50 protein-coding genes, 1 tRNA gene and 1 pseudogene (2 of these 52 running past the window's edge) are annotated in these 57,278 nt (G+C 74.8%); 23 read left to right on the forward strand and 29 right to left on the reverse strand.

All coding sequences use genetic code 11. The annotated features are described in order from the left end of the window. Positions 1-910 carry the 5' portion of a glycosyltransferase gene (locus tag ACI8AF_RS03100; RefSeq protein WP_456538193.1) on the reverse strand. 389 nt of this gene lie to the left of the window's left edge, so the window shows 910 of its 1,299 coding nt (coding positions 1-910); its start codon is at positions 908-910; its stop codon lies beyond the left edge, outside the window. Between the two features lie 139 nt (positions 911-1,049). Here ACI8AF_RS03100 and ACI8AF_RS03105 point away from each other — a divergent pair, with 139 nt between their 5' ends. Together ACI8AF_RS03105 and ACI8AF_RS03110 are read left to right on the forward strand one after the other, a co-directional pair. Continuing rightward, positions 1,050-4,346: an ATP-binding protein gene (locus ACI8AF_RS03105; RefSeq protein ID WP_456538194.1), complete on the forward strand. Its 3,297-nt coding sequence runs from the start codon at positions 1,050-1,052 to the stop codon at positions 4,344-4,346. A gap of 10 nt (positions 4,347-4,356) precedes the next feature. After that, positions 4,357-4,995 (forward strand): class I SAM-dependent methyltransferase, encoded by a 639-nt coding sequence (locus ACI8AF_RS03110; protein ID WP_456538195.1) that lies wholly within the window; start codon positions 4,357-4,359, stop codon positions 4,993-4,995. Between the two features lie 34 nt (positions 4,996-5,029). On the opposite strand, the gene ACI8AF_RS03115 is transcribed toward ACI8AF_RS03110, so the two are convergent. From ACI8AF_RS03115 to ACI8AF_RS03130, 4 genes are read right to left on the reverse strand one after another with little or no spacing between them, the layout of a single operon-like run. Then, positions 5,030-5,428 (reverse strand): hypothetical protein, encoded by a 399-nt coding sequence (locus ACI8AF_RS03115; RefSeq protein WP_456538196.1) that lies wholly within the window; start codon positions 5,426-5,428, stop codon positions 5,030-5,032. Between the two features lie 2 nt (positions 5,429-5,430). Continuing rightward, positions 5,431-5,778, reverse strand: coding sequence for a hypothetical protein (locus tag ACI8AF_RS03120; protein ID WP_456538197.1), 348 nt, complete (start codon positions 5,776-5,778; stop codon positions 5,431-5,433). Then, a complete protein-coding gene (locus tag ACI8AF_RS03125; RefSeq protein WP_456538198.1) occupies positions 5,775-6,845 on the reverse strand; it encodes a flavin-containing monooxygenase in 1,071 nt (356 codons plus the stop codon). The genes ACI8AF_RS03120 and ACI8AF_RS03125 overlap by 4 nt, the downstream gene beginning before the upstream one ends. 55 nt (positions 6,846-6,900) lie before the next feature. Continuing rightward, complete coding sequence (locus tag ACI8AF_RS03130) at positions 6,901-9,612, reverse strand: AAA family ATPase (RefSeq protein WP_456538199.1); 2,712 nt, start codon at positions 9,610-9,612, stop codon at positions 6,901-6,903. 111 nt (positions 9,613-9,723) lie between these two features. On the opposite strand from ACI8AF_RS03130, the gene ACI8AF_RS03135 reads away from it, so the two are divergent. From ACI8AF_RS03135 to ACI8AF_RS03165, 7 genes are all read left to right on the forward strand, one after another. Further along, entirely contained in the window at positions 9,724-11,172 is a 1,449-nt protein-coding gene (locus ACI8AF_RS03135; RefSeq protein WP_456538200.1) for an MFS transporter, read from the forward strand. 33 nt (positions 11,173-11,205) lie between these two features. Further along, positions 11,206-11,439: a heavy-metal-associated domain-containing protein gene (locus tag ACI8AF_RS03140; protein WP_456538201.1), complete on the forward strand. Its 234-nt coding sequence runs from the start codon at positions 11,206-11,208 to the stop codon at positions 11,437-11,439. A gap of 26 nt (positions 11,440-11,465) precedes the next feature. Next, positions 11,466-11,849 (forward strand): hypothetical protein, encoded by a 384-nt coding sequence (locus tag ACI8AF_RS03145; protein WP_456538202.1) that lies wholly within the window; start codon positions 11,466-11,468, stop codon positions 11,847-11,849. A gap of 24 nt (positions 11,850-11,873) precedes the next feature. Beyond that, positions 11,874-12,332 carry an N-acetyltransferase family protein gene (locus tag ACI8AF_RS03150; RefSeq protein ID WP_456538203.1) on the forward strand — a complete coding sequence of 153 codons (459 nt, stop codon included), beginning with the start codon at positions 11,874-11,876 and terminating at the stop codon, positions 12,330-12,332. A 75-nt stretch (positions 12,333-12,407) separates the two neighbouring features. Next, positions 12,408-15,620 carry a heavy metal translocating P-type ATPase gene (locus ACI8AF_RS03155; RefSeq protein ID WP_456538204.1) on the forward strand — a complete coding sequence of 1,071 codons (3,213 nt, stop codon included), beginning with the start codon at positions 12,408-12,410 and terminating at the stop codon, positions 15,618-15,620. 80 nt (positions 15,621-15,700) lie between these two features. Then, positions 15,701-15,774, forward strand: a tRNA-Gly gene (locus ACI8AF_RS03160). A gap of 464 nt (positions 15,775-16,238) precedes the next feature. Then, complete coding sequence (locus tag ACI8AF_RS03165) at positions 16,239-17,039, forward strand: hypothetical protein (RefSeq protein ID WP_456538205.1); 801 nt, start codon at positions 16,239-16,241, stop codon at positions 17,037-17,039. 464 nt (positions 17,040-17,503) lie between these two features. Here ACI8AF_RS03165 and ACI8AF_RS03170 read toward each other — a convergent pair whose 3' ends face one another. Together ACI8AF_RS03170 and ACI8AF_RS03175 are read right to left on the reverse strand one after the other, a co-directional pair. Beyond that, positions 17,504-17,941 carry a hypothetical protein gene (locus tag ACI8AF_RS03170; protein WP_456538206.1) on the reverse strand — a complete coding sequence of 146 codons (438 nt, stop codon included), beginning with the start codon at positions 17,939-17,941 and terminating at the stop codon, positions 17,504-17,506. Positions 17,942-17,989: 48 nt separating this feature from the next. Continuing rightward, on the reverse strand, positions 17,990-19,162 hold the full coding sequence (locus ACI8AF_RS03175; RefSeq protein ID WP_456538207.1) for a sensor histidine kinase: 1,173 nt from the start codon (positions 19,160-19,162) through the stop codon (positions 17,990-17,992). Between the two features lie 42 nt (positions 19,163-19,204). Here ACI8AF_RS03175 and ACI8AF_RS03180 point away from each other — a divergent pair, with 42 nt between their 5' ends. From ACI8AF_RS03180 to ACI8AF_RS03195, 4 genes are all read left to right on the forward strand, one after another. Then, on the forward strand, positions 19,205-19,876 hold the full coding sequence (locus ACI8AF_RS03180) for a response regulator transcription factor (protein WP_456538208.1): 672 nt from the start codon (positions 19,205-19,207) through the stop codon (positions 19,874-19,876). A 94-nt stretch (positions 19,877-19,970) separates the two neighbouring features. After that, entirely contained in the window at positions 19,971-20,600 is a 630-nt protein-coding gene (locus ACI8AF_RS03185) for a VanZ family protein (protein ID WP_456538209.1), read from the forward strand. A 91-nt stretch (positions 20,601-20,691) separates the two neighbouring features. Continuing rightward, positions 20,692-21,048: a hypothetical protein gene (locus ACI8AF_RS03190; protein WP_456538210.1), complete on the forward strand. Its 357-nt coding sequence runs from the start codon at positions 20,692-20,694 to the stop codon at positions 21,046-21,048. After that, positions 21,045-22,316 (forward strand): ANTAR domain-containing protein, encoded by a 1,272-nt coding sequence (locus ACI8AF_RS03195; RefSeq protein ID WP_456538211.1) that lies wholly within the window; start codon positions 21,045-21,047, stop codon positions 22,314-22,316. Before ACI8AF_RS03190 ends, ACI8AF_RS03195 begins: the two co-directional genes overlap by 4 nt. Positions 22,317-22,322: 6 nt before the next feature. On the opposite strand, the gene ACI8AF_RS03200 is transcribed toward ACI8AF_RS03195, so the two are convergent. From ACI8AF_RS03200 to ACI8AF_RS03215, 4 genes are all read right to left on the reverse strand, one after another. Further along, positions 22,323-24,290: a CheR family methyltransferase gene (locus ACI8AF_RS03200; RefSeq protein ID WP_456538212.1), complete on the reverse strand. Its 1,968-nt coding sequence runs from the start codon at positions 24,288-24,290 to the stop codon at positions 22,323-22,325. 4 nt (positions 24,291-24,294) lie between these two features. Continuing rightward, entirely contained in the window at positions 24,295-25,320 is a 1,026-nt protein-coding gene (locus ACI8AF_RS03205; protein ID WP_456538213.1) for a chemotaxis protein CheB, read from the reverse strand. A 119-nt stretch (positions 25,321-25,439) separates the two neighbouring features. Further along, positions 25,440-25,715: a hypothetical protein gene (locus ACI8AF_RS03210; protein ID WP_456538214.1), complete on the reverse strand. Its 276-nt coding sequence runs from the start codon at positions 25,713-25,715 to the stop codon at positions 25,440-25,442. Between the two features lie 604 nt (positions 25,716-26,319). After that, entirely contained in the window at positions 26,320-27,732 is a 1,413-nt protein-coding gene (locus ACI8AF_RS03215; RefSeq protein WP_456538215.1) for a M1 family aminopeptidase, read from the reverse strand. Positions 27,733-27,984: 252 nt separating this feature from the next. Here ACI8AF_RS03215 and ACI8AF_RS03220 point away from each other — a divergent pair, with 252 nt between their 5' ends. Next, complete coding sequence (locus ACI8AF_RS03220) at positions 27,985-29,124, forward strand: hypothetical protein (protein WP_456538216.1); 1,140 nt, start codon at positions 27,985-27,987, stop codon at positions 29,122-29,124. A 68-nt stretch (positions 29,125-29,192) separates the two neighbouring features. Here ACI8AF_RS03220 and ACI8AF_RS03225 read toward each other — a convergent pair whose 3' ends face one another. The 3 genes from ACI8AF_RS03225 to ACI8AF_RS03235 are packed head-to-tail and all read right to left on the reverse strand — an operon-like array spanning position 29,193 to position 35,420. Next, on the reverse strand, positions 29,193-29,921 hold the full coding sequence (locus tag ACI8AF_RS03225) for a BPL-N domain-containing protein (protein WP_456538217.1): 729 nt from the start codon (positions 29,919-29,921) through the stop codon (positions 29,193-29,195). After that, positions 29,902-31,272, reverse strand: a complete 1,371-nt coding sequence (locus tag ACI8AF_RS03230) for a heparan-alpha-glucosaminide N-acetyltransferase domain-containing protein (RefSeq protein ID WP_456538218.1) — start codon at positions 31,270-31,272, stop codon at positions 29,902-29,904. The genes ACI8AF_RS03225 and ACI8AF_RS03230 overlap by 20 nt, the downstream gene beginning before the upstream one ends. Next, on the reverse strand, positions 31,269-35,420 hold the full coding sequence (locus tag ACI8AF_RS03235; RefSeq protein ID WP_456538219.1) for a Pls/PosA family non-ribosomal peptide synthetase: 4,152 nt from the start codon (positions 35,418-35,420) through the stop codon (positions 31,269-31,271). Before ACI8AF_RS03235 ends, ACI8AF_RS03230 begins: the two co-directional genes overlap by 4 nt. 468 nt (positions 35,421-35,888) lie before the next feature. On the opposite strand from ACI8AF_RS03235, the gene ACI8AF_RS03240 reads away from it, so the two are divergent. Both ACI8AF_RS03240 and ACI8AF_RS03245 read left to right on the forward strand, forming a co-directional pair. Beyond that, complete coding sequence (locus ACI8AF_RS03240) at positions 35,889-36,560, forward strand: 4'-phosphopantetheinyl transferase family protein (protein ID WP_456538220.1); 672 nt, start codon at positions 35,889-35,891, stop codon at positions 36,558-36,560. A 98-nt stretch (positions 36,561-36,658) separates the two neighbouring features. Next, positions 36,659-37,291, forward strand: coding sequence for a TPM domain-containing protein (locus ACI8AF_RS03245; protein WP_456538221.1), 633 nt, complete (start codon positions 36,659-36,661; stop codon positions 37,289-37,291). 78 nt (positions 37,292-37,369) lie between these two features. On the opposite strand, the gene ACI8AF_RS03250 is transcribed toward ACI8AF_RS03245, so the two are convergent. From ACI8AF_RS03250 to ACI8AF_RS03260, 3 genes are all read right to left on the reverse strand, one after another. After that, positions 37,370-37,732, reverse strand: a complete 363-nt coding sequence (locus ACI8AF_RS03250) for a hypothetical protein (protein ID WP_456538222.1) — start codon at positions 37,730-37,732, stop codon at positions 37,370-37,372. Between the two features lie 73 nt (positions 37,733-37,805). After that, positions 37,806-38,813 carry a sigma-70 family RNA polymerase sigma factor gene (locus ACI8AF_RS03255; protein WP_456538223.1) on the reverse strand — a complete coding sequence of 336 codons (1,008 nt, stop codon included), beginning with the start codon at positions 38,811-38,813 and terminating at the stop codon, positions 37,806-37,808. A gap of 70 nt (positions 38,814-38,883) precedes the next feature. Further along, complete coding sequence (locus ACI8AF_RS03260) at positions 38,884-40,563, reverse strand: hypothetical protein (protein WP_456538224.1); 1,680 nt, start codon at positions 40,561-40,563, stop codon at positions 38,884-38,886. A 178-nt stretch (positions 40,564-40,741) separates the two neighbouring features. On the opposite strand from ACI8AF_RS03260, the gene ACI8AF_RS03265 reads away from it, so the two are divergent. From ACI8AF_RS03265 to ACI8AF_RS03275, 3 genes are all read left to right on the forward strand, one after another. Beyond that, positions 40,742-42,046 (forward strand): sensor histidine kinase, encoded by a 1,305-nt coding sequence (locus ACI8AF_RS03265; protein WP_456538225.1) that lies wholly within the window; start codon positions 40,742-40,744, stop codon positions 42,044-42,046. Next, positions 42,037-42,681 (forward strand): response regulator, encoded by a 645-nt coding sequence (locus ACI8AF_RS03270; protein ID WP_456538226.1) that lies wholly within the window; start codon positions 42,037-42,039, stop codon positions 42,679-42,681. Before ACI8AF_RS03265 ends, ACI8AF_RS03270 begins: the two co-directional genes overlap by 10 nt. A gap of 85 nt (positions 42,682-42,766) precedes the next feature. Continuing rightward, positions 42,767-44,008 carry a GNAT family N-acetyltransferase gene (locus tag ACI8AF_RS03275; protein WP_456538227.1) on the forward strand — a complete coding sequence of 414 codons (1,242 nt, stop codon included), beginning with the start codon at positions 42,767-42,769 and terminating at the stop codon, positions 44,006-44,008. Here the strand turns inward: ACI8AF_RS03275 and ACI8AF_RS03280 are convergent. Together ACI8AF_RS03280 and ACI8AF_RS03285 are read right to left on the reverse strand one after the other, a co-directional pair. After that, positions 44,005-44,592: a maleylpyruvate isomerase N-terminal domain-containing protein gene (locus ACI8AF_RS03280; RefSeq protein ID WP_456538228.1), complete on the reverse strand. Its 588-nt coding sequence runs from the start codon at positions 44,590-44,592 to the stop codon at positions 44,005-44,007. The genes ACI8AF_RS03275 and ACI8AF_RS03280 overlap by 4 nt on opposite strands. Then, positions 44,589-45,080, reverse strand: coding sequence for a ribose-5-phosphate isomerase (locus ACI8AF_RS03285; protein ID WP_456538229.1), 492 nt, complete (start codon positions 45,078-45,080; stop codon positions 44,589-44,591). The genes ACI8AF_RS03280 and ACI8AF_RS03285 overlap by 4 nt, the downstream gene beginning before the upstream one ends. A 26-nt stretch (positions 45,081-45,106) precedes the next feature. Between ACI8AF_RS03285 and ACI8AF_RS03290 the strand changes: the two genes are divergently transcribed. Then, positions 45,107-45,772, forward strand: coding sequence for a DUF429 domain-containing protein (locus ACI8AF_RS03290; protein ID WP_456538230.1), 666 nt, complete (start codon positions 45,107-45,109; stop codon positions 45,770-45,772). Between the two features lie 23 nt (positions 45,773-45,795). Here ACI8AF_RS03290 and ACI8AF_RS03295 read toward each other — a convergent pair whose 3' ends face one another. Together ACI8AF_RS03295 and ACI8AF_RS03300 are read right to left on the reverse strand one after the other, a co-directional pair. After that, positions 45,796-46,557 carry an SDR family oxidoreductase gene (locus tag ACI8AF_RS03295; RefSeq protein WP_456538231.1) on the reverse strand — a complete coding sequence of 254 codons (762 nt, stop codon included), beginning with the start codon at positions 46,555-46,557 and terminating at the stop codon, positions 45,796-45,798. A gap of 28 nt (positions 46,558-46,585) precedes the next feature. Then, the gene (locus ACI8AF_RS03300) at positions 46,586-47,248 is read right to left on the reverse strand and encodes a mycothiol-dependent nitroreductase Rv2466c family protein (protein WP_456538232.1); all 663 of its coding nucleotides are present in this window, start codon (positions 47,246-47,248) and stop codon (positions 46,586-46,588) included. A gap of 125 nt (positions 47,249-47,373) precedes the next feature. On the opposite strand from ACI8AF_RS03300, the gene pepN reads away from it, so the two are divergent. Then, on the forward strand, positions 47,374-49,923 hold the full coding sequence (gene pepN, locus ACI8AF_RS03305; RefSeq protein WP_456538233.1) for an aminopeptidase N: 2,550 nt from the start codon (positions 47,374-47,376) through the stop codon (positions 49,921-49,923). Positions 49,924-49,976: 53 nt separating this feature from the next. Here pepN and ACI8AF_RS03310 read toward each other — a convergent pair whose 3' ends face one another. The 3 genes from ACI8AF_RS03310 to ACI8AF_RS03320 are packed head-to-tail and all read right to left on the reverse strand — an operon-like array spanning position 49,977 to position 52,306. Then, positions 49,977-50,435, reverse strand: coding sequence for a DUF5130 family protein (locus tag ACI8AF_RS03310; protein WP_456538234.1), 459 nt, complete (start codon positions 50,433-50,435; stop codon positions 49,977-49,979). 42 nt (positions 50,436-50,477) lie between these two features. Beyond that, complete coding sequence (ctaJ, locus tag ACI8AF_RS03315; RefSeq protein WP_456538235.1) at positions 50,478-50,849, reverse strand: aa3-type cytochrome oxidase subunit CtaJ; 372 nt, start codon at positions 50,847-50,849, stop codon at positions 50,478-50,480. A 35-nt stretch (positions 50,850-50,884) separates the two neighbouring features. After that, positions 50,885-52,306 (reverse strand): amidase, encoded by a 1,422-nt coding sequence (locus ACI8AF_RS03320; RefSeq protein ID WP_456538236.1) that lies wholly within the window; start codon positions 52,304-52,306, stop codon positions 50,885-50,887. 34 nt (positions 52,307-52,340) lie between these two features. Here ACI8AF_RS03320 and kynU point away from each other — a divergent pair, with 34 nt between their 5' ends. Then, positions 52,341-53,606 (forward strand): kynureninase, encoded by a 1,266-nt coding sequence (gene kynU / locus ACI8AF_RS03325; protein WP_456538237.1) that lies wholly within the window; start codon positions 52,341-52,343, stop codon positions 53,604-53,606. A gap of 13 nt (positions 53,607-53,619) precedes the next feature. Here kynU and ACI8AF_RS03330 read toward each other — a convergent pair whose 3' ends face one another. From ACI8AF_RS03330 to ACI8AF_RS03350, 5 genes and pseudogenes are all read right to left on the reverse strand, one after another. Next, entirely contained in the window at positions 53,620-54,303 is a 684-nt protein-coding gene (locus ACI8AF_RS03330; protein ID WP_456538238.1) for a class F sortase, read from the reverse strand. 1 nt (position 54,304) lies between these two features. Continuing rightward, positions 54,305-55,357 carry a hypothetical protein gene (locus ACI8AF_RS03335; protein WP_456538239.1) on the reverse strand — a complete coding sequence of 351 codons (1,053 nt, stop codon included), beginning with the start codon at positions 55,355-55,357 and terminating at the stop codon, positions 54,305-54,307. A gap of 251 nt (positions 55,358-55,608) precedes the next feature. Beyond that, positions 55,609-55,782 (reverse strand): helix-turn-helix domain-containing protein, encoded by a 174-nt coding sequence (locus ACI8AF_RS03340; protein ID WP_456538240.1) that lies wholly within the window; start codon positions 55,780-55,782, stop codon positions 55,609-55,611. Between the two features lie 97 nt (positions 55,783-55,879). Beyond that, positions 55,880-56,467, reverse strand: a pseudogene (locus tag ACI8AF_RS03345) (SCO6745 family protein); the annotation flags it as partial. Beyond that, the gene (locus ACI8AF_RS03350; protein WP_456538241.1) at positions 56,464-57,072 is read right to left on the reverse strand and encodes an HNH endonuclease; all 609 of its coding nucleotides are present in this window, start codon (positions 57,070-57,072) and stop codon (positions 56,464-56,466) included. The pseudogene ACI8AF_RS03345 and the gene ACI8AF_RS03350, both read right to left, overlap by 4 nt. Positions 57,073-57,227: 155 nt before the next feature. Here ACI8AF_RS03350 and ACI8AF_RS03355 point away from each other — a divergent pair, with 155 nt between their 5' ends. Continuing rightward, on the forward strand, positions 57,228-57,278 hold the start of the coding sequence (locus tag ACI8AF_RS03355) for a prolyl oligopeptidase family serine peptidase (RefSeq protein ID WP_456538242.1). Its footprint extends 2,046 nt past the window's final position; only the first 51 of its 2,097 coding nucleotides appear in the window; the start codon lies at positions 57,228-57,230; the stop codon falls past the right edge of the window.

Raw genomic sequence — 57,278 nt, forward strand, 5'->3', positions numbered from 1 at the left:
GGAGGACGGCGTCGGGGTCCTCGCGGACGGTGGTGACGACGACCAGCGGCTCGCGGCCGGCCAGCCCCTCGATCGTCGGCAGGATCAGGTTGGCCGGGTCGGTGGCGATGGTGCCCTGGGTGACCAGCACGACCGGGCGGCCGCTCGCCCTGGCGGCCAGGACGTCGTCCCACCACCCGGGCCGCTCCCACCCCGGCTGCGGGTCGGGCAGGAAGGCGCCGACGAACTCGACGTGCGCGGGCAGGTCCGACCGCGGGTACTCGAGCTGCGGCACGCTCGGCACCAGGTAGCGGGAGGCGACCTCCGAGCCCCAGTCCATGAAGTAGGAGGTGCGCGGCGGCAGGCCGAGCCGGGCCAGCGCCTGCTCGGCGGCGCGCTGCGGGCCGGCGAGGACGACGGTGCGCAGCGCCCAGTTCAGGGTGCGGTTGCGCAGCCGCGAGCCCGGCTGCAGGCCGGTGCCGAACGGCGGGGCGTCGACGCTGGTGAGGCCGAGCGGGGAGACGGAGAAGACGACGCTGGGGATGCCGCGGCGCTGCCCGGCGAAGGGGCCGGCCATGAAGCCCTGCTCGGCGACGACGACGTCGGGCCGGAAGTCGTCGAGGACGGCGTCGATGTCCGCGACCCAGTCGGGGACGGGGTTGATGAACAGGTCGATCATGGCGCGCTTGAGCGTGGCCAGGCCCGGCTTGCGGCCGGCGGTGCCGGCGCGCTCGTCGGCGAGGGCGTCGTCGAAGTCCAGCTCGGCGGCCATCCGGTAGATGCGGGCGCCGGTGCGGGCGATCTCGGCCTCGTAGTTGGCGCCGCTGTACCAGGCGACCTCGTGCCCGGCGGCGAGCAGCGCCTTCGCGATCGGCAGGCCGGGGCGCAGGTGGCCGGCCATCGGCATGGTGGTGAACAGGATGCGGGACACGGGGTCCTCCTCGGGTCGGTGCTTGTGTCGGCAGCACCGTGCGCGGGGTGCCTTGACGCCTCCTCGACGCGGCGCGACCCTGACCCGAGCGCCGCTGGACGCGGGCTGAACGCGCAGGTCAGCGGGGAGGAGACGCAGGGTGCTGTTCGGCGTGCTCGGCACCGTCGACGCGCGCCCGTTCCCGCAGAGCCCGCCGCTGGACCTCGGCAGCCCGCTGCAGCGCGTCCTGCTGGGGCTGCTGCTCACCGAGGCCGACCGGTCGGTTTCCCTCGACCGCATCCTCGAGGAGCTGTGGGGCGACACGCCGCCGGCCGACCCGGAGGCGTCGCTGCACACCTACGTCTCGCGGCTGCGCCGGGTGCTCGAGCCCGGGCGGGCGGCCGGCGAGCCGCCGCGGCTGCTGCTGCGCACCCCGGCCGGCTACCGGCTCGCCGTCGTGCCGGACGCCGTGGACGCCGGGCGCTTCGCCGCGCTGGCCGCGGCCGCCCGCGACCGGCTGGCCGCCGGGGACGCCGCCGGCGCGCTGGCCGCGGCCGAGGAGGCGCTGGCGCTGTGGCGCGGCCCGGTGGCGCTGGAGGACGCCGGTGACCGCGAGTTCGCCGTCCGCACCCGGGACCGCCTCGAGGACCTGCGGCTGACCTGCCGGGAGGACCGGCTGGCGGCGCTGCTGGAGCTGGGCCGCGCGGCCGAGGCGGCGGCCGACGCCGAGGCGCTGGTCGCCGAGCAGCCGCTGCGGGAGCGGCCGTGGGTGCTGCTGGTCGACGCGCTGGTCGCGGCCGGCCGGACCGCCGACGCGCTGGCCCGCTACGCCGACGTCCACCGGCTGCTCGACGCGGAGCTCGGGGTCTCCCCCGGCCCGGCGCTGCGGGCGGCGCAGGCGCGGGCGCTGGGCGGCGAGCCGGCGCCGGAACCGGTGACCGTCGCCGACGCCCGCCCGCCGCTGGTGGGCCGCGCGCGGGAGCTCGCCGTCCTGCGCGAGCTGGTGGCCGGTCTGCCGCGCAGCGGGCCGCGGTTCGTGCTGCTCGACGGGGAGCCGGGCATCGGCAAGAGCCGGCTGGCGGCCGAGCTGCCCGGAGCCGTGTGGGGGCGGTGCCACGAGGACGACGACTCCCCCGCCCTGTGGCCGTGGCGGCAGGTGCTCGCCGCGCTGGGCGAGGAGCTCACCGGCCCCGAGGACGGCGCCTTCGCCGCGTTCGAGCGGGTGCTCACCGCGCTGGTGACGGCGTCGGCGCGGGCGCCCGTGGTCGTGGTGGTCGACGACCTGCACTGGGCCGACCCGGCGTCGCTGCGGCTGCTGGCGTTCCTGGCGGTGGAGCTGCAGCACGGGCCGGTCGCCGTCGTCGGCACCTGCCGGACCGACGTCCGCGACCCGGGGCTGGCGCGGGTGCGGGCGACGCTGGCCCGGACGGCGGGGTTCGCCCAGCTGACGCTCGGCCCGCTGGGCGCGGCCGACACCGCCCGCCTGGTGCAACGGGTGGCCGGTGGGCTCGACGAGCGGGCGGCGGCCGAGCTGCACGAGCGGTCGGGCGGCAACCCCTTCTTCGCCACCGAGCTGGCCCGGGTCGCGGCCGACGAGGAGGTGGTGCCGCCGGGCGTGCGCGACGTCGTCGACCGCCGGCTGGCCCGGCTGCCGGAGGGCGCGCGGGCGGTGCTGCAGCTGGCGGCCGCGGCCGGGCAGCGGTTCGACGTCGGGCTGCTGCAGCGTGCCTCGGGGCAGGACGACGACGCGCTGCTCGACGCGCTGGACGCCGCCGAGGCCGCCGACCTGGTGCGCCCGGCAGCGCCGGGCCGGCTGGCGTTCGCGCACGCGCTGGTGCGCGACACGCTGCTGGCCGAGCTGTCGGAGCTGCGGCGGGCGCGGCTGCACGCCCGGCTGGCGGCGGCACTGCCGGCGACGGCGGACGCGTTCGAGCGGGCGCACCACCTGGTGGCCGGCCGCCCGTTCACCGACGTCCCGGACACGGTGGCGGCCTGCGCGGCGGCGGCCACCCGGGCGGGTGCCGAGCACGCGCACGAGACGGCGGCGCGGTGGTGGGAGCGGGCGCTGGAGGCCGGTGAGCTGCCTGCGCTGCGGCAGGACCTGCTGCTGCAGGCGGGGACGTCCCTGACGCGGGCGGGCTCGTGGGCCGCGGCGCAGCGGCTGCTGAGCGACGCCATCGAGGCGGCGCTGGCGCGCGGCGACACCGCCACGGCGGCGACCGCGGCCGACCAGCTGGCCACCACCGGCGGGCTGTGGTTCCCGGTCGAGTACGAGACGTACCCGGAGCGGCTGGTCGGCCTGCTGGAGCGGCTGGTACTGGCGGCCGGCGACGAGGACACCCGGGTGCGGGCGCTCTCCGCGCTCGCGCTGTACACCCACTACGGGCCGGACCGCGGCCGGGCGCTGCGCGAGTCGGAGCAGGCCGTGGCCCTCGCGCGGTCGACCCGGCGGCCCGACCTGCTGGAGCGGGCGCTGGTGGGCCGGCTGGCCGCGGCCTGGCTGCCGGGGCACGAGGAAGAGCTGTTCGCGGCGGCCGACGAACTGCTCGCCCTGGTGGACGCGGCTGCACAGCCCGCGGTGACCGTGCTGGCGCTGGCCCGCCGGGCGGTGGCGCGGTTGGTGCTGGGTGACACGGAGGGCGACGGGGAGGACCTCGCCCGGGCGTGGGAGGTCGCCGAGCGCGCGGGGCTGACGCTGGCGCAGTCGCAGCTGATCAGCCTCCAGGCGGCACGGGCGCTGCTGCACGGGGACTTCGAGGTGGCGGTGGAGCTGATCGACCGGTCGTGGGCGCTGACGCAGCAGACCCAGCTGTACGCGCAGGCCCGCCAGGACCTCGTCATGCGGTCGTTCGTGTGGATCGACCAGGGGTGCCTGCCCGAGCGGCTCGCCGAGCTGCCGGCCGAGGCCGTCGAGGTCGCGCCGACCGGCGGGACGGTGCTGATCACGGCGCTGGCGCTGCTGCAGGCGGGGCAGCCGGCCGCGGCTGCCGCGGCGATGGCGGCCGAGGACGGGTTCGCGGCGTACCCGCAGCAGTGGGACGCGCTGTCGATCACCTGCTGGCAGGCGGTGGTGGCCGCGTCGCTGGCCGGGTCGGTCGGGCTCGATCCCGCGGTGCCGGCGGCGATCGCCGACCGGCTGCTGCCGTTCGCCGACCACCTGGCGGTGCACGGGGGCATCGGGGCGCTGGGGCCGGTGGTTGTCTACCTCGGGCAGGCGGAGGCGGCGGCGGGGCGCCTGGAGAACGCGGAGGCCCACCTGCGTGCGGGGATCGAGGTGGCCGCCGCGCTGGGGCTGCGGCCGGCGCTGGCGAAGGGCCGGCTGGCGCTGGCGCGGGTGCACGTCGGTCGAGGCGAACGGGCCGCCGCGGCCGCGGAGGCCGCCGCGGCGCGGGAGGTGGCCGAGGAGATCGGCATGCGCCTGGTGGCTGCTGAGGCCGCGCGCCTCGTGCACGAGTGAGGGGGACGGCGTGGGGACGACGGTCTCGCACCCGGTGTTCGCGCGGTTCTGGGCGCGGCTGGCGGCCTCGGCCGAGCGCAACGGGACGGCGGCGATCAGGGACCGCCTGCTGGCGGGGGTGACCGGCCGGGTGGTGGAGATCGGCGCAGGGACCGGGACGAACTTCGCGCACTACCCGGCGGGCGTGGCGTCGGTGCTGGGGGTGGAGCCGGAGGCGCGGTTGCGCGCGCCGGCTGCAGAGGCCGCCGGCTCCGCGCCGGTGCCGGTGACCGTGGTGGACGGGACGGCCGACGCCCTGCCCTGCGACTCCGGCGCGTTCGACGCGGCCGTGGTGTCGCTGGTGCTGTGCAGCGTGCCCGACCAGGCGGCGGCGCTGCGCGAGGTGCGCCGGGTGCTGCGGCCGGGAGGGCGGCTGCACTTCTGGGAGCACGTGCGGTCGGAGCGCCCGGGGCATGCGCGGGTGCAGCGGGCGCTCGACGCGACCGTGTGGCCGTCGTTCGGGGCTGGCTGCCACACCGCACGCGACACCCTCGCGTCGATCGAGGCGGCCGGCTTCACCGTCGAGCGGCTGGAGCGCTTCGCCTTCCCGGAGGCCGGCCCGCCGATGCCGACCCGCCCGCAGATCCTGGGGACGGCCGCCGTCCGGTGAACCGGCCACCCTCGCCCGCGGCGGCGCGAGCGCCTCAGGAGAGCCCGGCGCCGGTGCCCAGCGCGATCGCCACGAGCGCCGCGGCGACCCAGTCGACGGCGGCGCAGAACGGCGGCCACCAGCGGGTGCCGGCCACGAAGCCGGTCCGGTGCTGCCAGGTGTCCTTGAGGCCGTGACCGGCCAGACCGGCCACGAGCAGCCACGGGGTGGCCGCCAGCGCGACCGCGGCCAGGACGACGAAGACCGCGGCGACGACCACCTCCACGGCCAGGACGTGCGGGCGTCCGTCGGCGACGGCGAACCCGATGTAGACGGCGGCGATCAGGGCGAGACCCAGCGCGTAGACGGTGTCGGGGCGCAGCCAGGGGAACGCCAGCGGGGAGGCCGCCTGGACGACGCCGAGGACGGCGCCCCAGAGCAGGGGCGCGCGCACGGCTACGCCGCCTTCCCGGCGCGGCCGGTCGTCGCCAGGCACACCGCCAGGACGACGGCCACCGGTCCCCACAGGGTCAGCCCGTCGGCGGACAGCTGGCCGATCGCTGCCAGCGGGGCCAGCAGGGCGGCCGGCGCCGCCCAGGTCACCAGGTGCACCAGCGGCCGCGGCCAGCCCTGCAGGTGCAGCCACGCGGCGCTGATCGCGCTCACGGCGGCCACCGCGGCGGACGCGAGCGGCCAGCCCTCGGCCGCACCGAGCGTCCACCCGGCGGGCACCGCGACCAGGCCGATCAGCGGCACCAGGACGGTGCGCGCGTAGCCGCCGACGAGGTCCCGCACCGCGGTCACCGGACTGCTCCTGCCGGCATCCGCGCGGAGTCCGCCGCCATGCGGCGGTCCAGCGCCTCCGCGTCCCGGCCGACGAAGCCGAGCAGCGCCGAGCCGCGGCTGGTCTGCCAGGGCAGCCCGAGGAAGTACAGGCCGGGCACGTCCGTGACGCCGGCCCGGTGGCGGACGGCGCCGTCCTCGACCACGCCCGGCACGTGCAGCCACGAGTGGTCGGTGCGGAACCCGGTGGCCCACACGACGGCGTCCACCTCGGCGGACGTGCCGTCGGCGAAGCGCGCCGTCCGCCCGGTGACGCCGGTGAGGCGGGGACGGAAGCCGATCCCTCTGCGGCGCAGCCGGCTGCTGCGGGTGCCGATGACCAGGTCGCCGCGGGCCCGCAGCCGGCGGGCGAAGCGGCTCTCGGCCGGCACGGTGAAGAACCCCGAGCGGGTCAGCCAGAAGAAGAGGTCGCGGCCGAGCACCCGCTGGGGCAGCTCCCTCGGCGTCGAGCCGACCGCCACGGTCACCGAGCACGAGTCGGCGAGCTCGTCGGCGATCTGCAGACCGGAGTTGGCCGCGCCGACGACCAGCACGCGGCTGCCGGCGAGCAGCTGGGCGGGGTTGCGGTACTCCGCGCTGTGCAGCTGCGGCACCAGGGGGTCGAGGTCGGAGGCGATCGCGGGGACGGACGGCGTCTGGAAAGGACCGGTGGCGACGACGACCTGCCGGGCGTGCAGCGTCCCGGTCGGCGTGGTGGCGGCGAAGGTGCCGTCGTCCTCGCGGTGCAGCCGGGTGACGGGGCTGTGGAGCCGCACCGGCAGCCGGAAGTGCCGGGCGTAGGCGGCCAGGTAGTCCGCGACGTCGTCCTTGGTGGGATGGGTGTCGGCCGGCGCCGGGAACGGCAGGCCGGGCAGCGAGTCGTACCGGGCGGGGCTGAACAGCCGCAGCGAGTCCCACCGGTTGCGCCACGACGAGCCGATCTCGGCGCCGGCGTCGAGCAGCAGGAAGTCGGCGCCGCGGGCGGCCAGGGAGTGCCCGAGGGCGAGGCCGGCCTGGCCGGCGCCGATCACGATCACGTCGGAGGTCATGCCGAGGACGCTAGGAACGCGCCGCCCGGCTCACGCCGGGAGAACCGCCAGGTTCTCAGAGCTCCAGCGGGAGCGCGATGAGCTCCGCCCGAGAGGCGACGCCGAGCTTGCTGAAGACGTTGCGCAGGTGGAAGTCGACGGTGCGCGGGCTGACGAACAGCTGCGCGGCGGCGTCCCGGTTGGACAGGCCCTGCCGGACCAGCCCGGCCACCTGGCGTTCCTGCGCGGTGAGGTCGGTGGCGGTCGAGACGTCGCGGCGGCGCGCGGTCTCGCCGGAGGCGCGCAGCTCCTGCGCCGCGCGCTCGGCCCACGGCGTGGCGCCGAGCTCCTCGAAGAGGGTGAGCGCCGTCCGCAGGTGCTCGCGCGCGTCGACCCGGCGGCGGTTGCGGCGGAGGAACTCGCCGTAGGCCAGCTCGGTGCGGGCGCGGTCGGGCACGCGCGGCGATCGTGCGTGGGCGGCGAGCGCCCGCTGGAAGTGCTGGTCGGCGTCGTCGCCGTCGCCCAGCAGGGCGCGGCCGTGCTCGACGACGGCGACCGCGCTCGGCGTGCCCGTGCCCTCCGCGAAGTCGTCCAGCTCCTCGACCCAGGCGCGGAGGACGTCGCCGCGACCGGCCCGGAAGGCGGCGTCGAACACGTCGAGGGCGGCCAGGCGGCGGATCAGCGGCAGCCCGATGTGCTCGTAGTGGTGCAGCGCGGTCGCCGGCTGCGCCGCCGCGCGCAGGCCGCGTCCCCAGTGGAGCATGCCCACGACCTGCCCGTCCGTGACGCCGAAGGGGTGCGCCTCGCGGAGCTCGGCGGCCTCGGCCAGCCGGCGGTCGGCGTCGTCCTCCCCGCGGAGGGCGCCGACCAGGGCGAGCTGGACGGCCGGCAGCGTCGTCAGGACCGTCTGCCCGGCTCCGGCCATGAGCGACAGCGCCTCCGCCGCGGCCGCCACCGCCGTCGTCCACGAGCCGGTCGCGAGGCGGGACAGGAAGCCGCGGGTCAGCGCGTGCTCGACCATGGTGAGGGCACCGGCGCGGCGCGCGGCGACGAGCTGGTCCTCGTGCAGCCGCAGGCTGCGCTCGTCGTCGTCTATCACCCAGGCGGCGATGGCCAGGTTGGGCTGGAGCACGTGGTCGCCCTCGAGCGGCTGCGCGTCGGTCAGTGCGAACGCGCAGCGGAAGGCCTGCGCGGCGGCTGCGGGATCCCGGTGGGCCAGCGCGTGGAACCCGTGCATGAGGTGGAACGCGACCTGGTGCACGGCCGGCGCGTCCGGCGGGGGCTGCGGCACCAGCGGGACCGGGTCGAAGGTGCGCGGCGACCGGGCCCCGAACGCCGACAGCGACGCCGCGAGCATGGCCATCTGCCGCGCCATCGCCTCGTCGGTGCCGGTGACGACCTCCGCGGCCTGCAGGACGAGGTCGTACCCCTCGTCCAGCGAGCGGGTGTTCCACAGGACCGTCCCCTGCAGCAGGAGCAGCCGCGCCCGCAGCAGCGGATCGGTCACCAGGGCGGTGGCCGCGTCGGCCAGCGCGATCGCCCGCGAGGGGTGCGCGCCCAGCCAGGACGACGACGCGGCGAGGTACAGCCGCCGGCCGCGCTCCTCGCCGCCGGAGGTGAGCTCGGCGGCCCGTGCCCAGGCCGCGGCCGCTGCCTCGTGCCCGCCCCGGGCGGCGGCCCGCTCGGCGACCCCGTCCAGGGCGGCGACGACCGTCTCGTCCGGGCGGTCGGCGGCGGCCGCCAGGTGCCACGCGCGCCGGTCGGCGTCGGACCCGAGGACGTCGGCGAGCGCCCGGTGCGCGGCCCGCCGCTGCGCGCTGGTCGCCGCCCGGTAGACGGCCGAGCGCACCAGCGGGTGGTACATCGACAGGGCGTCGCCGTCCACCCGCAGGAGCCCGGCCCGCTCCACCGCGTCCAGGGCGTCGTCGCCCGCGTCGAGCGCCTCGGCGGCGTCGCGGACGACGGTCAGCCGGCCGGTGTCGTCGGCGGCGGCCACCACCAGGAACCGCCGCGCCGCTTCGGGCAGCCGCCGGTGGCGCTCGAGGAACCCGCGCTCCACTCCCCCGGTCAGCGGCAGCGGGCTGGGAAGCGGCTCGGTGCCGGCCAGCTGCCCGGCGGTGAGCACGCCGGCCAGCTCGACCAGGGCCAGCGGGTTGCCCCCGGTGTTCGCGACCAGCGCGTCGCGCACGGCCGGGTCGACGGCACCGCGGGCGGAGAGCAGCGCGTCGGCGTCCGGGCCGGTCACCCCGCCCAGGACGACGGTCGGCAGGTCGTCGGCCTCGAAGCGGCGGACGTCGCCGTCCCGGGCGGCGAACAGCAGCCCCACCCGCTCGGCCTGCAACCGCCGGGCGACGAACAACAGCGCCGCGGAGGAGGCGTCGTCCAGCCAGTGCGCGTCGTCGACGACGGCCAGCAGCGGGCGCTCCTCGGCGGCGTCGGCGAGGAGGCTCAGCGTGCCGAGGAAGGCGAGGAACCGGTCGCCCTCGCCGTCGGCCTCGCCGAGCGCGGCGCGCAGCGCCGCCCGCTGCGGAGCCGGCAGCGCCTCGAGCCGGCCGCGCAGCGGCCACAGCAGCCGCTGCAGGGCGGCGAAGGCCAGCGGCGATTCGGACTCCACGCCGGAGGTGCGCAGCACGGTCAGGTCCTCGACGGCGGCCAGCGCCTCGCCGAGCAGGGTCGTCTTGCCGGAGCCGGCGACCCCGCGGACGACGAGCGCCGCACCCCGTCCCGCCCGGGCGGCGTCGACCGCCGCGGCGATCGCCGCGCGCTCGGGGTCGCGTCCGGCCAGCACGGCCAGACCGTACCGAGGCGGAGGAACGAAACCTGGCGATTTCCCCGGCGTGAGCGATCCCGCCGGCGGCGAGCGTGGCGGCGAACCCACCACTGCTCCCGAGGAGGACCGATGTCGGCCCACTCCGCCGTCTCCCCCGCACACCACCCGCCCACCGACGAGCCGCGCCGCCCGTGGACCGTCTTCGCGCTGATGATCGCCGCCCAGGTCATGGTGATCCTCGACGTCTCGGTCGTGAACGTCGCCCTGCCGTCGATCAGCCGCGGCCTGCACCTGTCCGCCGCGGACTACCAGTGGACGGTCAGCGCCTACGTGCTGCTCTCCGGTGGCCTGCTGCTGCTCGGCGGCCGCATCGCCGACGTGCTCGACCGGCGCCGCGCGTTCCTCGCCGGGGTCGGGCTGTTCACCGCCGCGTCCCTGGCCAGCGCGCTCGCGCAGGCCCCGTGGATGCTCATCGTCTCGCGGGCCGCCCAGGGCGCCGGCGCCGCGCTGCTCACCCCGGCGGCGCTGTCGATCATCATGACCGCCTACGCCGGCAAGCAGCGGCAGACCGCACTGGCCGTCTGGGGCACCGTCGGCAGCCTCGGCATCGCCGCCGGCGTGCTCTTCGGCGGAGCGCTGACCAGTGCGTTCGACTGGCGGGCCGTCTTCTTCATCAACGTGCCGATCGGGATCGCCGTCGTCCTCGGGACGCTGCGCACCGTCACCCGAGGCACCCCGACCGGCACGCTGCGCCGGCTGGACCTGCCGGGCGCGGTCACGCTGGTCGGCGGACTGCTGGCGCTGGTGTTCGGCATCGAGGCCACCCGCTCGGCCGGGTGGACGGCGCCGCGCACCTGGATCGCCCTGGCCGTCGCCGCGGTGCTGCTGACCGCCTTCGCCCGGCTCGAGCGGCGGGTGGCCGACCCGCTGGTGCCGCCGGCCACCTGGCGCGTCAGGTCGCTGGTCTCCGCCTCGGCGGTGATGGCCGGCGTCACCGGTGTCGTGGTCGGCGCGATCTTCCTGTCGTCGCTGTACCTGCAGGCGGTGGTCGGGGCGTCGGCGCTGGTCGCCGGCCTGGAGTTCCTGCCGCTGGCCGGGGCGATCACGCTGTCGGCCGCCGCGGCGTCGCACGCGATCGCGCACCTGGGCGCGAAGCCGCTGATCCTCGGTGGCCTGGTCGTGATGGCCGGCGGCGTGCTGCTGCTGGCCGCGAACGCCGGCGGGACCTCGTACGCCGCCGACGTCCTTCCCGGGTTCCTGCTGGTCGGCGCGGGCGTCGGGCCGATGTTCGTGGCCATCGCCGTCGCCGCGATGGGCGACGTCCCGGCCCAGAGCTCGGGCCTGGCGAGCGGGCTGATGATGACCGGCCACGAGATCGGCGCGGCGCTCGGCGTCGCCGGCCTCACCGCGGTCGCCGGGGACCTGGCGACCCGGGCCGGGCTGGTCGACGGATACGGCCGCGCCTTCGCCGCCACCGCCGTCGTCCTGGCGGGGCTGTTCCTGCTCACCCTGCTCGCCGTCCCCGGCGGGAAGCCGGCGACCCCGGTCGGCCACGGCCACGGCCCGCACGGCCACTGAGTCCGCTCCCCCACCAACCCTGAGGAGTTCCCGATGTTGTCCAGCACGCCCCGCACGTTCGTCGGCTCGACCACCTTCACCGTCGACGGCATGACCTGCGACCACTGCCGTCGCGCGGTCACCGAGGAGATCTCGGCCGTCCCCGGAGTGGAGTCCGTGACCGTCGACCTGGCCACCGGCACGGTCACCGTCGCCACGACCTCGCCGGTCGACCGGGCGGACATCGCCGCCGCGGTCGACGAGGCCGGCTACTCCCTCGTCCCGTGACCGCCGGGACCCCGGCGCCTTCCCGGATGAGCGCCAAGAAGTTCACGGTCCACTTCCTCGAGATGGTCGTCGCGATGGCCGTCGGCATGGTGGTCCTGCACCCGGTGTGGACGTTCCTGCTCGACGCCTTCGACGCCGCCTGGCTGATGGCGAACCCGTACACGGGCGCGCTGGTCATGGCGACGAACATGACCGTGGCCATGTCCGCGTGGATGAGGTTCCGCGGCCACCGGTGGCGGCCCATCGCCGAGATGGGCGCCGCGATGTACCTGCCCTTCCTCGTGCTGTTCGTGCCGCTCGCCCTCGGCCTCATCGACGACGGCGCCCTGATGCTCTGGGGCCACGTGCTGATGCTCCCGGCGATGGCCGCGGCGATGCTCCTGCGCCCGCACGAGTACGCGCACTCCTGATCCCTTCTCCGAAGGAGTCCCCCCATGTCCCTCACCATCCGACCGGCCGGACCGGACGACGCCCCCGAGGTCGCGGCGATGGTCCGCGAGATCGCCGAGCACGAGGACCAGTCGGCGCACGTGCACGTCGACGAGGCGCTGTGGCGGACGCTGCTCGGTCGGCCCGACGTCACCGTGCTGCTCGCCGAGCGGGACGGCGCGGCCGTCGGCTACGTCTCCGCCGTCCGGCGTCTGCACCTGTGGACCGGCGGCGACGTCCTCGCCCTGGACGACCTCTTCGTCCGGCCCGGCTGCCGCTCCGGCGGGGTCGGGCGGCGGCTGATGACGGCACTGGCCGCCGTCGCGGCACCCGAACGGCTGCTCATCACCTGGGGTGTCGAGCCGGAGAACACCGACGCGCAGCGGTTCTACCGCCGGCTCGGGGCGCGGCTGCGGCCCAAGGTGCTCGCCGCCTGGTCCCCCGAGGCGTACGCGAGCGCCTGAACCTGGCGATTTCCCCGGTCCGAGCCTCGCATCCGCCGCCGAGGCTCGGACCACGCCCCGACGAGGAGAGATCCGATGACCACCACCGCTCCCCCGCCCACCGCCTGCACCCTCGAGATCGGCGGCATGACCTGCGCGTCGTGCGTGCGCCGGGTGGAGAAGGCGCTGTCGAGGGTGGACGGCGTCGTCGCCGCCGAGGTCAACCTGGCCACCGAGGTCGCCACCGTCCGCTTCGACCCGGCGACCGTGGGCCTCGCCGAGCTGACCGAGGCCGTCGCCCGCTCCGGCTACACCGCGACGCCCCGGCGGGAGGTGGCGGAACCGTCGGCTCCGTCGCCACCGCCCGAACCGGACGACGACTCGCGCCTCACCGCGCTGAAGCGGAAGTGGCAGATCACCCTCGGCGTCGGCCTCGGGCTGATGGTGCTGATGTACGTGCCGCTCTACCTGGACACGATGGACTGGCTGATGCCGGCGATCCTCGTCATCGCCACGATCGTGCAGTTCTGGGCCGGGCGGGACGTCTACCGCGCCGCCTGGACCGCCGCGAAGCACCGGTCGACCAACATGAACACGCTGGTCGCGCTCGGGACGCTCGTCGCCTACGGCTACAGCGCGTTCGTCACGCTCTGGCCGGCGGCCGCCGAGCGGTGGGGCCTGCCGCTGCACGTGTACTTCGAGACGTCGCTGGTGATCCTGGCGCTGGTCCTCGCCGGCCGCTGGATGGAGGGTCGCGCGAAGAAGCGCACCGCCTCGGCGATCACGGCGCTCGTCGGGCTGGCGCCGAAGACCGCGCGGGTGCTGCGTGACGGCACGGAGGTCGACGTCCCGGTCGAGCAGGTCGTCGTCGGCGACCTGGTGCGCGTGCGGCCCGGCGAGAAGGTGCCGGTGGACGGCGTCGTCACGTCCGGTGCGTCAGCGATCGACGAGAGCATGCTGACCGGCGAGAGCCTGCCGGTGGACAAGGCGGTCGGCGACACGGTCATCGGCGCGACGCTGAACCGCACCGGGACCGTCGTGCTGCGGGCGACCGCGGTGGGCGCGGACACGGCGCTGGCGCAGATCGTCCGGCTGGTGGAGGACGCGCAGGGCGCCAAGGTGCCGCTGCAGCGCCTGGCCGACCGGGTGTCGGCCTGGTTCGTGCCGATCGTGCTGCTGCTGGCTCTTGCGACGTTCGTGGGCTGGGCGGTCTTCGGCCCGATGACGATGGCGATCACCACGACCATCGCCGTGCTGATCATCGCCTGCCCGTGCGCCCTGGGGCTGGCCACGCCGACCGCGGTGATGGTCGGCACCGGCCGCGCCGCCGAGCTGGGCATCCTGATCGGCGACGGCGACGCGCTGGAGACCGCCCGCCGGGTCACCGCCGTCGTCCTGGACAAGACCGGCACGATCACGCGGGGCAAGCCCGCGCTCACCTCTGTCGTGGTGGCTCCGGGCTGGGACGAGCACGACGTCCTCGCGCTGGTCGCGGCCGCGGAGACGGGCAGCGAGCACCCGGTCGGCGAGGCTCTCGTGGCCGCTGCGGCCGAGCGCTTCCTCGACCTGCCTCCGCTGCGCTCGTTCGACGCGGTGCCCGGGCACGGGATCGACGCGGTCGTCGGCGACCGGGACGTGCACGTGGGCAACGCGGCGCTGATGGCGGCGCGCGGGATCTCCGTGGACGGCCTGGCTTCTGCTGCCGCCGCCGAGGCCGCTGCGGGCCGGACGCCGATGTTCGTCGCGATCGACGGGCCGTTGGCTGCCGTGCTGGCGGTGGCCGACACGGTCAAGCCGGAGTCCGCCGAGGTGGTCGCGCAGCTGCAGGCGCTGGGCGTGCAGGTGTGGATGCTGACGGGCGACAACGCGGCGACCGCCGCCGCGATCGCGCAGCAGGTCGGCATCGAGCACGTGCTGGCCGAGGTGCTGCCGGCGGACAAGGCGGCCACGGTGCGCGAGCTGCAGGCCGACGGGCACGTGGTCGCGATGGCCGGCGACGGCATCAACGACGCCGCGGCGCTGTCGGCGGCGGACGTGGGCATCGCCGTCGGCACGGGTGCGGACGTCGCGATCGCGGCGTCGGACATCACGCTGGTGGGTGGCGACCTGCGGGGCATCGTCTCGGCGATCGCGCTGTCGCGGCGGACGGTGACGACGATGAAGCAGGGCCTGGGCTGGGCGTTCGGCTACAACCTGCTGCTGATCCCGGTCGCGGCCGGCGCGCTCTTCTGGTGGGACGGGCTGCTGCTGGACCCGGTGCTGGCTTCGGCCGCCATGGCGATGAGCTCGGTGAGCGTGCTGACCAACGCGCTGCGGCTGCGGCGGTTCCGCCGTCCGGCGTCCGTGGCCGAGGTGCTGCGGCCGCCGCTGCGGTCGCGGGTGGGCCAGTACGCGTACCTGACCGGGGTGGCCCTGGTCGCGCTGGCGCTGGGGGCGGGGCTGACGGCGGTGTCGCGGATGGACTTCGCCGAGCGCGGGATGAACGGCCAGCTGGCGTGGGTGCAGGGCACCGGCATGCCGATGCGGCCGGAGATGAGCGTGATGATGACCGCGGAGGTGCCGCCGGTCGACGCTGCCGACGCTTCGGTCGACGTCCGGCTCTCCCTGCCGGTCGACGTGCGGCCCGGCGAGCCGACGCGACTGGTGGTCTCGCTCCGGGACGCGGCTAGCGGTGAGCCGATCGAGGACGTCACCCGCAGCCACGAGGCGTGGATGCACCTGATCGCCACGCGGGAGGACCTGGGCACGTTCGCCCACGTCCACCCGGAGCCAACGGGTCGGCCGGGTGAGCTGGCCGTTTCGGTCACCTTCCCGACGGCGGGGCGGTACATCGTGAACACGGAGTTCCGGCGGCAGGGCGAGATGGCCGACGTGCACGCGCGGCAGGTGCTGACGGTCGCGGGACCTGCTCCTGCGCCGGTGGCGCTGGTGGCGGGGCCGCGGGCGGTCGAGGTGGGCGGCGTGCGGGTGTCGCTGGACGGGTCCCCTGAGGTGGGGGGCGCGAGCGACCTGCACTTCACGCTGACCGATGCCGCGACCGGCCGGCCGGTGGAGGACCTGCAGCCGTACCTGGCGGCGGCCGGCCACGTCGTGGTGATGCGGGCCGACGGGCAGACCTTCGCCCACGAGCACGCCGAGGTGACCGACGCGGCCGGCCGACCGTTGTTCGCCCTGCCGGGGACGACGTTCGGCCCGGAGCTCGAGGTCCACGCCGAGTTTCCCACGGCCGGGGTCTACCAGCTGTGGGCTCAGTTCCGGCTGGCCGACGGCGACGTGATCACCGCGCCGTTCACGGTGCAGGCCGGGTGATCCGTGAGCCGCGAGGGCGTCCGCTTCGGGCGCCCTCGCGGCCGCGGCTCGGTGGCCCGCTACTCTGGGCGGGCACCTCCGCGGGTGTAGCTCAATGGTAGAGCCCCAGCCTTCCAAGCTGGCCATGCGGGTTCGATTCCCGTCACCCGCTCCACGCGCCTTCGCGGGTCAGCCCCCGCACGCCGCCTCGGCTTTGAGCGAGGCACGCTGCCTGAACTCCCTGGTCCGCGGAAAGCCCGACGGCGCGGGTCCCGTCCGCCGGCCGGAAGCTGCCCCGGCCTCTCTCGAGCTCGGGATGATCCTCGAGAGCAGTCCCGTCGATTGCAAAACGTCTGTTGAGGAGTGATGAGAGCGGAAAGTCGCCGCGACTGACCCACGGCACGGCGTAGCCGAGTTGATCAACGGGTCGAGCGGGGCGGCGGGGCCACCGAGCAAACAGATCTACCTGTGCCGCTGGGTCCCCTTGTACGCGGCATGCCGCTTGGGCGCACCGAGCCGGCTCGTGGCCGACGACAGGACGGTGTGCCATTGGGGTTGGTGATCCCCTAGTTGAAGGCCACCCCTCTTCCCCGCCGTGTCAGACCTAGCCCCCGGGGTGCGCCCGTCTAGTTTGCCAGGGTGTCCGGATTGCGCTGGCTGGTCGAGGATATGCGCTTCTTCTGGGGGCTTGCCATCGGCCTCCTGGGGATCGTTGTGACGGTAGCGATCGGTCTCTGGCAATACCAGCCGAAGAGACTAAGTTACGAGGTCATCGAGAAGGTGCGGTTGATTGCCAATGAGGCGACCACCGCTGCACGCGGCTTCTCGCACCCCCTCACCGTCTACTACGGCACCCGGCAACTGACCGATCCCTACCTCCTCACCGTCCGGATCAAGAACTCCGGGAAAAGGGGCATCGCGGCCAGCGATTATCAGGGATCCATCGCCATTGCGGGAAAGAACCAGCAGCCCCTCGACGGCTTTGTGAGCGACTCTCGCCCCGAGGACTTGGACCCGACGAATGGGCAAGTCCTGTATGCGGGCGGCTCCATGCAACCGCTCAAGCCACCGATGCTCAACCCTGGCGAGTGGTTCGACTTGCAGTTCATCAGCGATGGTGATCCCGGGGAGGTAGTCGCGAAAGCCCGCTTCCTGGACAGTGGCAAGAAGGGGATGCGCGACGCCCATGGGCAGAACATCCTGCGCAGGCTCGTACGGGATGCCCTCTTATCAGTCGCGGCAGGCACGCTCGCCGTGAGTCTCGGAGCGTTCACGCCCGCCGCGGAAGGAACGGGTGAGCGGGTGAGCGCGGCCGCCGCCTTCGCGGGGATTGCCTTCGTGCTTCTCTTCATAAAGACGCTGTTCATCAGTGGCCCGGATGCTGTGGGCTACGCTTGGCGTAGCCGACCTCGGCTGCGCGCTCGTAGGAACGGGAACTAGGCGTCTCGTTTTGCAAGCGTTACGCCAACTGGCTTGTGCACATGTCAGAGGTCCTGATATGCGCAGGCGTCGGGGTCTTCGTCATCCAAGAGATCCCCCATCGACGAGGACGTCGGGACTATTCGTTTCTCGGTTAGCGACAATAAGCCGACCGCTGGCCCGAGTCTTTCATGGTCGTGATCATCTCTATGACACCCGCGGACCTCGAGCCCTCGTCCCCATTCGCGCGGAGGTCCTACGTCTCTGGATTCGCCGTCAGTACCGAGCAGGCCATGTCGGTCATGCTGAGGTGGGCAGACGCCATGATGGCTCTGCCAGAGTCGACGTTGCAGACTTCCTGCTCCCACGACCAGGCTGGCAGCTCTTGGCGCCCTTGCCCTACGTCGACCGAAGGGCCCCGATCGGCCGTGGCAGTAGAAACGGGCATCGGGCCATCTGATGAGGGACCGGAGCCATAGGGCTCGTCAGGTCGCGCCCAACGCAACGAGCGCGGGCACCGGCTCTCCGACGGCGCCGACCGGCCCGTACCGCGCGCACTCGGCGCCGGTCACCGCGGCCCAGTAGCTGTCGCCGACGCTCCAGAGCTGCCCCTCCCCCGGGTGCGCGACGAACCCCGTCGCGGAGAGGGCGTCCGCGAGCAGAGCGCGATCGGCTGAAGCACGGAGGTCGTCGAGCGTCACGACCACCGCGCCCCCGGTCGCTCGCACGCCCGTCGGCCGATACCCGCCGACGACCATCAGCCGGCGCGACGTCGGCAGCAGCCGGGCGGCGTCCGCCAGCCGCTGCACGACGCCGGCCCGCAGCAGGACGGGCCGCCCCGGTCGCCGCAGAAGTGCCCACGGCACCGCCACCAGCGGCTCCCCGCGCTCGCGCACCGGCACCTGGTCGAGATCGGCGGTCATGGCCGCCAGGCTGCAGAAGCGGCGGTCACACCGACGTTCAGCTGGTCTTTACCCCACGCTTATCCGCGGCACCGCCGGGTCGGCGGCACGAGCCACGCGGCCCGCCGACGCCCGCGGGAACCGCACCGCCACCCGCAGCCCGCCGCCCGGCCGCGCCTCCGCCGCAACCACAGCGTCGTGCGCAGCCGCGATCGACCGCACGATCGTCAGCCCCAGCCCCACCCCGCCGCTGTGCGCCAGCCGCTCCCCCGACAGCCGGCGGAACGGCTCGAACAGCCCGTTCACCTGCTCGGCCGGCACGACCGGCCCGGTGTTCTCGACGCTCAGCACGCCCTCGTCGTCCACCCGCACCCACAGCGAGCCACCCGGCTCGTTGTACTTCACCGCGTTGCCGACCAGGTTCGCCACCAGGCGCTCGACCAGCGGCCGCTCCCCCACCACGGTCACCGGCGCCGCCTCCACCGACAGCGTCACGTCAGCAGCCACCGCCGCCGCCCGGAACTGCTCGGCCGCCGCCGGCACCAGCTCGTCGAGCGGTACCGGCCCGGAAGTCATCAGGCCCCGGTCGGTCTCGGCCAGCGTCAGCAGCCCGTCGACCAGCTGCTCGTTGCGCTCGTTCGTCGCCAGCAGCTGCCGCGACAGCAGCTCCAGCTGCTCAGGGGTCAAAGACCCGGACAGGCTGACCTCGATCAGCGCCCGCTGCGTCGCCAGCGGCGTCCGCAGCTCGTGCGAGGCCGTCGCCGCGAACCGACGCTGCGCCTCGTAGCCCTCGGCCAACCGGTCGAGCACGGCGTTCAACGAGGCACCCAGCTGGCCGGTCTCGTCACCCGGACCGCCGCCCACCGGCAGCCGCAGCGCCAGGCTGGCCGGGCCGAACCGGCCCACGCTCTCGGCCAGCACCCGCACCGGGTGCATCACCCACCGCGCCAGCGCCACCGCGACGACGACCGCCACCGCCAGCGCCACCAGCAGCTCCACGACGGCGAGCCCTGGGCTGTAGGACGCACAGCCGTTGGTCACGCTCACCCAGCCGCCCGAGCAGTACGGCCACGGCGGCGTCCCGCGCAGGTGGTAGACGAGCCCCTTGACGGTGGTGACGGTGAAGTCCACCCAGAAGTACGCCAGCGGCCAGGTCACCAGGACGGCGACGGCGGCGCGCCGGCGCGGGGTCAGCCACACGCCCGGCGACGCTACCGCCGACTGCACGGGGATCCGACGCATGCTTATCCCGTCCTTATCCGACGTCCAGGAGCCTGAACGACCGTGCGCGTGCTGCTCGCCGACGACGAGGTCCTGCTCGCCGACACCATCGCCGAGGGGCTGCGCAAGCTCGCCATGGCCGTCGACGTCTGCTACGACGGCGCCGCGGCCATGGAGCGGCTCGGCGTCAACCGGTACGACGTCGCCGTCCTCGACCGGGACATGCCCGGCGCCACCGGCGACGCCGTCTGCCGCTGGGCCGTCGACACCAAGGTCGGCACCCGCATCCTGCTGCTCACCGCCGCCAGCGGGATCCGCGACCGCGTCGACGGCCTCTCCCTCGGCGCCGACGACTACCTCACCAAGCCGTTCGCCTTCGCCGAGCTCGCCGCCCGGGTGCAGGCCCTGGCCAGACGACCGCCCGTCGGCACCCCGCCGGTGCTCGAGCGCGCCGGCGTCGTCCTCGACGTGCCGCGGTTCCGGGCGTTCCGCGACGGCCGGCTGCTCGACCTCACGCCCAAGGAGTTCGCCGTCCTCAACGTGCTCATGCAGGCCGACGGCGCCGTCGTCAGCGCCGAGGAGCTCCTCGAGAAGGCCTGGGACGAGCACGCCGACCCCTTCACCAACGCCGTCCGGGTCGCCGTCATGACCCTGCGGCGCAAGCTCGGCGACCCGCCCGTCATCACCACCGTCCCGCGCGTGGGTTACCGCTTCGGGGATGTGAGCGAGGCATAAGCCCGCGCGTTACCGAGAGGCGACGTCGGTCCGCGCAGGGTGGCCGCATGCGCACAGCCACGCCGCCGGCGCGCCGGACGACGGCCGGTTCGCCGTGACCCCCGCGGACCGGCCGTTCCTCCCCGACGGGCCCGCGCCGTTCGCCGGGTACCTCGACACCATCGCGCGGGCGCCGTCGGTGCCGGCCACCGTCGCGGCCGGCGTCCTCCTCGCCGTCCTTCTCGCCGCGGTCGTGCGACGGCGACGCGGGCTCACCTTCCTGACCGGCGCGGGGCTCGCCGTCGTCCTCGGGGTGACGATCGTGCCCTGGGGCGGGTGGACGGCGTTCGGCCTGGAGGACGACGTCCCGGCGCACGTGCTGGCCGACCTCGCGCCGCGGCCGGGCGACCTGACCGCCTGGCAGCACGCCGGCGACGGCCCGCTCAACGTCGTGCTGTTCGTGCCGCTCGGCTTCCTCCTCGCGCTGCTCCTCCGCGCGCCGGTGAGAGGCGCGCTGGCCTGCGCGCTGCTCTCGCTGGGCATCGAGTGCTACCAGGCCGCCCTCACCAGCCGGGTCGGCGCGTTCGCCGACGTCGTCGCCAACTCCCTCGGTGCGGCCCTCGGCGCGACCGCCGCCCTGGTGGTGCTCGTCGTCGCCCGGCGCCGCTCGGGAAGCGGACGAGACGGGCGGACGCAACCTGTGGACACGCGGCGTCCCGCCCTCCACGCTGATCGTGCGGGGTGAACGCGGCCGCGGCGGGTAGCGCCGACGTGCGGGGGCACCCTCCGTTGTGCTGCGCTTGGGTGTGCAGTCCTCGACAAGGGGGGGGGCAGCCATGGACCCTCAGGACGCGGCGGACAGGGCGGCGGAGCGGAGTCATTCCGCGGGACGGCGCGCCGAGGAGGTCTCCGAGCGGCTGACCCGGCTGGCGACAGGCGGACGGTCGAACACCGACGACGTGGCCGAGGCCCGTCGGCACGCCGACGAGGCACGGGGCCGGGCCGAGGAGTCGCACGCCCGCGCCGCCGTCAGCCACGAGCGGGCGGCCCGCACCCACGAGCGCGCGGCCGCAGCGCACGAGCGCGCGGCCGAACTCCGTGTGGGGGACGTCGAGGAGCACCGGCGCCGGGCCGAGGAGCACCGCCGTGACGCCGCGGCCGACCGGGCCCAGGGCGCCGAGGAGATGGCGTGACCGAGGACAGCCATCCGCTGCCTGCCGGGACGACGCCGGAGCGTCTGCTCGCCGAGCTGGCGGAGGTGCAGGTGGCCGCCGAGGAGCTGCGTGTCGCCGAGGAGGAGATGCGCGTCCAGCAGGAGCAGATCACCCAGCTCCTGCTGCAGCACGACGCCGAGCGGCGTTGGCGCGGCCAGCTGTCGGCACTGGTCCCCGTGGGCCTGTGCCTGACCGACGGCGCCGGCGCCCTCGTCGAGGTCAACCCGGCGATGGCCGCGCGCCTCGGCACCGCGCTGCCACGGCTGCACGGCAAGCCGCTGAGCGTCTACCTCGCCCCCGAGGACGTGAAGGCCTTCCGCTCGGCGCTGCGCGTGCTGGGCAACGGGACGGCGTCCGAGCGCCACCTGGCCGTCACCCTGCGCCCGCGCTCCCAGCCCGCCTTCCCCGTCCGGCTGTTCGGCTTCACCGAGGCGGTCGGCGAGTCCGCCGCCGACGTCCGCGTCCAATGGGTGGTCGTACCCGACGGCACCGAGCCGCAGCCCGGCGACGAGCCGGAACCGCTGGCCTCGCCCGCCGTCATCGGGCTCGCCACGGCCCTGTCCGAGCTCAGCGGGATGCCCGTCGGCGAGGTCGACCGGCAGCGCATGCTGAGCCGGATGGCCACGCTGGTGACCGGCGCCGTCCCCGGCGCCGACTGGGTGAGCATCACGCTCGGCCACCCGATCGAGCCCCAGCGCCTCGGCAGCGACTCCGCGCAGGCGCAGGAGTTCGACGGCCTGCAGGTGCGGGCCGGCGAGGGCCCCTGCTGGCAGGCCTACGACACCGGCGAGGTCGTCATCAGCGACGACGTCACCGCCGACGCCCGCTGGCCGGCGCTGGCCGGGATCGCCGGCGAGGGCGCCGTGCGCAGCGTCCTCGCGCTGCCGGTGCCCGGCGAGGACGGCATCGTCGGTGCGGTGAACGTCTACTCCGGCCGGCGCGAGGGCTTCGCGCCGGCCGGGCGCCGGGTCGCCGAGCTGGTCACCGCCGCGGTGGCCGGCGTCCTGCGCACCGTCGCCGAGCGGGCGGCGATGGAGACCCTCGCCGACAACTTGGAGCGCGCGCTCACCTCACGGGCGGTCATCGACCAGGCCAAGGGGGTGCTCATGGCACGACTCGGCGGCGACGCGGACGAGGCGTTCGCCCGCCTGGTCAAGGTCAGTTCCCGGCTCAACGTCAAGGTGCGCGACCTGGCCGCGCTCATCGTCGGCGGACACGCCGACGAGGTGCTGCGGGTCGCGGAGTGAGATCGGTCAGGCCTTGATCGGGTCCATCAGGACGACGGCGCCCTCCTGCTCGCGCGGCGACGGCTGGAACGGGCTGACCGTGACACGGACGAGCACCTGGCGGCCCCGGCGGTTGACCGCCGCGAGCTCGATCGCCTCGTGCGGCGCCCCGTCACCGCCGATCTGCCGGCGCAGCAGCGCCTGCAGGCCGTCGAGGGGCAGGCCGATGTCGAGGCCGAGCAGGTGCTGCCCGATGGCCTCGTCCTCCCGCACCCCCCACAGGTCCTCCGCGGCGGTGTTCCACGCGAGGACCCGCAGGTCGGGGTCGACGACGGCGACCCCCACCCGGAAGCTGCCCAGCACCCCGCTGAGGAACCGGTTGAGCGCGTCGACCTCCTCGGTGGTGCTGCGCAGTTCCTCGTTCGCCGTGTGGAGCTCGTCGTTCATCGACTGCAGCTCCTCGTTCATCGTCTCCAGCTCCTCGTTGGTGGACTGGAGCTCCTCGTTGGTGGTCTCCAGCTCCTCCACCGTGGACTGCAGCTCCTCGTTGGTGGTCTCCAGCTCCTCGTTGGTCGACTGGAGCTCCTCGTAGGCGGTCTCCAGCTGCCGGTTCGAGTACTCCAGCTCCTCGCGCAGGCGCGTGTACTGGGTGACGTCCTCGAAGATCACCGTCGTGCCCAGCAGCGACTTGTCCTCCCGGAGGAGCGGCACGACCTGGACGTCGAACACGTCCGCCTCCTGGCCGGGACGGCGGCGTTCGACCCCGCGCAGCCAGACGGGGCCGCGGCCGGCCACCGCCTCGGCGATGGCCCCCCGCAGCTCGACCGGCCGGTAGGACACCTCCAGGTCCTGGATCGGCCGTCCGACGTCCCGGGCGTCGACGCCCAGCAGCCGCTCGGCCTGCCGGTTGACCATGGCCAGCCGCCCGTCGGCGTCCAGGGCGAACTGCGCCGCCGGGGAGGCGAGCATCGCCTCGCGCCGCAGCCGGGACAGCTCCCCCTCCCCGCTCGAGGGAGCCCCCCGCGGGAGCGGCGGCGCCGGACGGCGGTCGGCCGCCGGGACGCCGTTGCGCTTGCGGAAGAACCGGCGGGTCAGGTCGACCGGGGCGAACAGCTGCGCGTGCGACAGCAGCATCTCGGCCTTGCCGAGGAAGAGCAGCCCCTCGGGGTTGAGCGCGAAGTGCAGCCGCCCGAGGATCCGCCGCTGGGTCTCGGCGTTGAAGTACATCAGGGTGTTGCGGCACAGCAGCAGGTCGACGTGCGAGATGGGGGCGTCCTGCACCAGGTCGTTGCGGCCGAAGATCACCGACCGCCGCAGGTCCTTGCGGAAAGCGAACCGGGCCCCCTCCGGCTGGAAGTACTCCTCGATCTCGGCCTGGGTCAGACCGGTCAGCTCCCGCTCGCCGAAGACCCCCTGGCGGGCCTGCGCCAGAGCCTCCTCGTCGACGTCGGTGGCGTAGATCTTGACCCGCTGCCGGAACTGCTCGGCGCCGAGCGCCTGGGCCAGCAGGATGGCCAGGCTGTAGGCCTCCTGCCCCGACGCGCAGCCGGCGCTCCACACCCGGATCGTCGGCCCGACCGCGGCGAGGACACCGGGCAGCAGCTGGTCGCGCAGGTGGTCCCACGACGGGCGGTCGCGGAAGAAGCTGGTGACGTTGATCAGCACGGTGTTGAACAGCGGCGTGAACTCCTCGGGGTGCACCTCCAGGAAGTCCTGGTACTCGGTGACCGAGTCGATGCCCACCTCGTCCATGCGCCGGCGCACGCGGCGCATCAGGCTGGGCCGCTTGTACCCGGTGAAGTCGAAGCCGCGTCGCTCGTGCAGGAAGACCAGCAGAGCCTCGAACGCGGTCTCCTGTCCCTCGAAGGCAACGTCCGGCCCGCCCCCGTCGCCGGCGTCGGCGTCGTCGGGCTGGGCGACGAGCTCCTCGGCCGAGCCCGATCCCGGCTCGTCGGGGATGCCGTCCCCCGCGGTCGCGTCGGTCCGCTCGGTCACCGGGTCATGCTCCTTCCGCCTTCCGGGGCAGCTCCTCCCCGTTCAGCTCCCCCTGCACCAGCATCCGCCGCAGCAGCGCGGCCGCCTGCTGGGCCTCGTCGTGGCGCTCGCGGAAGACCCGGGCGCTGAGCCGGTGCCCCCGCTCGTCGGCCTGCTGGCCCATGCGCAGGGCCAGGGCAGCGCGCTCCTCCAGCCCGCGCAGCGCCATCCACAGCGCCGACTCCAGCGCCTGCGACTGCTCGGCGGCCAGCGCCTCGGGCGACCAGGCGTGCCCGACGCGGCAGCGGAACCGCTCCAGCCCGCCCTCCGTGATCGACCACAGCGCGCCGTGGCACGTCGGGCAGCCGAAGCCGGACGGCGTCCCGGGGCGGTCGTCGGCGTTGAGCGCGTCCATGTCGAGGTTCGCCATCGCCGTCTCCGTCTCCATCAGCTCGCTCGGCGGTGGTTCGTCCACGTCGTCGACCTCCGCGGCGAGCAGGTCGCCCAGCAAGGGACCCAGCGCGGCGGCCGGCAGGACGTGGTCGGCGCCGCCGACCTCCGCGGCGTGCCGCGGCATGCTCGGGAACAGCGCGTCGCCCGGGTCCTGGGCCAGGCCGAGCCCGCCCCGCGACCGGACGGCGATCATGCCGGCGGTCCCGTCGTCCAGCACGCCCGAGAGGACGACGGCCACGACCCGGCGCCCGGCGGCACGCGCGGCCGACCGGAAGAGGACGTCGACCGCGGGACGGTGACCGTTCTCCCGCGGGCCGCGGGTCAGGGCGACGTGCCCGTCGACGACCATCAGGTGCCGGTCGGGCACCGCGACGAGCACGGTGCCGGCCGCCAGCTCGTCGCCGTGGACCGCCGGGCGCACCGGCAGCCGGCACGAGCGGTCGAGGATCGCCGGCAGCTCGCTGCGCGCGGTCGACGGCATGTGCAGGACGACCAGGACGGCCGCGGGCAGATCGGGGGGCAGACCGCGCAGGAAGTCCCCCAGCGCCTCCACCCCACCGGCCGAGGCACCGACCACCACGAGGTCACGCCGCGCCATGAACCGTCTCCTTCTCGCCGCCGGGACCGGCTGTGGCCGGCGGACCGGCGACGCGTGCAGGAGCGATCATGCTCCCACGCGACGGTCGGTGCACGGGGTCCCGCCCTCGGCCGGGCGGTTCACTGACCCGGTCGGCGCAGCTCCTCGGCGAGCCGCGCCGGGGAGACCCGCGGCCCCTGGTCCGCCAGGTCGTCCAGCTCCTCGTTCAGGGCCTGGGCGAGCACGTTGAACTCGCCCGGCGGCAGCATCAGCAGGCCGTGCAGCTGGGCCTCGACCGACACCTCGTCGGCATCGCCGCCCAGCGCCAGGTAGCGGAACCAGACCTCGCGGGGGGTCAGGCCGGTGCGGCGGTAGGCGGACGCCACCGCCGGCTCGCCCTCCGCCCCGCCCGGCATCGCAGTTCCCGGCCCCTCTCCGACCACCCACTCCCCAGGCTAGACCGCCGAGCAGCGGTGCGGGCCCCGTCAGGCCGGCGCAGAGCCGGATCCAGGTCCGCCGCTCAGCGTGCGTCTCGAAGGGGAGCGATGCAGCAACCGTCACAGGGATGGGCAGCGGGCACGCCACCGACCGACTGGAGAGCGACGACGTCATCGGGGTCGGGGTGACCGAAGCCGTGCGCGCACCGGCGGTAGAAGAAGCCGCGGTAGGCGCTCCAGCTCTTCGGCCAGTCCCGCATGTGGTGATCGCTGGGGTGGTGCACGGAGCATCCGCGTCCGTCGCAGAGCGCGGGGTCATGGGCAGCAACACTCATGCCGTCGTCCTCAGCACGGCGGGACGCCGCGCTGATGTTCACCTCCCCCGTGAGCAGGCAAGCCCTGAGGTGTTCATCCGGGAGGCAGGATGGCACAGGCCGAGGGAGGGCGGCAGCGTCCGGCCCCACCTCTGAGCCGATCGGGGTCGGAAGCGACATGCCGAGCACTGTCGGCGCGGTACCTGCGGTTTCCCGGTCCACGACCTGTCCGGCGCCTGTGCACCTCGAGAACGGCGCGCCGGTGGGCGTCAGGGCAGCGCGCCGACCTCCCGCAGCACCGCGAGGACCTCCGGCAGTTCGTCGAACGCCTCTCGGACGTCGGCGGGGGTGGCGACGGAGTAGGCGTTCACCCGCAGGTAGTCCGCGAGCGCGGCGTCGAACGCCTCGTGCCCGGCTCGGTCACGGGCCTCCACGAGAGCCGCGCCGCCGAGGGTGTAGACGGTGTCGAAGTACGTGCTGCTGGGTCGGCCGAACTCGGCCCAGTAGGGCATCGAGCCACCCACCGGCGGCATGTCGTCGTCGAAGACGTGCTCGTAGGGCTCGGACTGCTCGCCGTCGGCCACCACCTGCGCGAACGTCGCGAACGACTCGTCGATCCACGGGTCCTCGCCCTGGTCGTTGCCGACCCGCCCGTAGAACCACATGTGGGCCAGCTCGTGGGTCACCAGGCCCCGGCGCTCGTCGGGTTCCACGTCACCGAACTGGATCGCCCCGGGGAACTCGATCCCGCTCGACTGGCTGGACAGGACCGTGACCCAGAGGTCGTCGTACGGGAAGGGACCCAGCAGGTCGACGAGGTCCGCGGTGGACTCGTCGATCTGGTCCAGCCAGTCCGACGCGACCGACTCCTCCACCGACCGATCCGTGGCCACGTGCACCCGGATGCCCTCGATCTCGCGGTCGACCACGTCGAAGTCCCCGACCGACACCGCGACGTCCCGCACGGCCGGCGCCGTGAAGCGGTGGACGGTCGTCCCGTCCGGCCCGTCCTCGGTGCCGGCTGCACGACCGGTGCCGAGCACGTCGTGGGCCGACGGCGCCACGACCTCCAGCGAGGCGAGCCTGAAGTCCTCGCTGACCGCCATCTCCCCGTCGACCGCGACCGCGGGACCGCGTTCCCAGCCTCGGCCACGTTCCCACGCGAGCAGGGGGAAGGCAGTGGCGAACCACGCCGCCTCGGCGGTGGTGGAGGTACCCACGCGCTCGTCGACGTCCTCGCCCAGTTCGACGTCGAACTCGAGCTCCACCGTGACCTCGTCGCCCGCAGCGGCACAGTCCTCGAGCGGGACCTCCAGGAGGGTGCCGGCGGGCGCCGTCTCCGGTGCACCGGCGACGACGTCGACGGGGTCCCGCAGCCGGCCGTCCACGCGCACCTCGGACACCACCAGGGAGCTACCCGCCCGCGCGGTGGCCGGCTTGTTCGGCCAGGCGCGCAGCACCACTTCGCACGTCGGGAGGTCGGGCGTGAACGTGATGCGCTCCCAGCCCGCCACCGAGGCCAGGTCCTCGGCCACCTCGAAGCGCAGCTCGACCACCGGACGGTCGGGCCAGGGCTCCGGCGGTGCGGCCTCCGGCGGTGCGGCCTCCGGTGCACCACACCCGCCCACGAGGACCACGAGGCAGGACCCAGCCGCCAGGTACCAGTGTCGGGGTCGACGCATCCCTGTCCTCGTCGCGTGGTCCGGCCGGCCGGCCCCTCCCATCCTCACGCGCCGGCGCCATCCTCGCCGGACCGACCGGCAGACGCCCATCCAGACCGTCATCGGCAGAGTGCGCGGGGGGCGTGAACCTCTGAGATACGTGTTACCCGAGCGTGACCTTTTGGATGCACTGAGTATGTGCCAGCATCGGTACGTCACTTTGCAATCACGGTCCGTGGCCATCGGCGCGGGCATCCGGAGGAACTTCTTCCCGTGCGCACTTCCCTCTCCCCCGTCCGCCGTTGCGCCCGCGTCGTCGCGGCCGTCGCCCTGATCTCGTTGACCGCGGCCTGCGGCCCCGAGGACCTCGGCCTCGACGCAGCGGGCGCAGGACCATCGGCGTCCGCGGACGCCGGCGCACCCGGCGACGCCGGCGTGCCGTCCCCGGCCGGCGCCGGCACGCCGCACGACGACGGCCTTCCCGCGGTGCCAGCTCCCGAGGCCGGGGAGCCGGTCGAGGAACCCGCCACCGCTTCGCCCGAACCGGCCACCGAGGTGCCGCCCCCGCCGGCTGCGGAATCACCGGAGGAGTCGGTTCCGGAGGCCCCCGAGGAGGTGCAGCCGGAGTCCGCGCCCCCCGCGAGCCCCTCGGGCACGCGGCCCGCGGCCGCAGCCGGCACCCCCAGCGGCACCGGCACCCCCAGCGGCGGATCGGGCGGGGCGTTCACCGACCGGCCGCGGAGCACGTTCACCGCCGCCAACGGCCAGTCCGGCCGCTACCTGCTCTACGCCGGCGGCATCGACCCGTCCCGCCCGGTGGGCCTCGTCGTCTACGCCGACGGAACCGGCGAGTACGGAGTGGACAACCCGACCTCGCCCTACGCGCTGGGCGGTCCGTCCGGGCTGGTCGCCGCCGCCAAGGCCCGCAACGCGATCACACTGGCCGTGGAGAGCCCCGACCAGGCCTGCGAGTGCTGGCACACCGGCGACACCAGCGCCTACGCCGACTTCCTCGCCGACCTGATCGAGACCCAGCTCGAGAACTACCCGGTCGACGAGCTGTGGCTGACCGGCTTCTCCTCCGGCGCCCAGGAGGTCACCCGCTTCCTCGTCCCCCGGCACCCGGAGCTGCTGCGCGTCGGTGGCGGCTGGGTGGTGTTCGGTGGGGGCGGCCCGCCGGCCGACGGTGGCGCCGGCGTGACCGCCGCCCGGATGGCCGGCGTGCGCGGCCACTGGTACACCGGCACGGCGGACACGGCCGTTCCTCTGACCGCGGCCTGGGGCGCGCAGGCCGGCGAGCGGTGGTACGCCGGCCGCGGCGTGGTCACATCGCACGAGTGGCCGGTCGGCGTCGGGCACGCTCTCGACGGCCGGCTCGGCAGCACGGTCGGGCGCCTGCTCGACGCCTCCTGATCGCGCCGGTGGGCGCCCCGTCCTCGGGCGGCGCCCACCGGTGGCGGTCCGCCCGTCCGACCGCCGGATCAGTCGCCCCGGACCGGCGCCCGGCCGAGACCCATCACCCGGTCGACGAGGTCCTGGGTGAGGTCGGCGTGCAGGTCGGCCGGCACCGGCAGCCCGCTGTCGCCGTACCAGTCGGGCGAGGCCTCGGGGTGCGGCCCCACGACACCCACCGCCCCGGCACCGAACGGTGCGACGACCGCGGCCGGCAGACCGTTGTCGTAGGTCGCCAGCACCTCGGCCGGCCCGCGCTCGGCGTCCAGGTCGAACCAGGGACCGTCCTGGAAGAACATCTCCCGGCGCCGCCCGTTCCAGGTCAGCGTCACCAGGCTGTCGCCCGCGTGGTCCGGTCGGGCCCCCGGGGAGGAGATGAAGCGGTCGGCGTCGCCGGGGAGGAGGCCGAAGCCCGGCGTCTCCCCCGCGAGGTAGCCACCCAGGCAGAAACCGAGGTACCCGCCGCCGGACCGGACGAAGTCGCGCACCGCCCCGGTGGAGCGCCGGACCCGGCGGTGAGCCGCGCGCAGGCCGCCACCACCGGGCTGCGCGTAGAGCCGGGCGTCGGCCAGCACGGCCGGGGTGACCTGCACCTGCTCCCCGGGACCGACGAAGCGGACCCGGAGGTCCCACCGGCTGCGGCGGAGAGCTGCGGCGACCGCCTCCGGGCAGCCCGGCGTGGACGCCGGACCGCGGTAGACCAGGGCCAGCGGCGGGCCGCCGTCCCGCTCCGGGGAATCAGGCCCGGTTGGGGCCACCGCTGGTCTCCTCCGCGCGGCCTCCGGCGAGGATCCTGCGCCTGACGCCGTTCGTGGCCGCCGCGACGAGGTCCTCCAGGGGCCCGCGTGCGTGGTACCGGCTCCAGGCGAGCGCGAAGCCGACCACCACCAGCACCTGCACCAGCATGGAGGCGACGTCGTCCTCCGGCAGGAACGGCGAGCTGAGCATCAGCAGGTGCAGGCAGTACAGCGTCAACGTCATGCTGCCCGCGGCCGCGATCGGCCGCAGCCAGGCCGTCGTCGTCCGGCCGACGAGGATGCACACCCCCAGCACGCCCAGGCCCACGCCGATCGTGAAGGCGAGGTCCAGCGGGGTGCTCGAGTGCGGGGAGACCGTGGCCAGCCACCACGCGGTGTCCGACGGGGTGACGCCGGAAGGCCCCCACAGCAGCAGGTCGGTGTACTGCTCCGCGGACAGCGACTGCCGGGCCACCGCCTCGAGCTCCGTGCGACCGCCGAGCACGTCGAGCAGCAGCCACGAGACCACCCGCGAGGACACCGCGAGCCCCAGGCCGACGAGGGTCATGAGCACGACGACCCGGCGGGACGACAGCAGCGCTCGGCCGACGGCCAGGCCGACGCACAGGTAGGCCACCCAGATCAGAGCCGGGTACGTGCCCGTCAGCGCCAGTTCCGTCAGCAGCCCACCGGGACGGGCCGTCACGTCGCCGAAGGTCGGGTTGGCGGCCGTGGCCGTCTCCGTGCCCACCCGCAGCAGATGGCTGAGCACCGGCATGCCGACCACGATCGCCGCCGCGGTCAGGAGGAGCGCCCTGGTGGACAAGGACAGGAGCGGGATGGCGAGGACGAACAGCAGCGCGTAGTAGGGCAGGATCACGCCGGCCAGGCCGCGGGGCACCAGGTATCCGAGCAGCAGGCCCACCGCGCCGATGATCAGGGCACGCGTGACGAGCGAGCCCGCCGAGGCCACCCACGCCCGCCCCCGCGGGCGACGACGCCGGCCGCTGGAGAAGGCGACCCCGACACCGGCCAGCAACGCGAACAGCGCTGCCGACTTGCCTGCCGCCAGGTTCCACGAGAGGGACGGCGTCCCGTCGGCGCCCACCGGGTCCAGCACGTGCACGGCCATCATGCCGATCAAGGCGACGCCGCGAGCGGCGTCGATCCCGATGAGGCGGGTGCTCGACCGCTGCGACCCGGCCGTGCTCGACGGGGTCCCCGAGACGTCCCCCGACGGCGCAGGCTCGCAGGCGTGCGCCAACGGGGACGCCCCGGCGGACGGCACCTCCCGGGTCGCCGGCCCCGCGCCTACCGGCTGGCCGGACCGGTCGAGGACCCCCTCGGCGGGGCTCTGCGGGTTCGCCGTCATCGTCGTTCCGCCGTCGTCACCGAGGTGGACCGCCCGCGCCCGACGGGCGCCGCCGGAGGCGTCGGCGGGCGGCTGACCTTCTGGGCCGGGATGCCGCACCAGGTGGTCCCGGCCGGCAGCACCTCGCCCTTCATCGCGAGGGACATCGCGACCAGCGAGGCGTCCTCCTCCACCACGGAGCCGTACAGGACGACCGCCTTCGCGCCGACGCTCGCCCGGTCGCGGAGCGTGACGCGGTCCATCTTCATGACGCGGTCCTCGAAGAGGTGCGTCTGCAGTGACGCATTGGTGCCGACCGAGACGTCGTCCCCGATGTCGACGAGGTCGAACTCGGTGACGTACGTGGTGTCGATCAGCGTCCGCTGCCCGACCCTGGTGCCGAACAGGCGCAGTGTGGCCCCGAGGATCGGGGTGCCGGTGAGGAAGGCGAGCAGGGCCGGCACCGCCGCGGCCTCGTAGATGCCGGTGACGAACTCCGTGCGGCGGACGAAGCCGCTCCACAACGGGCGCACGCGCGGCTTGTACCGCCCGATGACGAGCCACTTCACCGCGGCCACGAAGAGGACGACGGCGACACTGGAGGCGAGCGCGACCAGCGGGGCGAGCAGGACCGTCGGGAGCAGGCCCCAGCTGACCGCCACCGTCGAGAGCCCGTACAACGTGGCGAAGGTCGCGACGCCGAGGATCGAGCTCGGCAGGACGATCCGGAAGAACTCGATCACGTACCGCGCCTGCACCCTCCGGCGGGACGGTGCGAACGTCTCGGCCTCGGTGAACTCCTCGAACAGCTCACGACGCGGGAGGAAGAACGCCGGCGATCCGAGCCACCCGGTGCCCGCGGGCACACCCTCGGCGGGCGGCACGCTGCGGACGCCGATCAGCGACCCGTCCCCCAGGTGCGACCCCGACGGGATGAACGCCGCGTTCCCGACGAAGGCGCGCGACCCGATCTCCGTCCGCTGGAAGGCGACGTGCCCGTTGGCGTACGACGCGCTGCCGACGGTGGCCATGTCGGCCACGAAACTGCCGTCGCCCACCGTGAGCAGGTCGGGATCGATGTTGGCGATGGTCGACACCTCGGCGCCGGCGCCGACCTTCGTGCCCAGCGCCCGCAGCCACATCGGCGTGTAGAGGGTGGAGTACATCGTGTTGTTCATCAGCAGGCTGAGCTCGAGCAGCTTGTCGCCGAGCCACTTCTCCAGGCCCAGCTGCGACCGCAGGTGGTGCACCCCCTCCTGCGTCGCCGGCAGGATCAGGCGACGGGTTCCGAGGACGAGGGCGCACGAGGTGGCCACGAACAGCGGGCCGGACAGCGCCGTGGCGAGCAGCGCGGCGGCCACCCCGTAGGTGAGCAGGGTCCACCACACCAGCGCCACCGTCGGCAGCATGATCAGGAACGGCATCAGCTCGAGCAGGAGCACTCCCCCGCCGAACCCGGCCAGGAGCGCGCGCGACCAGGTGCGGGGTGCGGACGGGCAGCTGACCATGAGCTCCATCGCCGGGTCGGCCGCCTCGGGCGACGGGCGGGCCGGAGAGCCGGCCCACGTCTCGCCGTCCGGGATCTCCCGGTGCGACTGCAGCAGCGACGCATCCCGCAGGATCGCCCCTTCGCCGACCACCGAGTCGCACTCGAGCACGCACTCGGACCCGACGACCGCTCCAGGTCCGACCGTGACGGGGCCGATGGTCAGGACGCCCTCGGTGACGCGGTGGGCGTGCAACTGGGTGCCGTAGCCGACCGTCGCGCCGCGGTGCACCCGCAGGAACGAGGGCAGCGAGATGTCCGCCGTCCCGATGTGGCAGTCGTCGTCGACCTCGGCGCCGGCCAGCCGTAGATACGTCGCCGCCCAGGGGGAACCGCTGAGAACGGTGAGCGGGGAGATCATCATCAGCTTCTGCAGCATCCAGACCCGCAGGTGCACGTGACCCCACAGGGGGTGGTCACCGACCTGCAGGCCGCGCGCCAGCAGCCGGGAGCCGACGATCGGCAGGACCCAGCGTGCGAGCAGGTAGAACGACGGCAGGGCGATCGCGAGTTGGACGACGAGAGCCACCGACGGCTGGCCGTCGTGGATCCCGTACAGCACGGCGATCGGCAGGAGGAACAGCAGGAGGACGCCGTACAGGCCGGCCACCTGCGCCGACCCGAACGCGGTCACGCGACCTCCCGTCGGTGGAGCCGACCGGGGCGCCCGGGGTTCCAGGTCCAGGGTGTCGGGTCGGGCACTCGCGCCGTCCTCGAGGAAGGCGGCGAGGTCGCGCACCGTGGGGTGCCGGTAGAAGTCGGAGATCGACAGGCCCGCGCCCAGGTCGCTCTCCCGCATGGCCGAGACGACGTTCGCCGCGACCAGGGAGTGGCCGCCCAGCGCGTCGAAGAAGTTCGCCGACGCCGACACCGACCCGGAGGGCAGCCGGAGGGCCGCCTCCCACAGCCCTGCGATCCACGCCTCTGCGGGGGTCGCAGGTGCCTCGTGGTCCTGCTCGGTGCGGATGAGGCGCGAGCGGGTCGGCTCGGGGAGCCGGCCGCGGTCGGCCTTGCCGCTGGGCAGCATGGGGATGGCGGAGACCACGTCCATGTACGCGGGCACCATGTACGGCGGCAGTTGCTGGGACAGCATGTCGTGCAGCTCGGAGATCACCGCGTCGGCCCGCCCGCCGGGCTCGTCCTCGCCCGGCGTCGCGGCGCGGCCGTGGTCGTCCCGGAGGATGACGTACCCGGCGAGCTCCCCGCCGCTGCCCGGAGAGGACAGCAGCGTGACCACGGCGGCCGTCACCTGCGGGTGCTCGAGCAGCAGGCTCTCGACCTCCTGGAGGTCGACCCGGTGCCCTCGCACCTTCACCTCGCTGTCCGCACGGCCCAGGTACTCGAGCTCGCCGTCGGGGAGGAACCGCCCCAGATCGCCGGTGCGGTAGATCCGCTCCCCGGGGATGCCCCGCGGGTCGGCGATGAAGCGCTCGGCCGTGACGTCGGGCCGCTTCACGTAACCGCGGGCGACGCCGGGGCCGCCGACGCAGATCTCGCCGACCTCACCGGCGCGAACAGGCTGCAGGTCGTCGTCGAGCAGCACGATCCGGTACGTGGGCAGCGGGCGGCCGATGGTGACCGCCTTGCCCGGCTGCAGCTCGGCCATCGTGCAGGTGACCGTGGTCTCGGTCGGTCCGTAGGTGTTCAGGATCCGGCGGCCGGGGCCCCACCGGTCGACGAGCTCCCGCGGGCACGCCTCGCCGCCGACGTTCACCGTGCGGATCAGCGGGAGGGTGCGGTCGAGCGTGGCCAGCACCGTGGGGACGCAGTAGATCATCGTGATCCGCTGCTCTTCCAGGAAATCCGCGAGCCCGGACCCCACCCGTCGGCCGTCCGTCGGGCCGGCGACGAGCGTCGCCCCGACCGCCCACGTCGGCCAGATCTCCTCGATGGAGAAGTCGAAGGCGATCGTCATGCCCTGGTAGACCCGGTCGGAGGGCTCCACCCCGTACAACGGCGGAACGATCCCGATGAAGTTGCAGATGCTGGACTGGGTGATCTCCACACCCTTGGGGCGACCGCTGGACCCCGACGTGTAGATGACGTAGCAGACCGGGTCCCCGGCGGTCTCGATGCCCGGGCGGGTGCTCGGCTGCAGGGCCAGCTCCGGTCCGACCTCGTCGAGCGCGAGCGTCGGACAGGGGAGGCCGGCGCACGAGGCGGCGAACGCCGTGGTGGTCACCACGAGCTCGACGTCGGAGTCCTCGGCGACGTACTGCAGCCGGTCGGCGGGTGCCGCAGGATCGATCGGCACGAACGTCGCCTCGGTCTTGGTGATCGCCAGCAGCGCGACGTAGGTGTCCACCGAGCGGTTCAGCAGGATCCCCACGCGGATGCCGCTGCCCACGCCACGGGCCACCAGGAGGTTTGCCAGGCGGTTCGCGCGCGCATCGAGGTCGGCGTAGGAGATGTGCTCGCCCTCGCACTCGAGGGCGGTGGCCGAAGGGCGGTCGTCGCACGTGCGCTCGAAGTACCGGCTCAGGCGGGTGCAGGCGGTGGCGGAGCCGGAGAGCTCCTCGACGAGGTTCTCGTGCAGGCGGTAGCGGGACGCGGTGCGCGTGCGGCCCTGGTGGGACGTGGTGCTCGCCGGTGTGCCGGAGGCGGTGGTCGGGGGGCGAAACACCCACGAGGCGTCGTCGGAGAGAGGGGGGAACGAACCGAACTGGTCCCGCGGCGCTGTCATCCAGCCGGGTTCCGGTGTTGCGACTTCATGTTGTGCACGCTAGGTGCGTATGTCGGGCAGCGCTCCCCGCCGAGGTGTTCCGTCGTGCGGGCAGGAGCCGGGCCGGCCCTGGCCGCGTGATCGTTGATGACTGGCCGTCAACGAGTGCCTCACCCCTGTCAGGACTGGCCCTGCGACGCGCGGTGGGTTGCGCAGGGTCACGACTCGCTCACGAGATCCCGATTTTTTTGGATTTTTTCGTTTCGGGGGACGGCGCGGGAGCGACGTCTCCCGCGCCGCGGCGGGACGGCAGGGGCACGTCCACGGGGGCCGCGGGGACGGCCGGCGAGCCATCGAGGAGGCAGGGTGTTGCGAGGTCGTGGAACTGTCACGGACGGGCCCCTGGTCCTCGCCGCCCGGACCCGTGAGGTGTTGCGGACGCTCGACCACCGGCTCCTGACCGCCGTCGAGCTGCGCCGCTGCGCCGCACTCCGCCACCCCGACGATCGAGACGCCCGGGCCGCCGCCCACCTGCTGGTCCGGTGGAACGCAGCGCGGCTCACCGGCCTGCCGATCGAGACCTTCGAGGTCACGCAACGCTGCCCCGACTGCGGATCGGCCGACCACGGCCGCCCCTCGCTGTCCGGTCTGCCCGCTGTCCACGTCAGCCTGGCGCACACCCGGGGCGCGGTGGTCACGGGAGCGGGCCGGCAGCCGGTCGGGGTCGACATCGAGGCGGTGCGACCCCATGCCGGCCTGGGAACAGCTGGGCTGCCCCTCGCGCTGACCGAGGCCGAGGTCGTCCGCGTGCGATCCGCGCCCGACCCCGTGAGGGAGTTCCTCCGCCACTGGGTGCTCAAGGAGTGCCTGGTGAAGGTCGGCGTCGCCACGCTGGACTCGGCCTGCGACATCGAGATCGACCCGCGGACCATGCGGGTGGGACCGGACGGGCGAACCCTCACCCGGCACGGGCAGCTCCACCTGGTGGACTGGTTCGACGGGACGCTGGACGCGGTGGTCGCTGCCGCCGGCGCCGCCCTCCCCGTGGTCGGCTCCTTCGCCGACGGCCGGACCTCGGCGGACGACGCCTCCCCCGGGTAGGGACGTCCGGAACGCGTCCCGGCCGCCGTGGCGGTTCTCCCGGCCTGCGTACAGTCGGGCACCCGGTGTCCCGCCGGCTCGGACTCGGTGAGGTGCGTGTGCGCGGACCGCTCGTGGTGCTCGGAGCACTGGCGCTGGTCCTGCTGACCCCCGGGTCCGCGTCGGGCGAACCCGCTCTCGTCCTGACCGAGCAGATCACCGACGAGGTCCAGGTGCTCGGTAGCGACGAGCCGGCGGTCCAGGCCGCGCTGACCGACCTGGCGGCGGCCAGCGCCATCGATCTCCATGCCGTTTTCGTGTCCTCCTTCGACACCGAGGGCGACACCGACTGGGTCGAGGAGACGGCCCGGCTCTCCGGCCTCCGGGACTCGGACATGCTCGTCGCCGTGGCGGTGGGGGACGAGGCCTACGAGTACGGGTGGTGGGTCGCCGAGTCCTTCCCGCTGTCCGAGGTCGAGGTCGAGGACCTGATGGCCGGCGAGGTCGTGCCCGAGCTCGAGGCCGCCGACTGGGACGCCGCGGTGATCACCCTGGCCGAGCGGTTGCGGTCACTGGCCGCTTCCACGGAACCGGCCGCTTCCACGGAACCGGCCGGTTCTGCAGAGGAGGAGTCGCAGGCGCCGTCGTGGTCCGCCGGGACCACGGTGGCCGTCATCGGCGGCCTGGCGGCGGTCCTCCTCGTCGCCCACCTGCTGTCCCGGAGGCGGGGCAGGGTTCCCCCGTCGGAGTAGCGGCCGATCGCGGGCCGACCGAACCCGACGCGTCGTCGGTGGACCCACGCACCGCGACGGTGACGTCGAGGGCCCGTGTCACCGGCGGCGCCCGGGAGTCCTCCCCGCCCAGGCGGCGACGGCCGTGGGGACGCGGCGCCAGAGCGGTGCGGGCCGGCGCCTCTCCAGGCGGATGATCCGGGCCTCGAGCTCCTGCAGACGGTCGGGCTCGGCGACCGGCTCCGGCCGCGTCACCAGGCGGGCGATGCCGTCGGTGAGGCTGCTCGCCAGGCCGGCCGCGTCGGCGGCGGTCAGGCGGACGGTGCCGACGCAGACGTCGGCGCGCCAGATGCTCACGTTGAGCAGCCCGACGTCGGGGTGCGTGGAGACGCGGACCGCGCGGCCGTCGCCGCGCGCGTCCCAGGTCCAGCGTCCGTGCGTGGGGAGCGCGATGACCGTCATTGCCGAAGGTTCCTGCACCCCGACCGGCCCGTCAACCGGTTGCGGAACCGTGCGGAACCGGCCGCGTCCCCCGTCAGGCGACGGTGAACGGCTCGCCCGGGGCGAGCGCCGCGGGCAGGCCGACCGTCGTGAACAGCCGCTGGTCGAGGTCGAGGAAGCTGTTGATCCGGACGACCTTGCCGTCGGCGATGTCGAGCACGTGCAGCGCCCACGGCTCGTGGCCGCCGTCGTCGCGCAGCCGGTACTGGGCCACGGCCGGCTGGCCGTTGGCCCACACCGCGAACACCCGCGAGCCCTCGCACTTGGCACCCGGCCCGCGCATCCAGGTGGCGATGTCGTCGGCGCCCCGCAGCCACATCTCGAACGGCGGCATGTGCTGGGCGACGTCGTCGTGCAGCAGGCGCACGAAGGCGTCGATGTCGTACCGCTCGAAGGCGTCGACGTACTTGTCGAGCAGCTCGCGGTGCTCCGCGTCGAGCGGCTGGGGGTCGGGCCGGCCGCCGACCTGGGCGAGCGTGGCGCGGGCCCGCTGCAGGGCGCTGTTGACCGAGGCGACCGTGGTGTCGAGCAGCTGGGCGACCTCCTCGGCCTTCCACCGCAGCACCTCGCGCAGCAGCAGCACCGCCCGCTGCCGCGGCGGCAGGTGCTGCAGGGCGGTGATGAACGCCAGCCGGATCGACTCCCGCTCGACCGCGCGCTCGGCGGGGTCGGCGTCGTCGGCGAGCACCATGCGGTCGAGCACCGGCTCGACCCACGCCGTCCCCGGGCGGCGGGCGGCCAGCGAGGACTCGACCGGCTGCCACGGGTCACCGGAGAGGTCCATCGGCAGCGCGCGGCGCTGCCGGCCGGAGAGCTGGTCGAGGCAGACGTTGGTGGCGATCCGGTACAGCCAGGAGCGCAGCGCCGAGCGGCCCTCGAAGTCGCCCAGCCCGCGCCAGGCCCGGACCATCGTCTCCTGCACCGCGTCCTCGGCGTCGAACGACGACCCGAGCATGCGGTAGCAGTAGCCGGTCAGCTCCCGCCGGTGCTCCAGCAGTCGGGGGTCGAGCTGCTCCATCGGGCCGATCGCCACGCTGGTCACCGCGGACCACTCCTCTCGTCGAAGGGCGCCCAGCACACCACAGCGCACCGACAGTCCGGGAGCCCCCGGACTACTGGTAGCTGACGAGATCGGGAACCGGGCTGACCGAGGCGACCGTCTGCTCGGGGGTGAGCATCGGCAGGTCCTCGTCGTAGAAGTTCTTCCAGCCCCAGAACAGCGGCCCCGGCGGCAGGTCCTGGTGGAGGGCGTTCCAGGTGGCCTGCTTGTCGCCCTGCGCCCCCTGCCCGTCGGCGTGGATGGTCACCGCGACCTCGTCGCGGGAGAGGTCCAGCCGCTGGCGGTCGGTGATCATCCGGAGCTGGAACTGGTGGACGACGAGCAGCTTCTGCGGCAGCTGCCGCTCGCGGGTGAGGTCGGCCAGCCAGGCGATGACGGCGTTCACCTCGTCCACCCCCACCGAGCCGATCGTCTGCAGGTGCACGCCGTTCGGTCCCAGCCGCCACTCGGGGTCGAGGGCCAGCCCGACGTGCGGCAGCTCGAGCAGCGGCTGGTACGCCTGCGCCTGGGTGAGGAAGTCGGTGCGGCCCGGCTGCAGGTCGAGGAAGACGTAGATCCCGGCCTCCCCCGCCGCCTCGACCCACGGCCGGATGGTCTCCAGGTCGAGCTCGGTCGAGTAGTTGCCGTCCGGGCCCGGCACGGACGACGCGACGGTCACGATGATCTCGAACGCCGGGACGACGGGCCGGTCGACCAGGTCCTCGTAGGGGGCGGCGTGCTCGCGGGCCCGCTCCACGCTGGCGTCGACGTCCTGCTCGCCGAGGACCCCGAGCGCACCGGTGCCCGGGCTGCCGTAGAGCGCCACGAGCATCCGGCCGGGGAACAGCGTCTGCCCCCCGCCGGGCAGCTGCACGCCGCTGCGCGCCGTCGCGAGCTTCCAGTCCAGCCCGTCCTCCGCGGCGAAGCCCGCCCCGAGGGCCAGCACGCTGCCGTCGTGCTCGGACAGCGCGTCGACGACGTCGGCCGACGCGCGCGGGTCGGCGCTGCCGCCGGTCACCACGACCTGCGCGCCCGCCGCCCGGGCGGTGGCCGCGCCGGCCACGTCCTCGGGGCCGCCGACGGCCAGGACGACGACGTCCCCCAGCGGATCGGCGCGCGCCACCTCGGGCAGCTCCTCCGGGGCGTCGTCGGTCCCCGCGGTACCCGCGCCCCCGGGGAGCAGCGCGGCCGGCTGCTCGGGGTCCATCGCGGCGACCGCGGCGACCGCGTCGTCGGGGGCCACCTCCTCGGTCCCGCCGAGCGGGACGCCGGCGGCGGCCACGGCCTCCGGATCGGCGGGGACGGCGATCGTCTCGCGGGTGACCTGGGCGCCGTCCTCCTCCGTGGCGCTGCCCAGCGCGGAGCCCTCGGCCTCCCCGACGGCGAGCACGGTGTCCACCCCGAGCCGGTCGACCTCGGCGGCCAGGCCGTCGTCCACCGCCCCCCCGGCGCGCTCCAGCAGCAGCGGCACGCCGAGGCCCACGGCGGCCGAGGCGCCCAGCAGCGTGCCGGCGTCGTCCCCCTCCCGGGCGATCACGACGACGTCGGCGGACCCGTACAGCGCGCGGCTGGTGCTGACCGCCGCGGCCACCGGGTCCTCGTCGGCCACCACGGTGAGCTCCTCGGCCGGCGCCGTCGTGGCCGCCCGGGCCTCGCCGGACCCGCCGCCGTCCCCCTCGTCGTCGGCGAACGAGGTGCAGCCGGTCAGCAGGACCGTCGCCGCGAGCACGGCCGCGCCGCGATGGAGTCGCACGCTCCCCTCCGTTTCCCCCCGTCTCCCCGACAGTAGTGAGGCCGCTGGACACCGGCCCGGCGGCCCGGGGACGATCGGCGGCCGAGATGACCAGCTATCCGCAGTCGGGCCAGCCCGAACCCCGATCGGCCAGCCAGCGGGGTGGGGCCGCGCCCCGGCCGGCCCCAGGCTCGATGCCATGACCGCCGACACCGCCGTGCTCCCCTCGCCGCCGGCCGCGACGCTGCAGCCGCGCAGCCGCCTGGGCCGGCTGGGCGCCGACTCCGCGTACAACCTGCTGCGCTTCCCGCTCGGGATCGCCGCCTTCGTCGCCGTCGTGACCGGTCTGTCGGTGGGCGTCGGGCTGCTCGTCATCTGGGTCGGCGTCGCCGTCCTCGCCGTCGCCCTGCTGGTCGCGCGCGGCTTCGCGGGGGTCGAGCGGGCGATGATCACCCCGGTGCTCGGGTACGACGTGCCGCGCCCGCGGTACCTGCGCCCCGAGGGCAGCCGGGTGCGCCGGCTGACCACGCCGCTGCGCGACCCGCAGACGTGGCTCGACGCGCTGCACGGCGTGATCGCCTTCCCGTTCGCGATCCTCGGCTTCGTCGTCACCGTGACCTTCTGGTCGGTGGCGCTCGGCGGGATCACCTACGGCGCCTGGGACTGGGCGCTGCCCGACCCGAGCACGTCGGCGGACAACGAGGACCTGCTCGAGCTGCTCGGCTTCGAGAGCTCGGCCGGTTCCCGGATCGCCTTCTACACCGCGATCGGCGTCGTCTTCGCGCTGATCCTGCCCTTCGTCGTCCGGGCGACCGCGCTGCTGCAGGCGCAGCTCTCCCGCGCGCTGCTCACCTCCCGCGCCGCCACCCAGGCCGAGATCGGCCGGCTGGCCGGGGGCCGCGACGCCGCGGTGGCCGCCGAGGCGGAGCAGCTGCGGCGGCTGGAGCGGGACATCCACGACGGGCCGCAGCAGCGGCTGGTGCGGCTGCAGATGGACCTCGCCCGCGCGCAGCGGCAGATGGACCGCGACCCCGAGGCCGCCCGCACCGCGCTCGGCGACGCCGCCGGGCTGGCCCGCGAGACGCTGGAGGAGCTGCGCGCCCTCTCCCGCGGCATCGCCCCGCCGGTGCTCGCCGACCGCGGTCTGGCCGCCGCGCTGGCCGCGGTCGCCGCCCGGTCCCCCGTGCCGATCGAGCTCTCCGTCGACCTGCCGGAGGGCCGGCTGTCCCCGATCGCCGAGAACACCGCGTACTTCGTGGTCAGCGAGGCGCTGGCCAACGTGGCCAAGCACAGCGGCGCCGCCAAGGTGCGGGTGACGGTGGCCCGCTTCGGCGGTCTGCTGCGGGTCGAGGTCGAGGACGACGGCAGCGGCGGCGCGGTGCTCGCGCCCGGGCACGGCCTGGCCGGTCTGGCCGACCGGCTGCGGGCGGTGGACGGCACCCTGGCCGTGGACAGCCCGCGCGGCGGGCCGACCCGGCTGGTCGCGGAGGTCCCGTGCGGGTAGTGCTGGCCGAGGACTCGGTGCTCCTCCGCGAAGGACTCGTGCGGCTGCTCGCCGAGGCCGACGCGGAGGTCGTCGCCGCGGTGGCCGACGGCGCCTCGCTGGTCGAGGCCGTGGCCGAGCACCGGCCCGACGTCGCCGTCGTCGACGTCCGGATGCCGCCCACGCACACCGACGAGGGGCTGCGGGCCGCCGTCGAGGCGCGGCAGACCGTGCCCGGCACCGCCGTCCTGGTGCTGTCGCAGTACGTCGAGGTCGCCTACGCCGACGAGCTGCTCGCCGACGGCGCCGGCGGGGTGGGCTACCTGCTCAAGGACCGGGTGGCCGACGTCGACACGTTCCTCGCCGCGCTGCAGGACGTCGTCGGCGGCGGGACCGTGCTCGACCCCCAGGTGGTCGCCCAGCTGTTCGCCCGCCGGCGGGCCGACGACCCGGTGCGCCGGCTGACGCCGCGGGAGCGGGAGGTGCTGGGCCTGATCGCGGAGGGGCACTCCAACACCGCGATCGCCCGCATCCTGGTCGTGACGCCGGGGGCGGTGGAGAAGCACACCCAGCACATCTTCGCCAAGCTCGGGCTGGCGCCCGACGAGGACCAGCACCGCCGCGTCATGGCCACCCTGGCCTACCTGCGCAGCTGAGGCCCGGCGATGATCAGGCGACCTGGTCGCTGCCCACGCGGAACTCGTTGGCGCGGTGTCGCACCCGCCCGGTAGACACGTCGGCGTGCCCGACTTCACCGCCCAGCTGCGCCCCGCGACCCTCGACGACTACCCGGCCTTCTGGCGGGCGATGTTCGACGTGTTCGCCGAGGAGCCGTCCGGGCCGTGGCTGGAGACGCCGTCCCCCATCGCCGAGCTCGACCGGTCGCTGGGCCTGTGGGACGGCGACCGCGTGGTGGCGACGTCGGGCATCTACAGCCTGGAGATGACCGTGCCGGGTGCCGTCGTCCCCACCGCCGGCATCACCTGGGTGACCGTCTCCCCCACCCACCGCCGGCAGGGCGTGCTCACCTCGATCATGCGGCGGCAGCTCACCGACCTGCACGAGCAGCAGCGCGAGCCGGTCGCCGCGCTGTGGGCCGCGGAGTACCCGATCTACGGCCGCTACGGGTACGCGCCGGCGAGCACCCGCGGGTCGCTGGGCGGCCGCACCGAGAGGCTGTCCCTGCGGGGCGACGTCGACCTGGGCAAGGGCCGCGTCGAGCGGGTGACCGTCGAGGAGTACCGCGCCGCGGCGATGCCCCTGTTCGACGCGCTGCGCCGCCGGGTCCCCGGCAACATGGCCCGCGACGACCGCTGGTGGGACCGCACGCTGCGCGACGCCCCCGAGAACCGCGAGGGCCAGACCGCGCTGCGGCACCTGCTGCACACCGAGCCCGACGGCACGGTCACCGGGTACGCGGCCTTCCGGATCAAGAACCACTGGACCGACACCGGGGAGCCCGACAGCACCCTCACCGTCGCCGAGGTCCGGGCGCTGAGCACGCCGGCGTACGCGGCGCTGTGGCAGTTCCTGCTCTCGGTCGACCTGGTCCGCCACGTGAGCTACCCCATGGGCTCGCCCGACGACCCGATCCGGCACCTGGTCGCCGACGGCCGGGCGCTGCACACGCAGGGCATCGACGGGCTGTGGGTCCGCCTGGTCGACGTCGACCGCGCGCTGGCCGCCCGCCGCTACCCGGCGCCGGTCAACCTCGTGCTCGAGGTGCGCGACCGGTTCTGCCCGTGGAACGACGGCCGGTTCCACCTGCGCGGCACCCCGGCCGGCGCCTTCTGCGCCCCCACCGACGCCGACCCCGACCTGGTCGTCGACGTCGAGGCGCTGGCCGCGGCCTACCTCGGCGGCACGTCGCTGGCGGCGATGCAGGCGGCCGGCCGGGTCACCGAGGTCAGCCCCGGCGCGGTCACGCAGGCCTCGACGGCGTTCGGCTGGCCGATCGCCCCCTGGTGCCCGGAAGAGTTCTAGGCCGGGACGGCGCCGTCCCACTCGGCGAGCGGGGCGCAGTGCCAGCGCCACGAGTGCACCCGCTCGCGGCCCGGCAGCGCCGTGCGCCCGGTCGCCCAGCGCAGCGCGGCGGCCGGGTCGCCGTCGTCCGGCACCCACGGGAACAGCCGGGCCAGGACGGCGTCGGCGAGGTCGGCCGGCGGCGACCAGGGCAGGCCGCGGGCCTCGGCCACGTCGCAGGCGTGCACCAGCAGCTCGGCGCAGCCCATGCCGGCGAAGCCGGAGGCGTCGGCGATCCCCCAGTCGTGCCAGCCGCGCTCGTCGGGCCCGGCGCCGTCGACGGTGCGGGCGAGCACGGTGGCGGCCGCGTCGAGCTGGCGCAGCCGTTCCTCCAGGCCGGCGCCGGCCCGCGTCTCGAGCTCGATGGCGTCGGTGCGCACCGGCCCGGCGGCGAAGTCCTGCGAGTACCAGACCAGCACGGTCACCAGGTGCCCGGCGACGCCGGCGACGTCGTCGGCCATGACCGGCACCGGGGCCGCCGGGTCGGCGCCGGCGAAGACCTGCCGCGCGGCCGCCGCCGCCCGCCGGAGGTGCTCCCCCGTCACGCCTCGGACGTGTGGGTGGGCACCCCGCCGGCGGGGCGGTGCCGGTCGAGCTCGTAGTCGCGCACCAGGCCGATCCGGCGCTGGTGCCGCGGGTCGCCGCTGAAGGGGGTGTCGAGGAACAGCTTCACCAGCTCGGCCGCCTCGTCGAGGGAGTGCTGCCGGGCGCCGACGGCGACGACGTTGGCGTCGTTGTGCTGCCGCGCCAGGGTGGCGGTGTCGCGGTTCCACGCCAGCGCGGCGCGGATGCCCGGCACCTTGTTGGCGGCGATCTGCTCGCCGTTGCCCGACCCCCCGAGGACGACGCCGAGCGTGCCCGGCTCGGCCACCACCCGCTCCCCCACGTCGAAGCAGAACGGCGGGTAGTCGTCCTCGGCGTCGTAGACGTGGGCGCCGCAGTCGACCGGCTCGTGACCGGCCTCGGCGAGCACCTTGACCAGGTGCTCCTTCAGCTCGTAGGCGGCGTGGTCGCTGCCGAGGAAGACGCGCATGCCCCGCAGTCTGTCAGGCTCCGCACGTGGCGGTGCTGGGAGTGGACGGCTGGCGTGGGAAGTGGGTCGGCGCCCGGCTCGACGGCCGCCGCGTGACCCTCACCGTGCTCGAGGACGCGGCCGCCGTCCTGGCCGTGCCCGACGTCGAGGTGGTCGGCATCGACATGCCGATCGGCCTGTCCGGCGACGGGGCACGCGCCTGCGACGTCGCCGCGCGCAGGCTGCTCGGGCGCGCCGGCAGCTCGGTCTTCCCCGCACCGCTGCGACCGGTGCTCGGCTGCACGTCCTACCCGGAGGCCTGCGTGGTGTCGCGCGACGCCTCGGGCAAGGCGTTGTCGATCCAGGCCTGGCACCTCGTGCCGGCGATCCGCTCCCTGGACGACGCACTGGGGGACGAGCCCGACCGGCGGGTGCACGAGGTCCACCCCGAGCTGGCCTTCCGCGACGGCCTCGGCGGCGTCGTCGCGCCGAAGGCCACCGCGCGCGGGCTGGCGCAGCGCATCCGTGCGCTGCAGCCGGTCGTGGACGTGCTCGACGCCCTGGCCGAGGCACCGGACGGGGTGCCGGCCATCGACTGCCTCGACGCCTGCGCGGCGGCGTGGTCGGCGCGGCGCATCGCCGAGGGCACGGCGTCGTCCGTGGGCGGGGACGACCTCGACGTGCGCGGCCGCCCCATGCGCATCTCCTGGTAGGAGCTTCGTCCCGAGAAAGGCTCCTAGGCGCCGGTGACCCGCCGGACGGCGGGGAGCGGGAGCACCCGCAGCAGCGCCGAGACCGGCCGCCACGGGAGCTCCGGCACGTACGCCTTGGCCGGTTCGCGCTCGATCGCGGCGACCAGCGCGTCCACGCCCTTGTCCAGGCCCACGGTGAACGGCCCGCGACGGCCGGTGTTGATGTCGGTCTCGATGTAGCCGGGCAGGATCGTCGAGACCAGGATCCGGCTGCCCAGGACGTCGGAGCGGATCCCCTCGGCCAGCGCGTTGAGCGCCGCCTTGCTGGCCCCGTACGCGTTGCGGGAACCCTTCATGCCGCGGATCGACGCCACCGAGGAGATGACGACGAGGTGGCCGGCGCCCTGTGCGCGGAAGAGCTCCATCGCCGCCTCGCAGGTGGCGTGGGTGCCCAGCACGTTGGTGACGAGGACGGCGCGGTTGCGCGCCGCCTTCCCCGTGCCGATCGAGGCGCCCGCGCCGATGCCGGCGTTGGCGATCACGCGGTCGACGCCGCCGAGCCGGTCGGCCAGCTCGGGGACGACGGCGGCCACGGCGTCGGCGTCGTCCACGTCGAGCGCGGCCACCTCCACCCGGATGCCCGGGTGCGCGGCCAGCAGCTCCTTCTTCAGCAGCTCGAGCCGGTCGGTGCGGCGGGCGGCGAGGGCGAGGTCCCGGCCCATCCCGGCGAAGCGGCGGGCCATGCCCTCGCCGAGGCCGGAGCTGGCGCCGGTGATCAGGATGCGCTGGCGGAGGGGGTGCGGCACGACCTCAGCATGCCGCACCCCTCCCCCGTCAGCGCTCGGCGATCTCCAGGACGTCGGCGGGTACCGACTCCATGTCGGGGCCCTCGGTGCGGGTGCGCTTGAGCTCCCAGAACGAGGGCAGGTTGGCCAGCAGCACCGCGCCGTCGAAGGCCTTGCCGGCGTCCTCACCGGTGGGCACCTTGCTGATCACGGGGCCGAAGAAGGCGACGCCGTCGATGTGCATGACCGGGGTGCCGACGTCCTCGCCGACCGGGTCCATGCCCTCGTGGTGGCTCTTCTCCAGGGCCTCGTCGTACTCGGTGGAGCCGGCGGCGTCGGCGAGCTCGACCGGCAGGCCCACGCGCTCCAGCGCCGGGACGACGATGTCCTCCAGCTCCAGCTTCTCGTGGTGCCGCAGGGTGCCCATGGCGGTGTAGAGGTCGCCGAGCACCTCGTCGCCGAACTTCTGCGCGGCGGCGATGAGCACCCGGACGGGGCCGATCGCCTGCTCCATCATCGCCTGGTACTCCTCGGGCAGGTCGCGGCCGCGGTTGAGCACCGACAGCGACATGACGTGCCAGTGGATGTCCAGGTCGCGCACCTTGGCCGCCTCGAGCACCCACCGGCTGGTCAGCCAGGCCCACGGGCACAGGGGGTCGAACCAGAAGTCCACGCGGGCGGAGGTGGGGGCGCTCTGCACTGCCTCGGTCATCGTTCGGGTGCTCCTCGAGAGGTCGGAGTGGTCCTGCCGGCCCCAAGGCCCGGCGAACGGTGGTTGTTCCCTCAACTTCGCCACGGCGGCGGACTCAGTCGTCCGCGCATGGGAAGCTGCCCGTCGTGGCCGTACCCAACCTGACCCGCGACGACGCCGCCGCCCGCGCCGAGCTGCTGGCCGTGCAGTCCTACGACCTGTCCCTCGACGTGACCGACGGCGCCGGCCGCCCGGGCGACAAGACCTTCCGCTCGACGACGACGGTCGAGTTCACCTGCTCCCGGCCGGGCGCGGACACCTTCATCGACCTGGTCGCCGAGCAGGTCCGCTCGGCGACGCTCAACGGGGTCGCGCTCGACGTGAGCACCTACACCGAGGAGGGCGGCCTGCCGCTGCCCCGCCTCGCCGGGCGCAACACCCTCACGGTCGACGCCGACTGCCGCTACTCCAACAGCGGCGAGGGCCTGCACCGGTTCGAGGACCCCGAGGACGGCCACGTCTACCTCTACAGCCACTTCGAGCCGGCCGAGGCCAAGCGGATGTTCGCCTGCTTCGACCAGCCCGACCTCAAGGGCGCCTTCGCGGTGCACGTGACCGCGCCGTTCGACTGGCAGGTCGTCTCCAACACCGGCGACCGCACCATCGAGGCCGGCCCCGGCGGCTCGCAGCTGGTGCACTTCGCGCCGACCAAGCGGATCTCCACCTACCTGGTCGCGCTCGTCGCCGGCCCCTACGCCCGGGTCACCGACTCGCACGACGGCATCCCGCTCGGGCTGTACTGCCGCGCCTCGCTGGCCAAGCACCTCGACCCCGAGGAGCTGTTCCGGGTCACCAAGCAGGGCTTCGACTTCTACCACCGGGTGTTCGACTACCCGTACCCGTTCGACAAATACGACCAGCTGTTCGTCCCCGAGTTCAACGCCGGCGCCATGGAGAACGCCGGGGCTGTGACCTTCCTCGAGGACTACGTCTTCCGGTCCAAGGTCAGCCGCGCCCGCTACGAGCGGCGGGCCGAGACGGTGCTGCACGAGCTGGCGCACATGTGGTTCGGCGACCTGGTGACCATGCGCTGGTGGGACGACCTGTGGCTCAACGAGTCGTTCGCCACCTACATCAGCACGCTGTGCCAGGCCGAGGCGACCGAGTACACGACCGCCTGGACCACGTTCGCCAACACCGAGAAGGCGTGGGCCTACGCCCAGGACCAGCTGCCCTCGACCCACCCGATCGCCGCGGACATGGTCGACGTGGCCGCGGTCGAGGTGAACTTCGACGGCATCACCTACGCCAAGGGCGCCTCGGTGCTCAAGCAGTTCGTCGCCTACGTCGGCCGCGAGGAGTTCCTCTCCGGCATCCAGCGGTACTTCCGCAAGCACGAGTACGGCAACACCACGCTGGCCGACCTGCTCGGGCCGCTGTCGGAGAGCACCGGCCGCGACCTGTCGGAGTGGGCCGACCAGTGGCTGCGCACCAGCCAGGTCAACACGCTGCGGCCGGTCCACGAGCTCACCGACGACGGCCGCTACGCGAGCTTCGCCATCGAGCAGACCGCCGTCGCCGACCACCCCGTGCTGCGCAACCACCGGCTGGCCGTGGGGCTCTACGACTCCGGGCCCGACGGGCTGACCCGCAGCAACCGCGTCGAGCTCGACGTCACCGGCGCCCGCACCGAGGTGCCCCAGCTGGTCGGGCACCCGGCGGCCGACCTGGTGCTGGTCAACGACGACGACCTCACCTACGCCAAGCTGCGGCTCGACGACCGGTCGCTGGCCACCCTGCGCGAGCGGATCGGCACGATGCCCGACCCGCTGGCGCGGGCGCTGTGCTGGTCGGCGGCGTGGGACATGACCCGCGACGCCGAGCTGCCGGCCCGGGAGTGGGTGCAGCTGGTCCTGAACGGCGTCGACGCCGAGACCGAGATCAGCGTCGTCCAGGCGCTGCTGGCCCGGGTGCAGGCCGCGCTGTCCTCCTACGCCGACCCGGCGTGGGCGCCGGAGGGCTGGGCGGCGCTCGCCGACCGGTCGCTGGCGGCGCTGCGCACCGCCGCGCCGGGCAGCGACCAGCAGCTGCAGTGGTCGCGGACCTTCGCCGCGGCGGCGCGCACCGAGGAGCACGCCGAGGTGCTGCGCGGGCTGCTCGACGGGTCGGTGGCCTTCGAGGGGCTCGAGGTCGACGCCGACGCCCGCTGGGCGTTCCTGCACGGGCTGGTCGCGATCGGTGCCGCCGGGGTACCGGAGATCGACGCCGAGTCGGAGCGGGACGCCACGGCCACCGGCATCCGCCGCGCCGCGACCGCCCGGGCGCTGCTGCCCACGGCGGAGGCCAAGGAGCTGGCCTGGCAGCGCGCGTTCCACGACGACGAGATCCCGAACGCCGTGCACGAGGCGCTGCTGGCCGGCTTCTGGCACCCCGCCCAGCGCGACCTCACCGGCGGCTACGTGGAGCGGTACTTCGCCGACATCCGCCCGCTGTGGGACCGCCGGCCCGGGGAGATCGCCAAGAACGCCGTGCAGTACCTGTTCCCGCCGGTCGTCGAGCGGCGGACCATCGACGCCGCCGACGCCTGGCTGTCGGCGCCCGACCACCCCAGCTCGCTGCGCCGGCTGGTGGCCGAGGGCCGCGACGGCATCGCCCGCGCGCTGCGCTGCCGGGAGTGCGACGCGGCCGACGGCTGAGCACGCACGAAGGGCCCGGTCCTGAGTGGACCGGGCCCTTCGTCGTGCAGGGGTCAGTGCGCCTTGTGGCGCAGGCGGCCGGCCTGGTCGGACATCTGGCGCAGCCCGTTGACGATGCCGCCGACGAGGTCGCCCCCGGCGAAGGACGTCGTCATCGACAGGACGGCGAGCGCGCACGCCCGGTCGGGCAGCCGGCGGGCGGCCGCGGCGCCGGTGACCACCTCGATGACCCGCTGGCCGGGCGAGACCGCCACGAGCACCGAGTGCGACGGGTCGACGCCGGACTGCGCGTGCAGCTCCTCGGCGCGCACGCGGGTGCGCCGGCCCAGGTCGCCGATGTAGAGGGTGAAGCGCAGGCCGGTCTCGCGGGAGGACATCGTCAGCGCCTCGTCGAGGCGGGCGAGCTCCTGCCAGGTGAAGATCGCGTCGAGCGGCTCGCCCTCGTCGGTCCGCGCGGCCGCGGTGGCCTCGGTGGCCGTGTCGTGGGACTCCACCTCGAGGGCGCGGGTCATCGTGGGGCTCCAGCCGGGAGGTCGAAGGGGGTCACGCCGGGCTCACCAGGTCCCGCGGGCGCCGCCGCGCGGGCCGCCGACGTCGGCGGGGGCGGGAGCCGCGGCGGCGGAGGCACCGGCGGAGTGGCCGGCGCCGGAGGCGGGCTCGCCGTACAGCGACGAGCCGATGGCCTTGGTCTCGCCGCCGGAGACCGCCGCGCCGAAGGCGGGGACGCCGTGGCCGTCGCCGTGCCCGCCGCCGATGCCGGTGGCCTCGGGGTGCGGCTCGTACCAGACGGGCGTGTGGTCCCACGACTGCCCGGGCTTGTACCGGGGGCGCTTGCGCCGGCCCGGCACGAGCGTCAGCACCGCGAGCACCGCGATCACGGCGAGCGGTGCGACGACGTAGACGAGGATGGTCTCGACGACGGTCACGGGGTGGAATCTACCGGGGCACCTGCCGGTTCACGTCACCACATGGCGGGACGGCGCTGCGCCCACGGCCGCGCCTGCTCCAGCTGGGCCGACAGCGAGATCAGCGTCACCTCGTCGGCCGGCCGCCCGACCAGCATCGTCCCCACCGGGAGGCCTCCGGCGGTCCAGTGCAGGGGCACGCTGACGGCCGGCTGACCGGTGACGTTGTAGAGCGCGGTGAAGGCGGCGTAGCGCTTCTGCCGCTCGAAGTCCGCGGCGCCGTCGCCGTCGGCGTCGAACCAGCCGACCGGCCGCGGCGTCATGGTGCAGACCGGCGCCACCAGCACGTCGTAGGCCGCGGTCGCCCGCACGAACCGGCGCGAGAACAGCCGCAGCGCGGTGAGCGCCTCCATCGCGGCCTGCGCCGACAGCGCCAGGCCGCGGGCCCGCAGCTCGCGGGTGAGCGGCCGCAGCTCCCCCACCCGGGCGGGCGGGACCGGCAGCAGCGTGCCGGACAGGCACCAGGTGCGCTCGAAGGCGTCGAGCACGTCGCCGGTCAGCAGCCCGGTGGTGACGTCCTCGACCTCGTGGCCGAGCGAGCCGAGCAGCGCCGTGGCGTCCTCGAGCGCGTCGGCGACCTCCGGTTCCAGGGTGGTGTCGGCCATCGGCGACTCGAGGACCCGGCCGATCCGCAGCCGGCCGGGCGCGCGGTCGGCGGCGGCCAGGAAGGTCTCGCCGTCCGCCAGCGGGGGCGCCCACACCGGGTCGCCGGGCTCCGGCCCGGCCATGGCGTCGAGCATCGCGGCGGCGTCCCGGACCGTGCGGGCCAGCGGCCCGTTGGTGCCCAGGCCGGTCACCTCGCTGCCGTAGGGGGCGTTGCTGACCCGGCCGCGGGCGGGCTTGATGCCGAACAGGCCGGTCGCGTTCGCGGGGATGCGGATCGAGCCGCCGCCGTCGCTGCCCTGCGCGAACGGCAGCATGCCCGCGGCGACGGCGACCGCCGCGCCGCCGCTGGAGCCGCCGGCCAGCCGGGTGGGGTCCCACGGGCAGCGCGCCGGCCCGACCAGCTCGTTGTCGGTGTAGCAGGGGAAGCCGAACTCGGGGGTGTTCGTCTTGCCCACGCTGATCGTGCCGGCGGCGGCCAGCCGGGTGACCACGGCGTCGTCCACGTCGGGCACGAAGTCGGCCATCACGGTCGAGCCGAAGGTGGTGCGCACCCCGGCGGTGTTGTTCAGGTCCTTGATCGCGGTGGGGACGCCGAGCAGCGGGGGCAGGTCGCCGCCGCGGGACAGCAGCCGCTCGGCGGCGGCCGCGGCGGCCAGCGCCCGCTCGGGCGTGACCGTGACGAACGCGCCGAGGCCCGGGTCGAGCGCCTCGATGCGGCGCAGCGCGTGCTCGACCAGCTCGGTGGGGCTCGTCTCGCCGGCCCGCACGGCGGCGGCCTGCTCCAGCGCGGTCAGGTCGTGCAGCTCCGTCACGGCTGCGAACGCTAGCCCTGTACACACTGGGGTCATGGACCTCAGCCGCACCGCCGCCGAGCAGCTGGACGCCGCCGACCCGCTCGCCGGCTTCCGCGCCCGGTTCGCCGGGGCCGACGACGAGGGCCCGGAGCGGCTGCTCTACCTCGACGGCAACTCGCTCGGCCGGATGCCGAAGGCCACCCCCGAGGCGCTGGCCCGCGTCGTCGAGACCGAGTGGGCCGGCGGGCTGGTCGGCTCCTGGTCGACCTGGATCCGGCGGTCGACGACGATCGGCGACGCCCTCGCCGCCGGCGTGCTCGGCGCCGAGCCGGGCGAGGTGCTGGTCGCCGACTCCACGTCGGTGAACCTCTTCAAGCTCGTCTCCGCGGCGGTGGACGGCCGGCCCGGCCGCGACGTGATCGTCAGCTGCGCCGACGACTTCCCCACCGACCGCTACGTCGTCGCCGGCGTGGCCCGGGCCCGCGGCATGACGGTGCGCGAGATCCCGGCCGACATCGACGAGGGCGTGGACCCGGCGGTGCTGGCCGCGGCGCTGGACGAGCGGGTCGCCGCCGTCGTCCTGTCGTCGGTGGCCTACCGCTCCGGCGCGCTGCTCGACGTCCCGGCGGTGACCCGGATGGTGCACGACGCCGGCGCGCTGGTCCTGTGGGACCTGTCGCACGCGGTCGGCTCGGTGGAGACCGACCTGACCGCCTCGGGTGCCGACCTCGCCGTGGGCTGCACGTACAAGTACCTCAACGGCGGCCCCGGCGCCCCCGCCTTCCTCTACGTGCGCCGCGACCTGCAGGAGCAGCTGCGCCAGCCGATCTGGGGCTGGTTCGGCCAGCGCGACCAGTTCGCCATGGGCCCGGAGTACGACCCGACGCCGGGCATCGAGCGCTTCGGCGTCGGGACGCCGCCCATCCTCGGGATGGCGGCCGTCGAGGTCGGCGTCGGGCTGGTCGCCGAGGCCGGCATCGCGCGGCTGGCCGCGAAGGGGCGGGCGCTCACCGACCTGCTCGTCGCGCTCACCGACGACTGGCTGGTGCCACTCGGCGCCGCGCTCGCCTCGCCACGCGACGCCGCCCGCCGCGGCTCGCACGTCACCGTGGCCCACCCGGCGGCCTGGCAGCTCACCCAGGCGCTGATCGACCGCGGCGTCGTCCCCGACTACCGGACGCCGGACCGCGTGCGGCTCGGCCCCGCGCCGCTGTACACCCGGTTCGTCGACGTGTGGGACGCGATGGACCGGTTCCGCGGCCTGCTGGCCGACGGGTCGTACGAGCGCTACCCGGCCGTGCTGGCCCGGGTCACCTGATCAGGACTCAGCATCAGGACTCCGCGAAGACGACGAGGTTCTCGGTCGAGTTCCGGCCGTCGGCGCGCTGGAAGCAGGTGATGAGCACCAGCCGGCCCGGCGAGTCCTCCCACACGTCGGTCGTCCCGGGCAGCGCGCCCTTGGCGATCCGCTGGGTGCCGGTGATCGTGTAGGGCACCGTGCCCTGCGGCGTGCGGACCTCGACGACGTCGCCCGCGGCCACCGCGCTGCCGCGGTGGTCGGCCGTGAGCAGCGGGTCGAACCCGTCGTCCCCGTGCCCCTGCGAGTGCGCCGCGACGTAGAGCGTGTTCGTCGCCCGGTCGGCGGAGCCCACCGGGGAGCCGTAGGGCTCGATCCAGTAGCCGGCGGTGAGCAGCGGCGGGTCGATGACGTCGCCGCGCGGGTCCAGCGCCAGCAGCGGGAGGTCCAGGCCCACCGACGGCACGACCAGGTGGACCGGGGACGACGGCGTCCAGGCGGCGGTCGGCGTCGGGGTGCTGCTCGCCGAGCCGGACCCCGGGGCCGCCGGCGCCCCGCTCGTGGGGGCGGCCGGCGCCGGTGCCGGTGCGTCGGCGCCTGCCGCGGTGCCGGTCCCGGCAGCGAGGCCGAGGACCAGCAGCAGTGCTCCGACCAGCCCGAGCACGGCGGCCCCCGCGAGAGCCGCCGTGCGCCGGGACGGTCGCGTCAGCGAGCGCACGTCAGTCCTGCGTCGCCCCGCCGCGGCGGGACCGCAGAACTCCCGCGGCGGTGCCGGCGGCCACGACCAGCAGACCGGCGCCGACCGGCACCAGCGGGGAGACGCCCTCGTCGGCAGCCCGGTGGTCGTTCCAGTCGGTGTGCGAGCTCAGCCCACGGTTCACCGCGGTCACGTCCAGGTCCACGGCCGTCGTGGTCAGCACCGCGCCGGTGCCGTCGAGGGCCTCGACGACGATCCGCCACGCGCCCCTGATCCCCGTCGGCAGGGTCACCGCGACGCCCCGGCCGTCGGCGGCGAGCGGGCCGGACAGCTCGATCACCTGGCCGCTGGCGTCGTTCTCGAGCCGGACCGTGCTGCGGGAGAGGTCCGTGACGCCCAGCGCGGCGAGACGCCCACTCGCGGGCAGCGCGACCGTGAGCGCCGATCCGGCCGCGACGGAGGTCGACCCGCAGGCGGCGTCGATGTAGCACCGGTCGGTGGCCAGCGTCTGCACCGTCAGGTCGAGCGCCGGTGCCGGCGCCGACGTGAACGCGAGGTAGGTCTCGAACCGCCCGGCGACCACGAACCCGGTGGACGGGTCGGCTGCGTGCAGGCTGTTGAACGAGAGGATCCCGATGTCGCCGTTCACGCCGTCGTCGGCGGGCAGGTCGACGCGGTACGTGCCGCCCCCCAGGTCGGTCACGTCGAGGTGGACCGCCGGGTCCGGGTCCGCGCTCGCGTAGAACCGCGTGGCCGGCGTGCCGAGGGCCGAGGTCAGCTCCAGCTTCACGTAGCCCGCCGGGTCGAGCACGACGTGCGGGGTCAGTGTGACGGTGAGGCTTCCGCCGTAGTTCGCGAAGTCGTACGACGGCGCAGGACTGCCGTTGGGGATCGCGTCGGCGTTGAACCCGTGGTGGTGAGGGAAGAGCTCCAGTCGCACGGATGCGGGATCCAGGGTCACGACGGCCGGCTCCGCGGCGCTCGCGGGCGTGAGCGAGAGCCCGGACGACGCGACGACGGCGAGGCCGACGATGCCCGCGCGGGCGAGGACGGAGGACGAGCGACGGGACCGCATGGTGCTGTGCCTTCCTCGGCATCAGAACGGGCGCCGAACAGCGCCTCGCGGCGAAACGTAGCCGTCCGGTTTCACCGCACAACGGGCGACACGTACCAACCCTCCGTGCGGGTGAGGCCGTCACGGGATCGCCATGAATCAGCGCTCTGGACAGGCGTTTCGTTGAGACGGCATCTGCCGATACCGCGGAGTGCCGGTTGGCAGGAACTGCCCAGCACCCCGAGCCGGGCGTTGGCAGCTCTCGGACCGCCTCAGTCCGGGTCGGGCACGCCGATCGGGTTGCCGGGCTCCCACGCGCGGGCGGTGAGGATCGTCCGCCGGATCGGAGCGAGCAGCTCGGCCAGCCGGTTGCAGCGCACGTCGCCCAGCGCCCGCCACGGCCCCAGCGCCAGCCGGTCGGTGTCGGCCTCGACCACCGCGACCATGGCGGCGCCCTCGGCGGTGAGCTCCTCGCCCTCCAGCCCGCTCGGCGAGCCGATCGCTCGCCGCGGCCCACGCCTCCTCGTCCCACCCGCGGGCCCGCATCAGCCACTGGCGGTCCGAGCGCCCGGCCGCGGCGGCCAGCACGTGCGCGCCGGCGCCGTCGACCTCCCGCTCCAGCAGGGCGGCGTTGTGCCCGTCGCCGCGGTGCTCCCGCAGCGTCGTCAGCCCCTGCCACAGCAGGAGGTGCGGCGCGTCCGGCTCCGGCAGGCCGGCGTTGGCAGCGGCGAGCGGGCGACCGGGCAGGTCGACCGCCTCGGCCGCGATCCGCACCAGCTCCGCCGCCTCGGCCGCCTCCGCCGAGGCGGTCCACGCCGCGCCGTGCACCCGCCGGACGGCGGCGTCCACCCCGGCCAGGCGGGCCGCCAGCGCCGCCGCCGGCGTCGCCGCGTCCCACACGGCGGGCACCCGGCGGCGCACGAAGTCCGGCGCGAAGTTGTAGAACGTCGCCGTCACCACCGCGGCCGGTGCCGCGCCCAGCGGGGCAGCCCGCATGGCGAAGTAGCCGTTCCAGAAGCCGGTCAGCCCGGCCGCCTCCGCGGCGGTGCGCGACTCGTCGGCGAAGTACGTGAGGGCGTGGAAGGGCTCCCCCAGCGCCCACAGCCGGCGCGCGGTGGCGGGAGACGTCATGCGGAGACGCTCTCCGGCACGCCCAGCCACTCCCGCCAGCGCGGATCCACCGTGCGGGCCCCCAGCAGCCGCCACGCCGCGCCGCTCGGCGTCCGCGGCGGGTGCGGCAGCTTCCACCCGAGCTCGGCCAGCGACCGGTCGGCCTTGGTGTGGTTGCACCGGCGGCACGCGGCGACGACGTTGTCCCAGGTGTGCGTGCCCCCGCGGCTGCGCGGGACGACGTGGTCGATGCTCGTGGCGCTGCTGCCGCAGTAGACGCAGGTCTGCCCGTCGCGCGTGAAGACCGCGCGCCGGGAGAGCGGCACCTGCGCCGGGTAGGGCACCCGCACGTAGCGGGTGAGCCGCACGACGACGGGCACCGGCAGGCTGATCGACTCGGCGTGGACGACGTCGCCGGCGATGTCGACGGCCTCGGCCTTCTGGGCCAGCACGAGCACGATCGCGCGCCGGCTGGAGACGACGCAGAGCGGTTCGTAGGTGGCGTTGAGCAGCAGGGTCGCTGCCGTCGTGGACCGCGGCGGGGCAGGCGTCAGCGGTCGGGTGGAGTGGTCGCGGCGGGAGCCTGGGTGGCTCTCCGACGGCGACGAGGACGCGGCACGCGGCACGGGGCACCTCCGGTCGCCCCGGCGATCCTCGTGGCTCGAGGACCCGGGGTCGGCCCCATTCTGACCTGCGGAAGCGTCTCCGCGCTCCTGCAATCGTGCGGCGCAGCCCGGCGAGGGCGGTCGGCGCCCCCGCGCCGTCGGCTAGCGTGGCGGCGATGCGCTATCCCGAGGCCCCCCGGCTCGACCTCGTCGAGGACCTGCACGGA

The organism is Blastococcus sp. SYSU D00669 (assembly GCF_054050715.1).

Bases quoted from the DNA above. Each gene is read 5' to 3' on its own strand.
- ACI8AF_RS03125 (WP_456538198.1), bottom strand. From the start codon at position 6,845: ATGACCTCCGACGTGATCGTGATCGGCGCCGGCCAGGCCGGCCTCGCC.
- ACI8AF_RS03135 (WP_456538200.1), top strand. From the start codon at position 9,724: ATGTCGGCCCACTCCGCCGTCTCCCCCGCACACCACCCGCCCACCGAC.
- ACI8AF_RS03140 (WP_456538201.1), top strand. From the start codon at position 11,206: ATGTTGTCCAGCACGCCCCGCACGTTCGTCGGCTCGACCACCTTCACC.
- ACI8AF_RS03145 (WP_456538202.1), top strand. From the start codon at position 11,466: ATGAGCGCCAAGAAGTTCACGGTCCACTTCCTCGAGATGGTCGTCGCG.
- ACI8AF_RS03150 (WP_456538203.1), top strand. From the start codon at position 11,874: ATGTCCCTCACCATCCGACCGGCCGGACCGGACGACGCCCCCGAGGTC.
- ACI8AF_RS03155 (WP_456538204.1), top strand. From the start codon at position 12,408: ATGACCACCACCGCTCCCCCGCCCACCGCCTGCACCCTCGAGATCGGC.
- ACI8AF_RS03170 (WP_456538206.1), bottom strand. From the start codon at position 17,941: ATGACCGCCGATCTCGACCAGGTGCCGGTGCGCGAGCGCGGGGAGCCG.
- ACI8AF_RS03175 (WP_456538207.1), bottom strand. From the start codon at position 19,162: ATGCGTCGGATCCCCGTGCAGTCGGCGGTAGCGTCGCCGGGCGTGTGG.
- ACI8AF_RS03190 (WP_456538210.1), top strand. From the start codon at position 20,692: ATGGACCCTCAGGACGCGGCGGACAGGGCGGCGGAGCGGAGTCATTCC.
- ACI8AF_RS03205 (WP_456538213.1), bottom strand. From the start codon at position 25,320: ATGGCGCGGCGTGACCTCGTGGTGGTCGGTGCCTCGGCCGGTGGGGTG.
- ACI8AF_RS03210 (WP_456538214.1), bottom strand. From the start codon at position 25,715: ATGCCGGGCGGGGCGGAGGGCGAGCCGGCGGTGGCGTCCGCCTACCGC.
- ACI8AF_RS03215 (WP_456538215.1), bottom strand. From the start codon at position 27,732: ATGCGTCGACCCCGACACTGGTACCTGGCGGCTGGGTCCTGCCTCGTG.
- ACI8AF_RS03230 (WP_456538218.1), bottom strand. From the start codon at position 31,272: ATGACGGCGAACCCGCAGAGCCCCGCCGAGGGGGTCCTCGACCGGTCC.
- ACI8AF_RS03250 (WP_456538222.1), bottom strand. From the start codon at position 37,732: ATGACGGTCATCGCGCTCCCCACGCACGGACGCTGGACCTGGGACGCG.
- ACI8AF_RS03265 (WP_456538225.1), top strand. From the start codon at position 40,742: ATGACCGCCGACACCGCCGTGCTCCCCTCGCCGCCGGCCGCGACGCTG.
- ACI8AF_RS03285 (WP_456538229.1), bottom strand. From the start codon at position 45,080: ATGCGCGTCTTCCTCGGCAGCGACCACGCCGCCTACGAGCTGAAGGAG.
- ACI8AF_RS03300 (WP_456538232.1), bottom strand. From the start codon at position 47,248: ATGACCGAGGCAGTGCAGAGCGCCCCCACCTCCGCCCGCGTGGACTTC.
- ACI8AF_RS03310 (WP_456538234.1), bottom strand. From the start codon at position 50,435: ATGACCCGCGCCCTCGAGGTGGAGTCCCACGACACGGCCACCGAGGCC.
- kynU (WP_456538237.1), top strand. From the start codon at position 52,341: ATGGACCTCAGCCGCACCGCCGCCGAGCAGCTGGACGCCGCCGACCCG.
- ACI8AF_RS03335 (WP_456538239.1), bottom strand. From the start codon at position 55,357: ATGCGGTCCCGTCGCTCGTCCTCCGTCCTCGCCCGCGCGGGCATCGTC.
- ACI8AF_RS03340 (WP_456538240.1), bottom strand. From the start codon at position 55,782: ATGGTCGCGGTGGTCGAGGCCGACACCGACCGGCTGGCGCTGGGGCCG.